49 protein-coding genes and 1 tRNA gene (1 of these 50 running past the window's edge) are annotated in these 57671 nt (G+C 70.7%); 16 read left to right on the top strand and 34 right to left on the bottom strand.

Features of this window, described 5'->3' with window-relative positions; genetic code table 11:
* The 12 genes from ACFW6B_RS35180 to ACFW6B_RS35125 form a co-directional block, all read right to left on the bottom strand.
* A protein-coding gene (locus tag ACFW6B_RS35180) for a DEAD/DEAH box helicase (protein ID WP_386602745.1) crosses the window boundary here: on the bottom strand, window positions 1–2496 show its 5' portion. Its footprint begins 366 nt before the window's first position; only the first 2496 of its 2862 coding nucleotides appear in the window; the start codon lies at window positions 2494–2496; its stop codon lies off the left edge, out of view.
* 40 nt (window positions 2497–2536) lie between these two features.
* A complete protein-coding gene (locus tag ACFW6B_RS35175) occupies window positions 2537–3427 on the bottom strand; it encodes a diacylglycerol kinase (RefSeq protein WP_386602743.1) in 891 nt (296 codons plus the stop codon).
* A 161-nt stretch (window positions 3428–3588) separates the two neighbouring features.
* Window positions 3589–4545 carry a twin-arginine translocase subunit TatC gene (gene tatC, locus ACFW6B_RS35170; RefSeq protein WP_386602741.1) on the bottom strand — a complete coding sequence of 319 codons (957 nt, stop codon included), beginning with the start codon at window positions 4543–4545 and terminating at the stop codon, window positions 3589–3591.
* 48 nt (window positions 4546–4593) lie between these two features.
* Window positions 4594–4878: a Sec-independent protein translocase subunit TatA gene (gene tatA, locus ACFW6B_RS35165; protein WP_386602740.1), complete on the bottom strand. Its 285-nt coding sequence runs from the start codon at window positions 4876–4878 to the stop codon at window positions 4594–4596.
* Between the two features lie 237 nt (window positions 4879–5115).
* Window positions 5116–5310: a hypothetical protein gene (locus ACFW6B_RS35160; protein ID WP_386602738.1), complete on the bottom strand. Its 195-nt coding sequence runs from the start codon at window positions 5308–5310 to the stop codon at window positions 5116–5118.
* A gap of 10 nt (window positions 5311–5320) precedes the next feature.
* Window positions 5321–5581, bottom strand: coding sequence for a hypothetical protein (locus tag ACFW6B_RS35155; RefSeq protein WP_386602736.1), 261 nt, complete (start codon window positions 5579–5581; stop codon window positions 5321–5323).
* A 113-nt stretch (window positions 5582–5694) separates the two neighbouring features.
* Window positions 5695–6720 (bottom strand): helix-turn-helix transcriptional regulator, encoded by a 1026-nt coding sequence (locus ACFW6B_RS35150; protein WP_386602735.1) that lies wholly within the window; start codon window positions 6718–6720, stop codon window positions 5695–5697.
* Window positions 6721–6735: 15 nt separating this feature from the next.
* Window positions 6736–7689, bottom strand: a complete 954-nt coding sequence (locus tag ACFW6B_RS35145; RefSeq protein ID WP_386602733.1) for a helix-turn-helix transcriptional regulator — start codon at window positions 7687–7689, stop codon at window positions 6736–6738.
* A gap of 133 nt (window positions 7690–7822) precedes the next feature.
* Entirely contained in the window at window positions 7823–8194 is a 372-nt protein-coding gene (locus ACFW6B_RS35140; RefSeq protein WP_386602731.1) for an FKBP-type peptidyl-prolyl cis-trans isomerase, read from the bottom strand.
* A gap of 60 nt (window positions 8195–8254) precedes the next feature.
* Window positions 8255–9256, bottom strand: coding sequence for an FKBP-type peptidyl-prolyl cis-trans isomerase (locus tag ACFW6B_RS35135; RefSeq protein ID WP_386602729.1), 1002 nt, complete (start codon window positions 9254–9256; stop codon window positions 8255–8257).
* A gap of 127 nt (window positions 9257–9383) precedes the next feature.
* A complete protein-coding gene (pafA, locus tag ACFW6B_RS35130) occupies window positions 9384–10745 on the bottom strand; it encodes a Pup--protein ligase (protein WP_386602727.1) in 1362 nt (453 codons plus the stop codon).
* 9 nt (window positions 10746–10754) lie between these two features.
* Entirely contained in the window at window positions 10755–12014 is a 1260-nt protein-coding gene (locus tag ACFW6B_RS35125; RefSeq protein WP_386602725.1) for an MFS transporter, read from the bottom strand.
* A 107-nt stretch (window positions 12015–12121) separates the two neighbouring features.
* Between ACFW6B_RS35125 and ACFW6B_RS35120 the strand changes: the two genes are divergently transcribed.
* On the top strand, window positions 12122–13135 hold the full coding sequence (locus tag ACFW6B_RS35120) for a LacI family DNA-binding transcriptional regulator (RefSeq protein WP_386602723.1): 1014 nt from the start codon (window positions 12122–12124) through the stop codon (window positions 13133–13135).
* Between the two features lie 132 nt (window positions 13136–13267).
* On the opposite strand, the gene prcA is transcribed toward ACFW6B_RS35120, so the two are convergent.
* The 6 genes from prcA to arc all read right to left on the bottom strand — a co-directional run bounded on the left by prcA (window position 13268) and on the right by arc (window position 19410).
* Complete coding sequence (gene prcA / locus ACFW6B_RS35115) at window positions 13268–14011, bottom strand: proteasome subunit alpha (RefSeq protein WP_361679533.1); 744 nt, start codon at window positions 14009–14011, stop codon at window positions 13268–13270.
* A gap of 57 nt (window positions 14012–14068) precedes the next feature.
* Window positions 14069–14914, bottom strand: coding sequence for a proteasome subunit beta (gene prcB / locus ACFW6B_RS35110; protein ID WP_386602721.1), 846 nt, complete (start codon window positions 14912–14914; stop codon window positions 14069–14071).
* Complete coding sequence (locus ACFW6B_RS35105) at window positions 14866–15354, bottom strand: endonuclease VII domain-containing protein (RefSeq protein WP_386602719.1); 489 nt, start codon at window positions 15352–15354, stop codon at window positions 14866–14868. Before ACFW6B_RS35105 ends, prcB begins: the two co-directional genes overlap by 49 nt.
* A 166-nt stretch (window positions 15355–15520) precedes the next feature.
* Window positions 15521–15739 carry a ubiquitin-like protein Pup gene (locus tag ACFW6B_RS35100; RefSeq protein WP_261702927.1) on the bottom strand — a complete coding sequence of 73 codons (219 nt, stop codon included), beginning with the start codon at window positions 15737–15739 and terminating at the stop codon, window positions 15521–15523.
* Window positions 15740–15895: 156 nt separating this feature from the next.
* Window positions 15896–17410, bottom strand: coding sequence for a depupylase/deamidase Dop (gene dop, locus ACFW6B_RS35095; protein WP_386602717.1), 1515 nt, complete (start codon window positions 17408–17410; stop codon window positions 15896–15898).
* A 233-nt stretch (window positions 17411–17643) separates the two neighbouring features.
* Window positions 17644–19410: a proteasome ATPase gene (gene arc / locus ACFW6B_RS35090; protein ID WP_037628445.1), complete on the bottom strand. Its 1767-nt coding sequence runs from the start codon at window positions 19408–19410 to the stop codon at window positions 17644–17646.
* 253 nt (window positions 19411–19663) lie between these two features.
* Between arc and ACFW6B_RS35085 the strand changes: the two genes are divergently transcribed.
* Window positions 19664–19969: a ferredoxin gene (locus tag ACFW6B_RS35085; RefSeq protein WP_386602714.1), complete on the top strand. Its 306-nt coding sequence runs from the start codon at window positions 19664–19666 to the stop codon at window positions 19967–19969.
* A gap of 106 nt (window positions 19970–20075) precedes the next feature.
* Here ACFW6B_RS35085 and ACFW6B_RS35080 read toward each other — a convergent pair whose 3' ends face one another.
* The 3 genes from ACFW6B_RS35080 to ACFW6B_RS35070 form a co-directional block, all read right to left on the bottom strand.
* A complete protein-coding gene (locus ACFW6B_RS35080; protein WP_386602712.1) occupies window positions 20076–20678 on the bottom strand; it encodes a hypothetical protein in 603 nt (200 codons plus the stop codon).
* A 1030-nt stretch (window positions 20679–21708) separates the two neighbouring features.
* Entirely contained in the window at window positions 21709–22611 is a 903-nt protein-coding gene (locus ACFW6B_RS35075) for a tRNA (adenine-N1)-methyltransferase (protein ID WP_037628452.1), read from the bottom strand.
* Window positions 22612–22652: 41 nt separating this feature from the next.
* On the bottom strand, window positions 22653–24224 hold the full coding sequence (locus ACFW6B_RS35070) for a site-2 protease family protein (protein WP_386602710.1): 1572 nt from the start codon (window positions 24222–24224) through the stop codon (window positions 22653–22655).
* 174 nt (window positions 24225–24398) lie between these two features.
* On the opposite strand from ACFW6B_RS35070, the gene ACFW6B_RS35065 reads away from it, so the two are divergent.
* Both ACFW6B_RS35065 and ACFW6B_RS35060 read left to right on the top strand, forming a co-directional pair.
* Window positions 24399–25328 carry a RecB family exonuclease gene (locus tag ACFW6B_RS35065; protein ID WP_386602708.1) on the top strand — a complete coding sequence of 310 codons (930 nt, stop codon included), beginning with the start codon at window positions 24399–24401 and terminating at the stop codon, window positions 25326–25328.
* A gap of 14 nt (window positions 25329–25342) precedes the next feature.
* Window positions 25343–26014 (top strand): response regulator transcription factor, encoded by a 672-nt coding sequence (locus ACFW6B_RS35060; RefSeq protein ID WP_037628456.1) that lies wholly within the window; start codon window positions 25343–25345, stop codon window positions 26012–26014.
* Between the two features lie 169 nt (window positions 26015–26183).
* Here ACFW6B_RS35060 and ACFW6B_RS35055 read toward each other — a convergent pair whose 3' ends face one another.
* The 3 genes from ACFW6B_RS35055 to metH all read right to left on the bottom strand — a co-directional run bounded on the left by ACFW6B_RS35055 (window position 26184) and on the right by metH (window position 32618).
* Window positions 26184–27785 (bottom strand): ABC transporter substrate-binding protein, encoded by a 1602-nt coding sequence (locus tag ACFW6B_RS35055; RefSeq protein ID WP_386602705.1) that lies wholly within the window; start codon window positions 27783–27785, stop codon window positions 26184–26186.
* Between the two features lie 463 nt (window positions 27786–28248).
* Window positions 28249–28950, bottom strand: a complete 702-nt coding sequence (locus ACFW6B_RS35050) for an HAD family hydrolase (protein WP_386602703.1) — start codon at window positions 28948–28950, stop codon at window positions 28249–28251.
* 140 nt (window positions 28951–29090) lie between these two features.
* A complete protein-coding gene (gene metH, locus ACFW6B_RS35045) occupies window positions 29091–32618 on the bottom strand; it encodes a methionine synthase (protein WP_386602701.1) in 3528 nt (1175 codons plus the stop codon).
* Between the two features lie 267 nt (window positions 32619–32885).
* Between metH and ACFW6B_RS35040 the strand changes: the two genes are divergently transcribed.
* The 7 genes from ACFW6B_RS35040 to ACFW6B_RS35010 all read left to right on the top strand — a co-directional run bounded on the left by ACFW6B_RS35040 (window position 32886) and on the right by ACFW6B_RS35010 (window position 43101).
* The gene (locus tag ACFW6B_RS35040; RefSeq protein WP_386602699.1) at window positions 32886–33650 is read left to right on the top strand and encodes an IclR family transcriptional regulator; all 765 of its coding nucleotides are present in this window, start codon (window positions 32886–32888) and stop codon (window positions 33648–33650) included.
* Window positions 33651–34610: 960 nt separating this feature from the next.
* Window positions 34611–35399 carry an MIP/aquaporin family protein gene (locus tag ACFW6B_RS35035; RefSeq protein ID WP_386602697.1) on the top strand — a complete coding sequence of 263 codons (789 nt, stop codon included), beginning with the start codon at window positions 34611–34613 and terminating at the stop codon, window positions 35397–35399.
* Between the two features lie 122 nt (window positions 35400–35521).
* Window positions 35522–37060, top strand: coding sequence for a glycerol kinase GlpK (gene glpK, locus ACFW6B_RS35030; protein ID WP_386602695.1), 1539 nt, complete (start codon window positions 35522–35524; stop codon window positions 37058–37060).
* A 19-nt stretch (window positions 37061–37079) separates the two neighbouring features.
* Window positions 37080–38696: an FAD-dependent oxidoreductase gene (locus tag ACFW6B_RS35025; RefSeq protein ID WP_386602693.1), complete on the top strand. Its 1617-nt coding sequence runs from the start codon at window positions 37080–37082 to the stop codon at window positions 38694–38696.
* A gap of 299 nt (window positions 38697–38995) precedes the next feature.
* A complete protein-coding gene (locus tag ACFW6B_RS35020; RefSeq protein WP_386602692.1) occupies window positions 38996–40141 on the top strand; it encodes a PAC2 family protein in 1146 nt (381 codons plus the stop codon).
* A gap of 516 nt (window positions 40142–40657) precedes the next feature.
* Window positions 40658–42406, top strand: coding sequence for a S8 family peptidase (locus ACFW6B_RS35015; protein ID WP_386602690.1), 1749 nt, complete (start codon window positions 40658–40660; stop codon window positions 42404–42406).
* Window positions 42407–42519: 113 nt separating this feature from the next.
* Window positions 42520–43101, top strand: coding sequence for a hypothetical protein (locus ACFW6B_RS35010; protein WP_386602688.1), 582 nt, complete (start codon window positions 42520–42522; stop codon window positions 43099–43101).
* Between the two features lie 95 nt (window positions 43102–43196).
* Here ACFW6B_RS35010 and mshC read toward each other — a convergent pair whose 3' ends face one another.
* The 4 genes from mshC to ACFW6B_RS34990 all read right to left on the bottom strand — a co-directional run bounded on the left by mshC (window position 43197) and on the right by ACFW6B_RS34990 (window position 46704).
* Window positions 43197–44426: a cysteine--1-D-myo-inosityl 2-amino-2-deoxy-alpha-D-glucopyranoside ligase gene (gene mshC / locus ACFW6B_RS35005; RefSeq protein ID WP_386602686.1), complete on the bottom strand. Its 1230-nt coding sequence runs from the start codon at window positions 44424–44426 to the stop codon at window positions 43197–43199.
* Window positions 44427–44521: 95 nt separating this feature from the next.
* Entirely contained in the window at window positions 44522–45349 is an 828-nt protein-coding gene (locus ACFW6B_RS35000; RefSeq protein WP_386602684.1) for an SCO1664 family protein, read from the bottom strand.
* Window positions 45313–45903: a DUF3090 domain-containing protein gene (locus ACFW6B_RS34995; RefSeq protein WP_386602682.1), complete on the bottom strand. Its 591-nt coding sequence runs from the start codon at window positions 45901–45903 to the stop codon at window positions 45313–45315. Before ACFW6B_RS34995 ends, ACFW6B_RS35000 begins: the two co-directional genes overlap by 37 nt.
* A 114-nt stretch (window positions 45904–46017) precedes the next feature.
* Window positions 46018–46704 carry a histidine phosphatase family protein gene (locus ACFW6B_RS34990; RefSeq protein ID WP_386602679.1) on the bottom strand — a complete coding sequence of 229 codons (687 nt, stop codon included), beginning with the start codon at window positions 46702–46704 and terminating at the stop codon, window positions 46018–46020.
* A gap of 98 nt (window positions 46705–46802) precedes the next feature.
* Between ACFW6B_RS34990 and corA the strand changes: the two genes are divergently transcribed.
* On the top strand, window positions 46803–47801 hold the full coding sequence (gene corA / locus ACFW6B_RS34985; protein WP_386602677.1) for a magnesium/cobalt transporter CorA: 999 nt from the start codon (window positions 46803–46805) through the stop codon (window positions 47799–47801).
* 12 nt (window positions 47802–47813) lie between these two features.
* Here the strand turns inward: corA and ACFW6B_RS34980 are convergent, their stop codons facing one another.
* Together ACFW6B_RS34980 and ACFW6B_RS34975 are read right to left on the bottom strand one after the other, a co-directional pair.
* Window positions 47814–48602, bottom strand: coding sequence for a ferritin-like domain-containing protein (locus ACFW6B_RS34980; RefSeq protein ID WP_386602756.1), 789 nt, complete (start codon window positions 48600–48602; stop codon window positions 47814–47816).
* A 224-nt stretch (window positions 48603–48826) separates the two neighbouring features.
* Window positions 48827–49882, bottom strand: a complete 1056-nt coding sequence (locus ACFW6B_RS34975; protein WP_386602675.1) for an LLM class F420-dependent oxidoreductase — start codon at window positions 49880–49882, stop codon at window positions 48827–48829.
* 144 nt (window positions 49883–50026) lie between these two features.
* Between ACFW6B_RS34975 and ACFW6B_RS34970 the strand changes: the two genes are divergently transcribed.
* Window positions 50027–51010 carry an aldo/keto reductase gene (locus ACFW6B_RS34970; protein WP_386602674.1) on the top strand — a complete coding sequence of 328 codons (984 nt, stop codon included), beginning with the start codon at window positions 50027–50029 and terminating at the stop codon, window positions 51008–51010.
* Window positions 51007–53226 carry a helix-hairpin-helix domain-containing protein gene (locus ACFW6B_RS34965; RefSeq protein ID WP_386602672.1) on the top strand — a complete coding sequence of 740 codons (2220 nt, stop codon included), beginning with the start codon at window positions 51007–51009 and terminating at the stop codon, window positions 53224–53226. The genes ACFW6B_RS34970 and ACFW6B_RS34965 overlap by 4 nt, the downstream gene beginning before the upstream one ends.
* A 116-nt stretch (window positions 53227–53342) precedes the next feature.
* On the opposite strand, the gene ACFW6B_RS34960 is transcribed toward ACFW6B_RS34965, so the two are convergent.
* Window positions 53343–54038, bottom strand: a complete 696-nt coding sequence (locus tag ACFW6B_RS34960) for a hypothetical protein (RefSeq protein WP_386602670.1) — start codon at window positions 54036–54038, stop codon at window positions 53343–53345.
* Window positions 54039–54085: 47 nt separating this feature from the next.
* Between ACFW6B_RS34960 and ACFW6B_RS34955 the strand changes: the two genes are divergently transcribed.
* Entirely contained in the window at window positions 54086–54274 is a 189-nt protein-coding gene (locus tag ACFW6B_RS34955; RefSeq protein ID WP_081223519.1) for a DUF5703 family protein, read from the top strand.
* A gap of 170 nt (window positions 54275–54444) precedes the next feature.
* Here the strand turns inward: ACFW6B_RS34955 and ACFW6B_RS34950 are convergent, their stop codons facing one another.
* From ACFW6B_RS34950 to ACFW6B_RS34940, 3 genes are all read right to left on the bottom strand, one after another.
* Window positions 54445–55410 carry a chaplin family protein gene (locus tag ACFW6B_RS34950; protein ID WP_386602667.1) on the bottom strand — a complete coding sequence of 322 codons (966 nt, stop codon included), beginning with the start codon at window positions 55408–55410 and terminating at the stop codon, window positions 54445–54447.
* A 214-nt stretch (window positions 55411–55624) separates the two neighbouring features.
* Window positions 55625–55858 carry a chaplin ChpH gene (gene chpH, locus ACFW6B_RS34945; RefSeq protein ID WP_386602665.1) on the bottom strand — a complete coding sequence of 78 codons (234 nt, stop codon included), beginning with the start codon at window positions 55856–55858 and terminating at the stop codon, window positions 55625–55627.
* A 215-nt stretch (window positions 55859–56073) separates the two neighbouring features.
* A complete protein-coding gene (locus tag ACFW6B_RS34940) occupies window positions 56074–57399 on the bottom strand; it encodes a M20/M25/M40 family metallo-hydrolase (protein ID WP_386602663.1) in 1326 nt (441 codons plus the stop codon).
* Window positions 57400–57586: 187 nt separating this feature from the next.
* Between ACFW6B_RS34940 and ACFW6B_RS34935 the strand changes: the two genes are divergently transcribed.
* Window positions 57587–57671: transfer RNA gene (locus ACFW6B_RS34935), tRNA-Leu, on the top strand.

The raw sequence follows: 57671 nt of genomic DNA, 5'->3' as shown, positions 1-57671 counted from the left end.
CTTCGGCGCCATCGCGTCGTCCGCCATCCGGGACTCGTACACCAACGCCGAGACACAGGCGGCCAGTTCCGCCGGGGACAGGCCGTCCCAGACTCCGGCGCGCAGGCATTCACTGGCCAGCAGGTCGAGTTCGCCGTACAGCCTGGCGAGCCGCTTGCCGTGCTCGGTGACCTCGTCGCCGCGCAGGTAGTCCAGCTCGGTGAGCAGGGCGACGATCCGGTCGAAGGTACGGGCGATGGTGTTCGTCCGGCCCTCGATCCGGCGCTCCAGCTGCGAGGTGTCCCGCTTGAGCCGGTGGTAGCGCTCGGCCCAGCGGGCGTGGTCCTCGCGGTCGTTGCAGCCGTGGCAGGGGTGCGCGCGGATCGCCGTGCGCAGCCGGGCGATCTCACGGTCGTCGGCGGCCTCGGAGCGCCTCTTGCGGTGCCGGTCCGGGACGATGTGCCCGGCCTTCGTGCGCAGCGCGGAGGCGAGGTCCCGGCGGGACTGCGGCGAACGCGGGTTGAACGACTTGGGGATCCGCATCCGGTCGAGCGCCTCGACCGGCACCGGGAAGTCCATCGAGGCCAGCCTCTTCACCTGCCGCTCGGCGGTCAGCACCAGCGGGCGCGGACCGTCGTGCTGCTCGAAGCCCCGGTGGCCGTTCGAGCGGCCGGCGGGCAGCCCGGGATCCAGCACGAGCGCCAGCCCCGCGTACTTGCCGGTGGGCACGTGGATCACGTCACCGGGCTTCAGCTTCTCCAGGGCGACGGCCGCCTCGGCACGGCGCTGGGACACGCCCTGCCGGGCCAGCTCGGTCTCGCGGTCCTTCAGTTCGCGGCGCAGCCCCATGTAGGCGTCGAAGTCGCCGAGATGGCAGGTCATCGACTCCTTGTAGCCCTCGAGACCCTCCTCGTTGCGCTGCACCTGCCGGGAGATCCCGACGACCGACTTGTCGGCCTGGAACTGCGCGAACGACGTCTCCAGCAGCTCGCGCGAACGGTGCCGGCCGAACTGCTCGACCAGGTTCACCGCCATGTTGTACGACGGCTTGAAGCTGGAGCGCAGCGGATAGGTGCGGGTGCCCGCGAGCCCCGCGAGGTGCTCGGGGCTGAAACCGCGCTGCCACAGCACGACCGCGTGGCCCTCGACGTCGATGCCGCGGCGGCCGGCACGGCCGGTGAGCTGGGTGTACTCGCCGGGCGTGATGTCGGCGTGCTGCTCGCCGTTCCACTTGACGAGCTTCTCCAGCACGACCGAGCGGGCGGGCATGTTGATGCCCAGCGCGAGGGTCTCCGTCGCGAAGACCGCCTTGACGAGACCGCGGACGAAGAGCTCCTCGACGACCTCCTTGAACGTGGGCAGCATGCCCGCGTGGTGGGCGGCGATGCCGCGCTCCAGGCCCTCCAGCCACTCGAAGTAGCCGAGGACGTGCAGGTCCTCGTCGGGGATGGAGGCGGTGCGCTCCTCCACGAGCTCGCGCACCCGCGCACGGGCCGCGTCGTCGTTCAGCCGGAGCCCCGCGTACAGACACTGCTGCACGGCGGCCTCGCAGGCCGCGCGGCTGAAGATGAACGTGATGGCGGGCAGCAGCCCTTCGGCGTCGAGCCGCTCGATGACCTCGGGCCGGCCCGGCGTCCAGATCCGCGAGCGCTGTCTGCGCTCGCGCTCCCGGTCGGCCTCGCGCATCGCACGGCCGCGTCTGCGGTCCTGGTACGACGGACGGCTCGCCTCCATGCGCGCCATGCGCGTGAGGTCGGGGTTGACGGCCCTGCGCTGGCCCTCGCCCTCCTCGAAGAGGTCGTACATCCGCCGTCCGGCCAGCACGTGCTGGAACAGCGGGACGGGCCGGTGCTCGGAGACGATCACCTGGGTGTCGCCGCGCACGGTGTCCAGCCAGTCACCGAACTCCTCGGCGTTCGACACGGTCGCCGACAGCGACACCAGGGTCACCGACTCCGGGAGGTGGATGATCACTTCCTCCCAGACGGCGCCGCGGAAGCGGTCGGAGAGGTAGTGCACCTCGTCCATCACCACGTAGCCGAGACCGAGGAGGGTGTTCGAGCCCGCGTACAGCATGTTCCGCAGGACCTCGGTGGTCATGACGACCACCGGTGCCCCGGAGTTGACGCTGTTGTCGCCGGTGAGGAGGCCGACCTTCTCCGCGCCGTAGCGGCGGCACAGGTCGGCGTACTTCTGGTTGGAGAGCGCCTTGATCGGCGTGGTGTAGAAGCACTTCTTGCCCTGCTGGAGGGCGAGGTGGACGGCGAACTCGCCGACGATCGTCTTGCCCGAACCGGTGGGCGCGGCCACCAGCACACCCTTGCCCGCTTCGAGTGCCTGGCAGGCCTCTATCTGGAAGGGGTCGAGGCCGAAGTCGTACATCTCGCGGAAGGAGGCGAGCGCGGTGGCCTGCTCGGCAGCGCGCCTGCGTGCTGCCGCGTACCGCTCGGCCGGTGAGAGGTCCTCTGTCATCGTGCTTTCGAGACTACCGGGAGGCACTGACACAAGGACGATCATTATCCGTATCAGCGGCTGTGAAACCCCGGATCCCCGCAGCTCAGGGAAGTGCGACGCGCACCGCGGCCCGTACGCACTCCGCCGTGAGCGGCAGCGGGCCCAGCGGCTCCCCGTCCGCGTAGCCGGTTATGCCCTCGGCCAGGAGCTCGACCCGGGCCGCCCGGTGCACGCTCACCGCGGGATGGCCGACGTGGGTGCCCCGGTAGACCCGGGGGAAGATCTTGAGGAGGGTGGAGCGGGAGCAGTCGCCGACCACCGTGATGTCGAACAGCCCGTCGCCGAGGCTCGCCCCGGGGCAGATCCTCATGCCGCCGCCGTACGACGATCCGTTGCCGACGGCCACCAGCGTCGCCTCGGTCTCCAGCGTCTCGCCGCCGTCCAGCGTGAGGCGGTACGGGACGGGCCGGAAGGCGGCCAGTTCGGCGACCATGGCGACGTCGTACTTGAAGCGTCCGACGGGCAGGCGCATCCGGTTCCCGCGGTCGTTGACCCGGGAGTCGAACCCTGAGGCGAGGACGGTGCCGAACCAGGTGCCGTTCACCCGGCCCAGGTCGACCTCGCGCAGCCGGCCGCCCCTCAGCGCCTCCGCGATCATGCGTCCCGCGGCGGCCGGGTCGCCCACGGGCAGGCCGAGGGCCCGCGCGAAGTCGTTCCCGGTGCCCGCCGCGACCAGGCCGAAGGGTACGGAGGTTCCGGCGACGGCCTGGAGCGCCAGGTTCGCCATGCCGTCCCCGCCGACCGCGACGAGGGCGCCGGTGCCGCCGGCGACCGCCGCGCGTGCCCGCGCGAGGGCGTCCACCGCGTCCTCGCCCTGGACCGTGTCGACGGTGAATCCCGCGGCACGCAGAGCGGAAGCGGCCGGAAGCGCCGCCCGGGCGCCCCGGCCGCGGCCCGCGGTGGGGTTGACGAAGAGGGTGATCTCGCTGGTCACAGGCTGACCCTATGAGGTCGCGGACTCCGTCAGGTCACGTCGCCATAACCGTTGCCCCGGTCCGCGGCCGAACGCCGAGCGGGGCCCGTCCGGGATTCGGACGGGCCCCACTCGTGGTTCATCTGCCGGTCACGCTCTCCCTCACGGGCCGGAGCCTCGTCTCAGGTGACGTCGTCGTAACCGTTGATCCGGTCGCTCTCGCCGGTGTTCTGCTCCGGCAGCGTGCGACCGCCCGTCACCGGCTGCACCTCACCGATGTCCTCGGGGGTCAGGTCGAGCTCGGAGGCCTCGTCGTCGGCGGGGCCCCGGGCCGCGCGACGGGCGCGCCGCCGGTCGTTGAGCAGGGCCACACCCGTGCCGACGAAGTACAGGAACCAGATCGGCCCCGCCAGCGCCAGCATGGAGACGGGGTCGGTGCTGGGCGTGGCGATCGCCGCGAAGAGGGTGATGCCCATCACCATTCCCCGCCACCAGCCCGCCATCCGCTGCCCCGACAGGACACCGCCGAAGTTCAGCATGACCAGCAGCAGGGGAAGCTCGAAGGAGAGCCCGAAGACGACGATCATCCGCATGATGAGCTGCAACAGGTCGTCGAGGGGCAGCTGGTTGTCACTGCCGATGATCGAGAACTCCAGCATCACCGACGCCATCTTGGGCAGCGTCCAGTAAGCGAAGTAGGCACCGGTGACGAAGAGGGGGAAGCCCGCGGCGACGAAGCCGAGCGCGTACTTCTTCTCGCTTCCGTGCAGACCGGGCGCCACGAAGGCCCAGAGCTGATACAGCCACACAGGGGACGCCAGCACGACACCGGTCGACATCGACACCGTCAGCGCCAGCGTGAACGGACTGAGCAAACCGTTCTGCACGATGCGCGCGCACTGGATGCTGTCGGGGTTCTGGGCCAGCTCCGCGAACCTGTACTTGCATCCGACGGCGTCAAGGATGGGGTTCGTGAGGAACTCCATGATGTCCTTGTAGAAGAAGGCGGAGATGATCATCCCGACGATGATCGCCAGCACACTCTTCACGAGCCGGTTGCGGAGCTCACGAAGGTGCTCCGCGAGGGGCATCCGCCCCTCCGGATCCTTCGCTTCGTTCTTGCGGGCAGACTTGAGCAACCCACGTCCTCATCTCAAGCGGCGGGCCGGATGTCTCCCGGCCCTGCGTCAGCGCTGGGTCGTGTCCGTCGGCTCGTTGACCGGGCGCGAGCTGGTCACGTCGCCGGGAGCGGCCTGGATGGTGCGCTGCGCGGGGGGCTGCTCGCCGGTGGCGGGCGGACCGGCCGGGGCCGGGTTGCTGCCCTCGTCCTTCATCGCCTTCGCCTCGCTCTTGAGGATCCGGGCGGACTTGCCGAGGGAGCGCGCCATGTCCGGAAGCTTCTTCGCGCCGAACAGCAGGATGATGACGACGAGGATGAGAATGATCTCGGGAGCTCCGAGCCTTCCGAACATAAGTCTTTACCTTCTCACCGAGGCTGCATGGTCGGGGTGCTGGCAGATCGATCGGACACTTGTCCGGTCATCGTGGTGTCAGCGATCGTAACGCTCAGGGGTAAACGCGGGGCAATCCCTGTGCGTACGCCCAGTTCGCGGTCCGCGCCTCGTTCTCCGGGCCGCGTCACTGAGGGTACCTGGCCCGGACACGAAGTCGACAGGCTGGCATGACGCATTGTGCGCGTCCGGAACGGCTCAGACGGCGTCCACGGAGCGCGCCGCTCCGACCGCCGCCCGCTCCAGATCCTCGGAAGCCGTACTGATACGGCGTGCGGAATCGGCCACCTGGCGGCCCAGACGTTCCGCTTCCAGGAAGACACGGACGGCGAGGACCCCAAGAACCGCAATTCCCAGGAAACCCGCGGCGATCGCAAACATCGGCCAGAACATGACGTCGACCCTAGAGGGTGGAGTGCAGCCGCAGCGTACGCACCCCACCCCCGGTGAGGAGTTCGACGATGCGTTCCCCCGCGGGCTTGCGGACGGCGGACCCGCACGCGGGACAGGTGAACGAGTAGAACGTCGTGCGGCTGCTGGCGCCGATGGCCAGGCGCAGGGCACCGGGCGTGAGCTCGAAACCGGCCCGGCAGTCGGGGCAGGCGGCCCTGAACATCACCTCGACGACCCGGCGCATCCCGGCGAAGGCCGTCCCCACCGACATCTCCGGCGCGCCCGGGGCCGACCCGGAACGCCCCGGCACACCGGCCCTCCGCGCGGAAGCCCGCTTCACCGGGCCGCCCGGCCTTCCCTGCGCCCCGGACACCGACGACGTCCTCAAAGCCTCTGCTCCCGCCCCTCGTACGGATCGTCCCGGACCCCCCCGGTCCCGTCCGGCGCGTCGTAGGCGGCGAGCGCCTCGCGGGCCGCGCTGCGGGCGCTGTCCGCGAGAGCCTGCGGCGAGACGATCCTGCCGTCACCGCCCAGACGCAGGGCCAGCCGCCGCAGCGACGCCGGATCGGGGGTCCGCAAGGTGATACGCAGCCCCCCGTCCGGCAGTTCATCCGCGCTGTCGTGCGGGTAGTACTCGGCGACCCAGCGCCCGCCGGGACCCACCTCGACGATCACCTCCGGATCCTCGGCCGCGGGCTGGACGAGCCCCTCGGACAGGTCCCGCAGTTCGATCTCGGGCGGCGCGGACGGCTCGTCCAGAATGCGGATCTCGGCGACCCGGTCGAGCCGGAAGGTGCGGCGCGCCTCCGAGCGGCGGCACCATGCCTCCACATAGGTGTGCCCCACGCTGACCAGGCGAATCGGGTCGATCTCGCGTTCGCTCAGCTCGTCCCGCGAGGGCGAGTAGTAACGGACCCACAGCCGCCGCCGCTCGGAGATCGCCCGGTCCACGTCGGCGAAGACGCCGCCCTCGGACTCGAAGGTCACCGACAGCCGGGAACTGGCGCCCGCCGCCTCGCCCGAAGCGGCCTCCACCTTGGCGGTGGCCCGCAGCAGCGCCTGCCGGTCGCCCTCGCGCAGGCCGGGCAGGGTGGACACCGCGCGGGCGGCCACCAGCAGCGCGGTCGCCTCGTCGGCAGCGATCCGCAGCGGCTCGGCGACGTCGTCGGGGTTGTGCCACCAGATCCGGTCACCGTCGGTGTCGATGTCGAGCAGATCCCCGCCGCGGAAGCTGGTCCCGCACAGCGGCAGCACGTCGAGATCGGAGATCAGCTCGTCCTCGGTGATCCCGAAGGCACGGGCCACGTCACCGACGCGTGCGCCGGGGCGCTCGCGCAGGTACGTCACCAGGGAGAGCATCCGCCTGGTCTGGTCGATCGCGTTCGCGGGCCTGGCCGGTTTTCCTGCCACTTTCTTGCTTCCCCCTCAGCCCTTGGCCACGGCGCGCAGCCGGTCGACCACATCGGCCCGCAGTTCGGCGGGCTCCACGACCACGACGTCCGGCCCGAACTCGACGAGCCAGGCGTCCAGACCGTGACCGTACGGAATCTCCAGCTCGTCCCAGCCGTCACCCGCCTCCCGCACCGAGACGGCCTTGGCCCGCAGCGGGTAGCCCGCTCCGGAACGCAGCCGGATCAGCGCGGAGCGGTCGGCGGTCTCCCCCGCCCAGCCGGCCACCGTCTCACGCACGGTGACGACATCGGGGACCTCGGCGGTGTACCGGCCCGCACGGGCCCGGACCTTGCCGGTGATCCGTGAGAGCCGGAAGACCCGCTCGGCACCGCGGTCGCGGTCCCAGCCCGCGAGGTACCAGTGACCGCGCCAGCACTCCAGGGCCCAGGGCTCGACGTGCCGGGTCCCGGGCTGCGCGGCGTTGGCCTTGCGGTAGTCGAAGACGACCGGGCGCCGGTCGCGACAGGCGAGCATCAGGGGCTCGAAGGCGGCCTCGTGGACGGGGATGTGCGGCTCGAGGGCACCGTGGGACTCGTAGGGGTCCACGTCCTCGGGCAGGCCCGCGGCACGCAGCTTCTGCAGCGCGCCGCTCGCGGCACCGGCGAGGCGGGCCTGCTGCCAGACCTTGGCGGCCAGGCCGAGGGCGGCGGCCTCCTCGGCGTCGAGGGTGATCGGAGGCAGGCGGTTGCTGTCGCGGCGGGCCAGGTAGCCGACCTCGCCGTCGAGGTTCTCCACCGTCTCGATGACCAGGCCGAGTTCGCGCAGATCGTCCTTGTCCCGCTCGAACATCCGGTTGAAGCTGTCGTCCGACCCGGCTTCCAGGTAGGCCTCGATGGACCCGCGGAGTTCCCGCTTGCTGAGCGGCCGCCGCGTCCCGAGCAGACACAGCGCGAGGTTCATCAGCCGCTCGGCCTTGGCAATGGCCATCGGTGCCCTTCCTATGGTGCTTCCGACCGATGACCGTACCGCTCCGAAGTGTCGCGGCAAAAGCCGAGGGCCCATGCCCGGACAGGCATGGGCCCCAGATCATCGGATCAGGATCGAATCCGGTCCGCCGCGATCAGACCGCGATCAGGTCGACCACGAAGATCAGCGTCTCACCGGGCTTGATCGCCGGGGTCGGGCTCTGGTCGCCGTAGGCGAGGTGGGCGGGGATGGTCAGCTGACGACGGCCGCCGACCTTCATGCCCTGCACACCACGGTCCCAGCCCTTGATGACACGGCCGCCACCGAGCGGGAACTTGAACGGGTTGCCCCGGTTCCAGCTCGCGTCGAACTCCTCACCCGTGCTGAACGACACACCCACGTAGTGCACCGTGACGTTCTGGCCGGCCTCGGCCACGGGACCGTCGCCCTCCCAGATGTCCTTGATCTCAAGGTCCGCCGGCGGCTCGCCCTCGGGAAAATCGATCTCGGGCTTCTCGATGCTCACGTCTTTGCTCCTGCTTGTGTACGTAAGGACAACACGGACAGTCTCACATCCCCGCAGGGTTTACATCTTCGCCAGGATGTCCACCGAGAAGACGAGCGTGGAGTCCTTCTTGATACCGCTGTTGGCCGGCGGGTTGTCGCCGTAACCCAGATCCGGCGGAATCACGATGAGCACACGACTGCCCACCTTCTTGCCCGTCAGCCCCTGCGCCCAGCCCTTGACGACCTGCTGCAGCGAGAACGACGTCAGCTGCCCCCGCTTGTACGTCGAGTCGAACTCCTTGCCGCTGTCCCACAGCACACCCTCGTACTGCACGAGGACACTGCTGTCCGCCTTGACCTCGTCGCCGTCACCCTCGATCACGTAATTCGCCACGAGCTTCGAGGGAGCGTCCTTCTTCGGCACCGTGATCTTGGGAGCCTGGCCGTCCGTGTTCGTGCCCACCGTCGGCAGCGCGGCGTCCTTCTGCGGCACGTTCTTCCCCTTGGCGGAGCTCTTCGAGTTGAACGTGTCCTCGATGTCCACCACGAACACCAGCGTGTCGGTGCCCTTGATACCCGCCTGCGCATTGCCCTGCGAGCCGTAACCCCAAGTCGGCGGAACCGCCATCTGGACACGGCTGCCGGCCTTCTTGCCGACCAGACCGTAACGCCAGCCGTCGATGATGCCGCCCTGCGCCAGCTGGATGACCAGCGGCGTCCCCCGGTCGTAGGAGTTGTCGAAGACCTTCGCCGTGGCCCAGACCTGCCCCAGGTAATTGGCCTGGATGTAGTCGTTCTCCGCGACCGTCTTCCCGTTCCCCGCGATCACCGTCCTGACCGCGAGGTCCTTCGACGGCTCCCCGCTGCCCTTGGCCACGGTCGGCTTCTCACCGAACTTCGTACCGGCCGTGATCGCCGGCAGCGGACCGTCCACGATCTTCGGCGGCGGCACGGAAGCCGGGGCCGAGGGCGAGGGTGACTTGCTGGACTCCGCCGTGTCTGACTTGCCGTCGTCGTCACCGCATCCGGCGAGCGTGACCAGTCCAGCGGGTACGGAGAGAAGGAGTGAGCGTCGGCGCACGGTAGGAGCCTCGTATCGGTCGATCTTGGTGGATGGCGTGCGCGCAACTCTACGACGTGAGAAGAGCGCCGTACGGAAAACGTACGGCGCCCCGCGTTGCGTTCCGCGTCGCCCGCGGAACCCCGCCTCACATGCCCGCGATGAGCTTCTCCACCCGGTCGTCCACCGCACGGAACGGGTCCTTGCACAGCACCGTGCGCTGCGCCTGGTCGTTGAGCTTCAGGTGCACCCAGTCCACGGTGAAGTCCCGCCGCTGCTCCTGCGCACGCCGGATGAAGTCACCGCGCAACCGCGCCCGAGTGGTCTGCGGCGGCACCGACTTGCCCTCGAAGATCTTCAAGTCGTTGCAGATCCGCGCGGCTTGCCCCTTCCGCTCCAGCAGGTAGTAGAGACCACGACGACGGTGGATGTCGTGGTAGGCGAGGTCTATCTGCGCGACCCGCGGATGCGACATGGTCATGTTGTGCTTCGCCCGGTACCGCTCGATGAGCTGGTACTTCATGACCCAGTCGATCTCCGTGCCGATCCGGTCGAGGTCCTCGGCCTCGATCGCGTCGAGCGTACGGCCCCACAGCTCCAGCACCTGCTCGACCGTGCCCGTACGGATACCGCGGCGCTCGCAGAAGTCCACGGCCTTCTCGTAGTACTCGCGCTGCACCTCCAGCGCGGAGGCCTCACGGCCACTGGCCAGCCGCACCTTCCGCCGGCCCGTGATGTCATGACTGACCTCGCGGATCGCCCGGATGGGGTTCTCCAGGGTCAGGTCACGCATGACCGTGCCCGCCTCGATCATGCGCAGCACCAGGTCCGTGGCACCGACCTTGAGGAGCATCGTCGTCTCGGACATGTTCGAGTCGCCGACGATCACATGCAACCGGCGGTAACGCTCGGCGTCCGCGTGCGGCTCGTCACGCGTGTTGATGATGGGCCGCGACCGGGTCGTCGCGGAACTGACACCCTCCCAGATGTGCTCCGCCCGCTGGCTGACGCAGTACACCGCACCGCGCGGGGTCTGCAGCACCTTCCCCGCACCGCACAGCAACTGCCGCGTCACCAGGAACGGGATGAGGATGTCCGCCAGCCGGGAGAACTCCCCGTGCCGGGCCACCAGATAGTTCTCGTGGCATCCGTAGGAGTTTCCGGCCGAGTCGGTGTTGTTCTTGAACAGATAGACGTCGCCCGCGATCCCTTCCTCGTGCAGGCGCCGTTCGGCATCCACCAGGAGACCTTCGAGAATGCGCTCGCCGGCCTTGTCGTGGGTGACGAGCTCCGTCACGTTGTCACACTCGGGTGTCGCGTATTCCGGATGTGATCCCACGTCGAGATAAAGGCGGGCGCCGTTCCGCAGAAAGACATTGCTGCTGCGGCCCCATGACACGACACGGCGGAAGAGGTACCGCGCCACCTCGTCGGGAGACAGCCGGCGCTGTCCCCTGAACGTACACGTGACGCCGTACTCGTTCTCCAGCCCGAAAATGCGGCGGTCCATGACTGAACATTACGCCCGATCCCCTGAGCTGAAACGGGGTTCGACGGCTCGGTTTGGATCATTTTCCGATGAGGCCGCAACAACCCCGCCCCGCCCGGCACCCGCGAGCACCCGGCCCGTGGCCAGCAGAACCACCAGCGCGGCAGCACCCGCGACCCCCGGAACGGCGAACCCCCGCCCCGCCCCGCCCCACTCCACCACCGGCCCCGCGACACCCGTTCCCACCGACGCACCCACGGTGAACGTCGTCACGAGCCAGGAGAACGCCTCGGTGACCGTACCCGCCGGCGCGTGCCGGTCCACCAGCACGAACGCACACGCGATGCTCGGCGCGAGAAACACCCCGGCGAGGGTCGCCAGAGCCGTCATCGCGACCGGACCCGGCACCAGCACCAGCGGGACATAACACACCGCCAGAAGAGCGACCAGCACCCGCAGTCGCCGCTCCGGCGCCCCGCGCCACCGCCGCGCGCCGTAGACCACACCGCCCAGCAGCGCGCCGAGCCCGATGCCCGCCATCAGCCAGCCGTACACCACGTCCCCGCCGTGCGCGTCCGCGTACGACACCGCCGCGACCGTGATCGAACCCAGCGCCATCCCGATGAACAGGAACGCCCCGAGCAGGGCCAGCAGCCCCGGCGAGCGCAGGGCACCCAGCCAGTGCGCCTCGCGCGGAGCCGAACGCCACGCACGCGAGGGCGGCGAGAGGACCACGGAGAGGGCACCCAGGACACCGACCACGGCCAGGATCAGCAGCGCGGCCTGCGCGGACCAGAGCGCGACGCACAGCGTCACCAGAAGCGGCCCGACGGTGAACATCACCTCCTGCGCCACCGCGTCCATGGCGTACGCGGTGTGCACCTGCTCCTCCTCGCGCAGCACGGACGGCCACAGCGCCCGCAGACCGCCCTCCAGAGGGGGCGTGAAGAGCCCCGCCACCACCATCGCCGCGCACGCGAGCCCCACCGGCTCCGTCCCGGCCAGGGCGAAGACACCCATGCCGAACGCCGAGACGACCGCCGCGGGCAGCTGCACCCGGGGCTGGCCGTGCAGATCCACGAGCCGGCCGAGCAGCGGCTGCCCCACCGCGTTGGCCACCCCGTACAACGCCGCGAGCGCCCCCGCGAGGCTGTACGTGCCGCCCTCGGCCCGCACGAACAGCACGACGGCGATGGCGGCCGTCGCGTTCGGCAGCCGCCCCACCAGCGTCCCCACGAGCAGCCTGGCGGCGTGCCTCGCCCTGAGGATCTCCAGGTATCCCGCAGCCATGGCGTGCCCTTCCCTTAGCGTGCGACCCTCAAGTGTTACGTATAACGTCCGCCTCAATACGTACCATGTGCGCTGACCGCGAGTCCACACGAAGGAGCAGGCCCACGGTGGCAAGAGGTAGCACGCGCCCCACCAGCCGGGACGTCGCCGAGGCCGCCGGGGTCTCCCAGGCAGCCGTCTCCCTCGTCCTCGGCGACAAATGGCGCGGCCGCGTCTCCCCCGCCACCGCCGAACGCGTCCGCGACGCCGCCCAGGAACTCGGCTACCGCCCCAACCTCGCCGCCCGCAACCTCCGCCTCGGCCGCACCCGCACCGTCCTCCTCGTCGTCCCCGCCCTCACCACCGAATTCTTCGCCGGCGTCTACACCGGCGCCGCCCGCGTCGCCGGACAGCACGGCTTCGGAGTCGTCCTCTACCCCTCCCCCGAGGGCATCGGCCCCGCCCGCGACCCCTTCGGCTCCGCCCAGGCCGCCCTCGACGGCGTCATCGCCTCCTCCATGGCCGCCGACGCCCTCACCGCCATCCGCGGCGACCAGCTCCCCCTCGTCATGCTCGACAGCGACCCCGCAGGCAGCCAGAGCGCCGCCACCGTCAACCTCGACATCGCCGACGGCGTACGCCAGGTCACCGACCACCTCCTGGAACTCGGCCACCGCCGCTTCCTGCACCTCGCCGCCGACATCCCCTCCTGGACCTTCGAGGTCCGCGCCCGCGAACTGGCCTCCTGCCTCGTCGAAGTCCCCGGAACCAGCCTCCGCGTCGCCCGCTCCCCCATCTCCTTCGAAGACGCCCTCGCCGCCACCCACGGCGCCCTGACCACCCCCGGCCCCCGCCCCACCGCCGTCGTCTGCGACGACGACAAACTCGCCGCCGGCGCCTACAAAGCCGCCCGCCGCCTCGGCCTGCGCATCCCCGACGACATCTCCATCACCGGACTCGACGACCTCGCCCTCGCCCGCGCCCTCGACCCCGAACTCACCACGGTCCGCCTGGACGCCGAACGCTTCGGCGAACAAGGCATGAAAGCCCTCCTCGCCGTCCTGGACGGCCGCACACCGCCCCAGGACGACATCCCCGTCCAACTCGTCGTACGCGGCTCCACAGCCCCTCCAGCCGCCTAGAACACCCACCCCCCGCCTAGAGGGGCACCCACCCTCGCCCCGGACACACGGAAGGGGCCGCACCGGTCTCCACCGGGGCGGCCCCTTCCGATACGAGCACCCGGCACACGGGCACCCGGTCCTGCCGAAACCTCACTCGTCGTCGGCGTCCTCGGCCTCCGTCGCGGTCTCCGCACCCCCGGCCTCCAGCAGCCGGGACAGCTGACGGCCGACGATCCGCTTGAACTTCCGCTGCTGCGGCCTCGTCCGGTCCAGCACCGCGACCTCCAGCCGCTCCGCCGGAATCTCCCGCTCACCACCGTTCGGCTCCCGGGACAACGACTGGACGGCCAGCTTCAGCGCCTCGGCCAGCGACATCCCGTCCTGGTGCCGGGCGTCCAGATAGCTGCTGATCTGCTCGGCGTTCCCACCGACGGCCACCGAACCGTGCTCGTCCACGATCGAACCGTCGTGCGGCAACCGGTAGATCTGGTCACCGTCCGGAGTCTCACCGACCTCCGCGACCACCAGCTCCACCTCGTACGGCTTCTCCGCCGCCGACGAGAAGATCGTGCCCAGCGTCTGCGCGTACACGTTCGCCAGACCACGGGCCGTCACGTCGTCACGGTCGTACGTGTAGCCACGCAGATCGGCATACCGCACACCACCGATCCGCAGGTTCTCGTACTCGTTGTACTTGCCGGCGGCCGCGAAGCCGATCCGGTCGTAGATCTCGCTGAACTTGTGCAGCGCACGGGACGGGTTCTCGCCGACGAACACGATGCCGTCGGCGTACTGCAGCACGACCAGGCTGCGGCCACGGGCGATGCCCTTGCGGGCGTACTCCGCCCGGTCGGCCATCGCCTGCTGGGGTGAGACATAGAACGGCGTCGACACCGGCTATCCGTCCCTTTCTGTCGAAGTCACTGGATCACCTGGAAGAGAGACGGACGATCAGTACAGCGCGGCACGCGGGCCGTCGGGCTGCTGCAGTCGCCTCTCCAGGATCACACGGGCGATCTCGGACGACTCCTCGTCCGTGAGCCGGCGGAAACCGCTCTCGGTGATCACGGTGACGATCGGGTAGATACGGCGCGCGACATCGGGACCACCCGTCGCCGAGTCGTCGTCGGCCGCGTCGTACAGGGCCTGGATCACCAGCGTGGTGGCCTGGTCCTCCGTCAGGTCCTTGGCGTAGAGCTTCTTCATGGCACCGCGCGCGAAGAGCGAGCCGGAACCCGTGGCCGCGTAGCCGTGCTCCTCGGAACGGCCGCCCGTGACGTCGTAGGAGAAGATGCGGCCCTTGCCGCGGTCCACGTCGTAGCCCGCGAAGAGGGGAACCACGGCAAGACCCTGCATGGCCATGCCGAGGTTGGAACGGATCATCGTGGACAGGCGGTTCGCCTTGCCCTCCAGGGAGAGCTGCGCGCCCTCCACCTTCTCGAAGTGCTCCAGCTCCAGCTGGAACAGCTTCACCATCTCCACGGCCAGGCCCGCCGTGCCGGCGATGCCCACCGCCGAGTACTCGTCGGCCGGGAACACCTTCTCGATGTCGCGCTGGGCGATGACGTTCCCCATCGTGGCCCGGCGGTCACCGGCGAGGACGACCCCGCCGGGGAACGTGACGGCGACGATGGTCGTGCCGTGCGGGGCCTCGATCACGCCCTGCGTCGGGGGCAGTTGCCGCTTGCCGGGCAACATCTCCGGCTGGTGGTCGGAGAGAAAGTCCATGAAGGACGAGGAACCGGGCGTCAGGAAGGCAGCCGGTAGACGCCCGGTGCTACGAGTGTTGGCTTCCACGCGTTTCCTTCCACGTATGCGGCAGCCCGCCTTATGGCATCGGGCCGATCCTTGAACTGCCCCAGTGCGGCATTGCAGCTGAAGCACAGTACGCCTCGGACACTACCCGTCTTGTGGCAGTGATCCACATGCGCCGCCGGGGCTGACAAACATATGCAGCAGACGCCCCCTTGAGAAGCGATCAGCTCGTCACGCTCGGCTTCGGTGATGCCGTACTGACGTTTCAGATGGTCCTGCCGCCCCTGAACCGCCCGGCACGCCTTGCAGCGCGTGGACAGCCCGTCCGATGCGGTGGCGTTCCGATGCCATTCGTCGTGCGGCTTCACCTCACCGCACGCCCGGCAGAGCTTGTGCCCGGCCGGAACGTCCACCTTCTCCCGTACCGGCTTACCCATGGCCTCCCGGCGGCGCCGGTAGTGCGCGGCGCTGTACTCCGCCACACACTCCCGGCATCGCGGCTGCAGGCCATCACGCCGGTTCCTGTCGCTCGCGAACGCCTCAAGAGGCAAGTCGCGCCGACATCCCGTGCAATGTTTCACGTTCAGATCGCCTGTCACCCCAATCCCCCGCAACCTTCAATTCGAAGGCTAGGGGTGCGAATTCCCTCTACTCGCCACCTTTTTGCACGAAGGAGCGCACGAAATCCTCGGCGTTTTCCTCGAGTACATCGTCAATTTCGTCAAGAACCGAGTCGACATCGTCGCTCAGCTTTTCCTGGCGTTCCTTGAGGTCGTCGGTTGCCTGCGCGTCCTGCGACTGTTCCTCGACCTCCTCGGTGGAACGCGTCGCCTTCTGCTGTCCGCCGCCGGTGTCCTTGGTCGCCATAACCCTCACCCCGCTCGGTTCGACGTTCTTGATCAGACCCTACAAGCAGGGTCCGACATCGGCCCCGCAGTTGCCACAACGTACGGGGACCATCTCGATGATTCCCGTAACGCCGGGTGTTCCACCCTGTCCGGCCCGTGCCGTCCTGGGGGAAGCTCAATTGTTGCCCGAAAGGACCCTGACCAGATCCTCCGCCGTCCGGCAGCGGTCCAGGAGCGCCTTGACGTGATTACGCGTTCCGCGAAGCGGCTCCAGGGTCGGGACGCGCTGGAGCGAGTCCCGGCCGGGCAGGTCGAAGATCACCGAGTCCCAGGAGGCCGCCGCCACGTCGTCCGCGTACTGTTCGAGGCAGCGTCCGCGGAAGTAGGCGCGGGTGTCCTCGGGCGGTGTCGTGCGGGCCCGCTCGACCTCGTTCTCGTCCAGCAGGCGCTTCATCTTGCCCCGGGCCGCCAGACGGTTGTAGAGGCCCTTCTCGGCGCGTACGTCGGCGTACTGGAGGTCGACCAGGTGCAGCCGGGCGGCGTCCCAGTCGAGGCCGTCACGGCGCCGGTAGCCCTCCATGAGCTCCCGCTTGGCGACCCAGTCGAGTTCTCCGGAGAGGCTCATCGGGTCGTTCTCCAGGCGGTTCAGGGTGTCCTCCCAGCGCAGCAGGACGTCCTTGGTCTGCTCGTCCGCGTCGGCCCCGAAGCGCTCCTCCACGTACTTGCGGGAGAGCTCGAAGTACTCCATCTGCAGTTGCACGGCGGTGAGTGTGCGGCCGCTGCGGAGCGTGACCAGGCGCTTGAGGGTCGGGTCGTGGGAGACCTGGTGGAGGGTGCGTACGGGCTGGTCGACGGCCAGGTCGACGGCGATGAAGCCGTCCTCGATCATGGAGAGGACGAGTGCCGTCGTGCCGAGCTTGAGGTAGGTCGAGATCTCGGAGAGGTTCGCGTCCCCGATGATCACGTGCAGCCGGCGGTACTTCTCGGCGTCGGCGTGGGGTTCGTCGCGGGTGTTGATGATGGGGCGCTTGAGGGTCGTCTCCAGGCCGACCTCGACCTCGAAGTAGTCGGCGCGCTGGCTGAGCTGGAAGCCGTGCTCGTGGCCGTCCTGGCCGATGCCGACGCGGCCCGCTCCGGTGACGACCTGGCGCGAGACGAAGAACGGCGTGAGGTGGCGCACGATGTCCGAGAAGGGGGTCTCCCGCTTCATCAGGTAGTTCTCGTGCGTGCCGTAGGAGGCGCCCTTGTTGTCGGTGTTGTTCTTGTAGAGGTGGATCGGCTGGGCGCCGGGGAGCTGGGCGGCGCGTTCGGCGGCCTCGGCCATGATGCGCTCGCCGGCCTTGTCCCACAGGACGGCGTCCCGCGGGTTGGTGACTTCGGGGGAGCTGTATTCCGGGTGTGCGTGGTCGACGTACAGCCGTGCACCGTTGGTGAGGATGACATTGGCCAGGCCGATGTCCTCGTCGGTGAGCTGGCTGGCGTCGGCGGACTCCCGGGCGAGGTCGAAGCCTCGCGCGTCCCGCAGCGGGTTCTCCTCCTCGAAGTCCCAGCGGGCGCGGCGCGCCCGGTGCATCGCCGCCGCGTAGGCGTTGACGATCTGGGACGAGGTGAGCATGGCATTGGCGTTGGGGTGACCGGGGACGGAGATCCCGTACTCCGTCTCGATGCCCATTACTCGCCGTACGGTCATGCGGCCCTCCTTGCCCGGCGGCGCCCTCGGTCGGGGGCGCTGCTCAAGTACCGCTGGCGCTCCGGTGCGTGTGCGGTGCCCGTCCCCGCACTGCGCGACTCGGCGGTACGAAAGAGCCTAGAACGCCTCTGCGCTGGTGGGGAGATCATTTGCGTCATTGCTGTGCTTCGGCTTGACCGGAAAAGCAGGCGGCTGCGGATACCCGTGAAGGGCACCCGCAGCCGCCCTGCGTTTTACAGGTACTGACCGGTGTTGGCCACCGTGTCGATGGAGCGTCCGGTGTCCGCGCCCTGCTTTCCGGTGATGAGCGTACGGATATAGACGATCCGTTCGCCCTTCTTTCCGGAGATCCTGGCCCAGTCGTCGGGGTTGGTGGTGTTGGGAAGGTCCTCGTTCTCCTTGAACTCGTCCACGCATGCCTGGAGGAGGTGGGAGACCCGGAGGCCCTTCTGGTCGTGTTCGAGGAAGTCCTTGATGGCCATCTTCTTGGCGCGGCCCACGATGTTCTCGATCATGGCGCCGGAATTGAAGTCCTTGAAGTAAAGGACTTCCTTGTCGCCGTTGGCGTAGGTGACCTCCAGGAAGCGGTTCTCCTCCGATTCGGCGTACATCTGTTCCACGGCGGTCTGGATCATGCCGTGGACGGTGGCCGCCTTGTCGCCGCCGTGCTCTCCGACGTCTTCGGAGTGCAGGGGGAGGCGTTCGGTGAGGTACTTCTGGAAGATGTCCTTGGCCGCTTCGGCGTCCGGGCGTTCGATCTTGATCTTCACGTCGAGCCGGCCGGGTCGCAGGATGGCGGGGTCGATCATGTCCTCGCGGTTGGAGGCGCCGATGACCACGACGTTCTGCAGGCCTTCCACGCCGTCGATCTCGGCGAGGAGCTGCGGGACGATGGTGTTCTCCACGTCCGAGCTGACGCCGGATCCGCGGGTGCGGAAGAGGGATTCCATCTCGTCGAAGAAGACGATGACGGGGGTGCCCTCGCTGGCCTTCTCCCGGGCCCGCTGGAAGACGAGGCGGATCTGCCGCTCGGTCTCGCCGACGTACTTGTTCAGGAGCTCGGGGCCCTTGATGTTGAGGAAGAAGCTCTTGCCGGTGGCCTGGCCGGTGACTTCGGCGACCTTTTTGGCCAGTGAGTTGGCCACGGCCTTGGCGATGAGCGTCTTTCCGCATCCGGGGGGTCCGTAGAGGAGGACTCCCTTGGGGGGCCGCAGTTCGTGTTCCTTGAAGAGGTCGGGGTAGAGGTACGGGAGCTCGACGGCGTCGCGGATCATCTCGATCTGGCCGCCCAGGCCGCCGATCTGCTCGTAGCCGATGTCCGGGACCTCTTCGAGGACGAGTTCCTCGACCTCGCTCTTGGGGACGATCTCGTAGACGTAGCCGGAGCGGGGTTCGAGGAGGAGGGCGTCTCCGGGACGGATGGTGACGTCCAGGAGCGGTTCGGCGAGCCGTACCACCCGTTCCTCGTCGGTGTGCCCCTGTACGAGGGCGCGCTCGCCGTCCTCCAGGATCTCCTTGAGGGTGACGATGTCGCCGACGCTCTCGTACTCCATGGCCTCGACCACGTTGAGGGCTTCGTTGAGCATCACTTCCTGGCCGCGCCTGAGCTCGTCGAGCTCGACGCTGGGGCTGACGTTCACGCGGAGTTTGCGGCCTCCGGTGAAGATGTCGGCCGTGCCGTCCTCGTTCGCCGCGAGGAAGACCCCGAAGCCGGCCGGCGGCTGCGCGAGCCGGTCGACTTCTTCCTTGAGGGCCACGATCTGGTCACGGGCCTCACGGAGCGTGTTCGCCAGTCTTTCGTTCTGTGCGGACACGCCGGCCAGGTTGGTCTGCAACTCGACGATCCGCTCTTCGAGAATCCTCGTGTGTCGCGGAGAGTCGGCGAGCTTGCGTCGCAGGACGGCGATCTCCTGCTCAAGGTAGGCAATCTGCCCGGCGGGGTCATCGGACCCTCTTCCCGGGCGGATGCCGCGGTTCATGTCGTCGTCGTGGGCTGCCACGGTCCTCACCTCCTCCAAGGGGAGCTGGACGCTTCCAGACCCTACCTGGGTGGGTGTCGATTGAAACCCCTAGATCACAAAGACTGTCGGGGTGTGTCCGATCTTCACCCTTGCGCTCTCCCTCACGCCAGGGGAATACCCACCGAACATGGTTGGGAAGCGGGCGGAGGTAGGGTCGAAGTGTTCAACACCCGTCAGAGCTGGCCCGATTCCCCAGTCTTCGGTTCGCTCGACGCAGAAAACGGCAGGAGAAATGACCGTGCAGCAGGAGGCCGGAGTCGGCGGCGAGGCGCTTGAGGTCTGGATCGACCAGGATCTCTGTACCGGTGACGGGATCTGTGTCCAGTACGCGCCCGAGGTCTTTGAGCTGGACATCGACGGTCTGGCGTACGTGAAGAGCGCCGAGGACGAGCTGCTGCAGGAGGTGGGTGCCACAACGCCCGTGCCCCTGCCGCTTCTGCGTGATGTGGTGGACTCGGCGAAGGAGTGTCCGGGCGACTGCATCCACGTCCGTCGCGTTTCGGACAAGGTCGAGGTCTTCGGACCCGACGCGGAGTGACCTCTCCGGCACTCCGCGTCATCGTCCGACCGGTTCCTCGCACCCTCCGCGCCGCGGAGGGTGTCGTGTTTTGTTCGGGTATTGCGCCGGGGGCGCGCTCGGCGCCCTACGCTTCGGGCGGTGTGGAGCGGATGAACGCGCCGTTCTTCCACTGCCACTTGGCGTTCTCCTCGATGTCCGGGCAGCAACTTGGCACGTCGGCCGAGGAGTAGCCGAGGAGGGTTGCGGTGACGGCTCCGTCGCGGACCGCGAAGTCCGTGACGCTGAGCCGGTCCTTGGGGTCGATGAGGGTCGCCACGACCCTGGGCTTCTCGTCTCCCTCCGCCTGGACGAGGACGTAGACGCCGCTGGGCGGGGTGCCCGAGCCCGCGTCGCAGCGGACGACGGCCACGGTCTCCGGGCGGCCGTCGCCGTCCAGGTCTCCGGACGCCTTCTTCTCGACGAGGACCTCGGCGGGGCCGCAGACGATCGGGAAGTCCACGCCTGCCGGGTCGGGGGCGGCCGCGGGGGCCGCCGCCGGGGACGGCGCCGAAGCCGTTGCCGAGGCCGTCGCCGTTCTCGGGCCGGCGCCGGGCTGGGCCGCCGTCGCCGGGTCCGGCTGGACGAGGGAGGACAGGGCCACGACTCCGGCGATGGCGGTTGCGGTGGCGACCCACTGGATGGGGCTGGTCTGCGTGTGTGCCAGTTCCGGGACAACGGTTTGCTGCACTGGGGGTGTCTCCCGCGAGGGCTGTGCCGGTGGGGTGGGTGTCCCGCATGGTGCCACACGTCACAGGCCGGTGGAACGGCGGGGTCCGGACTCGTGGAGAGTCCCGTCCCGGTTTCGGGCGGCCCGCGGGCCGGGACACCGGGGCACCCGCACCAGGACATCCCCGCCGGGACACCCGGCGCCCGTCCCCGCCGGCGCTGCGCGGGAACGCCGGGACGCTGCCCGCGCAGCGCCGGCGGGGACACGGGCGGGCCCACGTACGGGGCCGGGTGCCCCCTCTGCCACCACCCCCATCACCACAGCGCCTCCGCCGGGCTGCCGGGAGAGGCCCTGAGGGGCAGCGGACAGGGCTCGCGGACCATGTCGGTCGGGCTCACGGCCGGGACGGGGCGATGGGGTTTTCCGTGCTTCCTCGGCCCGCGGACGCGCGTGGGGGCGTGGCGGGGCTCCCGTCGGCCTGGACGGCGGCCTCCTGGGCCCAGGTGCGGGCTGCCGGGCAGTGGTCTGCCGGCCCGCCGGCCTGTCGGCCCGTCGGCCTCAAGGACGGGACCACCGGGATCCGGCCTCCTGACCTGCGACACCGAACCTGGGACACCGGACCGGGGACACCAAACCCCGGACACCGGACCATCGGAGGCAGGGCTCCGTGCCGCCGGGCGGACGGCACCGTACGGGCCCGGATCCGGCCGGATTGCCGCGACGGTCCGGTGCCGGCCCGGCCCCGTCGGCGGGCGTCGGCCGAGGGACTTCCCGGGGGAGCCGACCGGCTCGCGCCGGGGGCTGCCCCGGGTCGAGGTCCCGGCGGTTCGCCGGGTCCCCTGCCCGGCGCACCCCGCTGTTCCCGCGGGCCTGCCCGCCGTGCGGCCCCGCGCCTTCGCGAGGGCGCGCCGAGCGACCGCGGAGGCGGACCCGCGTCGCGGCTTCTCCGGTCGGGGCGAGGGTTTCTGGTGGTGCGTCAACGGAAAAGCGCTGTGGCCGAGTTACCGGAGGGTTCCGGGAACTCGGCCACAGCGGCGGTGCGTTGGAGGTGTCAGCGGCCGGCGCCGCCGTCGGCGTTCGGGCCGGCGTAGTCCTCGCCGTAGGCGCCCTTGGCGGGGCGGCGTCGGCGCATGGGCGGCTCGACGCCGTCCGCGAGGCGGCGGGCGGTGAGCAGGAAGCCGGTGTGGCCGATCATCCGGTGGTCCGGGCGGACGGCCAGGCCCTCGATGTGCCAGTTGCGGATCATCGATTCCCAGGCGGTCGGCTCGTTGAAGCAGCCGATCTCGCGGATGGACTCGACGGTGCGCGCGAGCTGGGTGGTGGTCGCCACGTAGCAGCAGAGGATGCCGCCGGGGACGAGTGCCTTGGAGACGGCCTCCAGGCATTCCCAGGGGGCGAGCATGTCGAGGATGACCCGGTCGACGTCGGTGTCGCTCAGGTTGTCCTGGAGGTCGCCGACGGTGAGCTGCCAGGCGGGGTGGGGGCCGCCGAAGTAGCGCTCCACGTTCTGCTGGGCGATCTCGGCGAAGTCCTCGCGGCGCTCGTAGGAGTGCAGCATGCCCTGGTCGCCGATGGCGCGCAGGAGGAAGCTGCTCAGCGAGCCGGAGCCGACTCCCGCTTCCACGACGCGTGCGCCGGGGAAGATGTCGGCGAAGGCCAGGATCTGCCCCGCGTCCTTGGGGTAGACCACGGCGGCGCCGCGGGGCATGGACAGGACGTAGTCGGGGAGCAGGGGGCGCAGCGCGAGGTAGGCGACGTTCCCCGTGGTGCGGACAACGCTGCCCTCGGGAGCGCCGATCAGTTCGTCGTGGGGGAAGGAACCCTTGTGGGTGTGGAAGTTCTTCCCGGCCTCGAGCGTGAACGTGTAGTGGCGGCCCTTGGGGTCGGTCAGCTGAACCTGGTCCCCGACCTTGAAGGGCCCGCGCCTGCGGGCGGCACCGGTCGGTTCGGACATGTGAACAGCCTACCGGTCCTGGGCGGGGCCGCCGACCATGGTCAGGAGGGGCGGGCCATGGCTTTGACGAAGGCGCGTTCCACGTCGGCGGCGGAGAGGACGCCGTAGATCTCTCCGGAGTCCTCGACGACGAGGTATTCGGTGGCGGGGTTGGCGCGCAGGGCGTCGAGGAGGTCTTCTCCGGCGAGTTCGGCGGAGACGCGCATGCCGTCGGTGAGGTCCTGGGCGAGGCCGCTGACGGCGACCCAGGGGCGGCGGTGTTCGGGTACGCCGACGATGGCGGCTTCGCGGACGAGGGAGAGGGGTTCGCCGTCGGCGTCGACGACGACGAGGGCGCGGGCGCCGACGTCGTTGGCGCGGCGGAGTGCTTCGGAGAGGGGGGTGGTGGTCTCGACGGGGACGGCGCGGCGGGTGAGGGAGCGGGCGCGCAGTTGTGGGAGGTGTTCGCGCAGGCGGGCCATGCGGAGGCTGTTGCCGGCGCCGGTCCAGATGATCGCCGCGAGGATGGCGGCGAGGAGGGCGTCGGTGATGGTGTCCATGCTGCCGGCGTTCTCGGGGTTGGTGCCGAGTGTCTCGGACTGGGTGAGGAGGGGCAGTCCGATGAGGACGGAGACGGCGAGGGCGCGGCCGACCCAGGCGGCGGCGATGGTTCCGGTCATGGCGCGGCCGGTGATCTTCCAGACGACGGCGCGGAGCATGCGGCCTCCGTCGAGGGGGAGGCCGGGGAGCAGGTTGAAGGCGGCGACGATGAGGTTGGAGATCATCAGGCCGGCGAGGAGGACGCCGGGGACGGTGCCGGGCTCGACGGGGAGCATGGCGAGGTAGAAGAGGCCGGCGAGGACGAGGGAGAGGAGGGGGCCGACGAAGGCGAGGACGAATTCGCGGCCGGGGGTCTCGGCTTCTTTCTCGATCTCGGAGACGCCGCCGAAGAACTGGAGCTGGATGCGGCGTACGGGGAGTTTGAAGCGGAGGGCCGCGATGGTGTGGGCGAGTTCGTGGACGAGTACGGAGGCGTAGAAGGCGACGGCGAAGAAGAGGGAGACGAGGTAGCGGGCGGCGCCGAGGTCGGGCAGGACGCGGTCGAGCTGGCCGCCGAAGACCCAGGTGATGAGGGCGGCGACGAGGAACCAGCTGGGTGCGACGTAGACGGGTACGCCGAAGGGCCGGCCCATGAGGAGTCCGCCGCCGGGTTCTTTGGGGCGGTGCGGGGGGCGTCCTTTGGTGGTGCCGGTGCGGGCGGGGGTGCGGTGGGGGCCGGTGGGTTGGTGGTGGTTCCGGTCCTGGTCGTCGGGGGGCCCGGCGGGCTGGGGGTGTGCCGGGGGTTCGGGGGTGGCGGCGGGCCTGGGGGACGTCAGGGGCTCGGGGGCCTGGGGTGCCGGGGAGGTCTCGGTGGCCTCGGCGGGCTGGGCGGGTTCGCCGTGGGGGGCGGTCTCTTCGGTGCGCCCGGTGGCGTCGTGTTCGGGGGCCGTGGGGTTCGGCCCGGTGGTCTCGGGTGCTGCCGGTCCGGGGTGCGTGCCGGAGGCCGGGCCGGTGGAGGCCGTGGGCCTCTCGTGGTGCTCGGTCGTCCCGCCGCTGCCGGACCGCGGCTGCCCGCTCCCGCCGCTCTCGTCCACGATGTCCCCTCGTTCGAAGCGTCCCCCGCCCCCGGTCGTGCGGAGCGGGAGGGTCTGGGGTCGATGGTATGCGGCCGTCGCGGCTCGTTCCGCCCCGGCACCCCTTCTGTTTTCCGTGCCGTGGTGCCCGTCGGGGCCGGTTCGCTGTCGGTGGCGGGCCTTATGGTCGTTGTCATGGAAACCAGCACCGAGGGCGCCGTGCCCGAAGAAGTGGCCGGGACCGGCGAAGAGGGCGGGCCGGCCCGTGTGGTCGCGCGGCCGCCCGCCTCGCTGTCGCCCTCGCGTGCCAGTGACTTCATGCAGTGTCCGTTGCTGTACCGGTTCCGGGTGATCGACAAGCTGCCGGAGAAGCCGAGTGAGGCGGCGACGCGGGGGACCTTGGTGCACGCGGTCCTGGAGCGGTTGTTCGACGCTCCGGCCGGGGAGCGTACGGCGCCGCGTGCGAGGTCGTTGGTTCCCGTGCAGTGGGAGCGGTTGCGTGAGGCGAAGCCGGAGGTCGTGGAGCTGTTCGCGGACGACCCCGGGGGTGAGCGGCTGGCGCGCTGGCTGTCGGAGGCCGAGCGGCTGGTGGAGCGGTGGTTCACGCTGGAGGATCCGTCGCGGCTGGAGCCTGCGGAGCGGGAGCTGTTCGTGGAGGCGCGGCTGGATTCCGGGCTGATGCTGCGCGGGATCATCGACCGGGTGGACGTGGCGCCGTCGGGTGACGTCCGGATCGTGGACTACAAGACGGGGAAGGCGCCGCGGCCGGAGTACGCCGAGGGTGCTCTGTTCCAGATGAAGTTCTACGCGCTGGTGGTGTGGCGGTTGAAGCGGGTGGTTCCGCGCCGTCTTCAGCTGGTGTATCTGGGCAGTGGTGACGTGTTGACGTACGACCCCGAGATCGGGGATCTGGAGCGTGTCGAGCGCAAGCTGCTCGCGCTGTGGGAGGCGATCCGGGAGGCGACGGAGACGGGGGTGTGGCGGCCGCGTCCCACGAAGCTCTGCGGCTGGTGTGATCACCAGGCGGTGTGTCCGGAATTCGGTGGTACTCCCCCGGCATATCCGCTCCCGGTCAGGGCGCCCGGGTCGGGCGCCGGGGAGCAGGGCAGAATGGGGCCGGACTAGCGAAGGAGACTTACGTGGCCATCCGCGTCCTACTGGTCGACGACCAGCCGCTGCTGCGTACCGGCTTCCGGATGATTCTGGAGGCGGAGCCGGACCTGGCGGTCGTCGGCGAGGCCGGTGACGGTCTTCAGGCGCTCGATCAGGTACGTGCGCTGCAGCCCGATGTGGTTCTGATGGACATCCGTATGCCGCGGATGGACGGGGTCGAGGCGACCCGGCAGATCACGGGTCCGGGCCGGGACGGTCCGGCGAAGGTTCTGGTTCTGACGACGTTCGACCTCGACGAGTACGTGGTGGAGGCGTTGCGGGCGGGTGCCAGCGGTTTCCTGCTCAAGGACGCGCCGGCCAATGAGCTGGTGCAGGCGATCCGGGTGGTCGCGGCGGGTGAGGCGATGCTCGCGCCGAGCATCACGCGTCGGTTGCTGGACAAGTACGCGGGTCATCTGCCGTCGGGGGACGAGCCGGTTCCGGACACGTTGCACACGTTGACCGACCGTGAGGTCGAGGTGCTGAAGCTGGTGGCGCGTGGTCTGTCGAACGCGGAGATCGCGGCCGATCTGTTCGTCAGTGAGACCACGGTGAAGACGCATGTGGGTCATGTGCTGACGAAGCTGGGGCTGCGGGACCGGGTGCAGGCCGCGGTGTACGCGTACGAGAGCGGGCTGGTGCGTCCCGGGGCGCAGTAGCGCCGGGGCCGGTCCGTCCGGGCAGCGCGAGAGGGCGCCCGTTCCCCCGGGGAACGGGCGCCCTCTCGTGTGGAGCGGCTTCGGGCCGTGGCCGGCGGGACGCGGAGTGCGTGTCCGCCGTCGGGCCCGGGGGACCCGGGACCGTGGGGTCCCGGGTCGGTGGGTCAGGTCACTCGCTGACGCCGCGGCCCAGCTCCCAGAGCTGGAGGGTGGAGGACGAGTTGAGCGCCCATTCCGAGCCCGTGATGTCGTCACGCGCGGCGATGTACTGCTTGCCCTGCCAGAGCGGGATCAGCGGGACGTCGTTGGCGACGATGTCCTGGATGGTCGTGATGCTCTTGGAGGCGGTGCGGTCCTCTTCGCGGCGGGAGTCCGGGATGAGGTTCTTGATGATCTCGGGGTTCGAGTAGGGCGACTTGAGGAAGTTGTCCTTGTCGAGGAACGGCGCCAGGTAGTTGTCGGCGTCGGGGAAGTCGGGGAACCAACCCATGCCCCAGACGTCGTACTTGCCGGCGCGCTCGGCCGGGACGAACTTGTCCCAGGTCGCGCCCTGGATGGTGACGTCGAAGAGGTTGCTCTTGTTGAGCTGGTCCTTCAGGACCTCGAACTCCTTCTCGGTGACCGAGCCGTAGTGGTCGGTCGTGTAGTGGAGGGTGACCTTGACCGGGGTGGTGATGCCGGCCTTGGCGAGCAGGCCCTGGGCCCGGCTGACGCTCGGGTCGCCGTACTTGTTGAAGAACGTGTTGGTGTGGCCCGTGATGGTCGCGGGGACCATCGAGTAGAGGGGCTCGGCCTGCGAACCGTAGACCTTGGAGACGAGCTCGCCGCGGTTGATGATCTGCGCCATGGCCTGGCGGACGGCCGTGGACTTCACCGAGGCGGAGTTGGTGTTGAAGGCCAGGTAGCGGATTTCCAGGCCGGGCATCTCGTTCAGGTTGATGTTGCCGTCCGCCGCGTTGTCCAGCTTGGTGATCTGGTCCGGCGACATGGAGCGCGTCATGAGGTCGATGTCGCCCTTTTCGAGGGACTCGCCCATGGCGTCGGCGTCCGCGAAGGAGCGCAGCTCGACCTTGTCGTTCTTGACCTTCAGCTGTCCCTTGTAGTGGGAGTTCTTCGTGAAGGTGGCCTTGACGACGACGTCGTCCCTGACCTCGGTCTGCAGGGTGTAGGGGCCGGAGCCGGAGACGGAGAAGCCGTCGCGCAGGGCGTTCTTCTCGTAGTCGGCCGGGTTCACGATGCCGGCGACCGGGGTCGACAGCTTGAAGGGGAAGGTCGCGTCGGCGCTGTTGAGGTGGAAGATCACCTCGCGGTCGCCGCGGGTCTCGACGGTGTCGACCGTGGACAGCAGGGCGAAGACGCCCGATTCGGCCTCGATGGACATGGCGCGGTCGATCGAGAACTTGACGTCCTTCGCGGTGATCGCGTCACCGTTGGAGAACTCCAGGCCCTCGCGCAGCGTGCACGAGTAGCGCTCGTTGCCGCTGTCGGTGAACCCGCACTTCTCGGCGGCCTCGGGCTGCGGGTCGCCTTCGCCTCGCGGCTGGACCATCAGCGTCTGCACGGTCTGCCGGAGCACGTTCCAGGTGCCGACGTCGTAGGCGTAGGCCGGGTCGAAGGGTGCCGGGGCTTCCTTGGACGCGGTGAACTGGTCCGTGGTACCGACAACGATGGCATCGCCGCTGTCGCCCCCGCTGGCGGACCCGCCGCACGCGGCGAGCACTGGGGCGAGCAGACCGACCACGGCCGGCAGCACCAAAGTCTTGCGGTTCATGCTCGTGTTTCTCCAGAGCTGTAGGTTCCGCGAACCGGCATGCAGGGGTGGCGCGGCGGTCACGGGGATACGGCGATGTTCTCGCGACGACATTAGTCCGCACCACAAGGTGGACCGGCCGGTACGGGAAACGCCTTTCGCTCACGCTGTGAAACCGGGCGTGGACGCACCGATAATCCAACACGGGAAGGATTAGTGCAGGGTTTCACTAATCGGGACACAAGGGCACGTCACGGCTTCGCGAATGGGTGGTGGGGGCACAAGCAGACCCCACTGTCGACCCTCTGTTATGTGGCGAACATCACACCGCGAAATTGGTTGAGGCGTACCGGAATTCATCGATCCGCCCCGTTGTAAATGCCGGGGCCCCGTCGCCCGCGCTTACCACAGAGAGCGGCCGGAATTTTCCGGCGCATTCAAGTCGGCACGCTGCGTGACGAAATGGTTGACGTTCCGTGATCGTTCAGACGGCTTTTGTCATCAGTCGGTGCAGGAAGGGCAGGTCGACCTCTTCGAGGGAATTCACGACGGTACGGCGGGGGGCCGGGGCGATGGGTGCGACGGAGGGCACGGCGATCACCTGGCAGCCCGCGGCCTCGGCGGAGGCGACGCCGGTCGAGGTGTCCTCGATGACGGCGCAGCGTGCCGGTTCGGCACCTAGCCGGGCGGCCGCGAGGAGGTAGGGGTCGGGGAACGGCTTGGTCCGCTCCACCTCGTCGCCCGCGACGGTCAGGGCGAAGAAGTGGGAGCCGACCGCGCCGAGGACGCGGTCGATGATCCGCCGGTGGGAGGCGGAGACGAGCGCGGTGGGGATTTCGTGGGCCGCGAGTTCGGCGAGGAGTCTGGCGGCGCCCGGCATCAGGGGCAGGGAGTGGCCGATGCGCTCCTCGAAACCGTCGTTGAGCAGCACGGACAGTTCGGCCAGGGTGATGTCGGCGCCGGTGGCCTCGATGAGGAATCCGGCGCTTCGGGTCATCGGGCCTCCGACGACCACGGGGCGCCACGACTCTTCCAGCGCGTGTCCGAGGGCGGCGAAGACCGCGACCTCCACGTCCCACCAGAAGCCCTCGGTGTCCACCAGGGTTCCGTCCATGTCGAGGAGTACGGCCTGCAGGGCTGAGCCTTCGGCCGTACGGGTTCCGAGCGCGGGGACTGTACTGGTCATCCGGGCGCACCTCCTTGAGGGACGGCCAGGCCGGTCGCTCCCTGGTGCGCCAGGGGACAACCGGCCTGCGATGGACCGACCAGTGTACGACTTATCCGATCAGTGTGCGTCGCGGTGCGTCCCGCGGCGCGTCGGGGCGGTCACCGTGCGTTGAAGTACGTGGCCTCCGGGTGGTGGATGACGATCGCGTCGGTCGACTGCTCGGGGTGGAGCTGGAACTCCTCGGAGAGGTGGACGCCGATGCGCTCGGGTTCCAGGAGCTGCGCGATCTTGGCGCGGTCCTCCAGGTTGGGGCAGGCGCCGTAGCCGAGGGAGAAGCGGGCGCCGCGGTACTTGAGGGCGAACATGTCGGTGATCTCGGAGGGGTCCTCGCCCGCGAAGCCCAGCTCGGAGCGCACGCGCGCGTGCCAGTACTCGGCGAGGGCCTCGGCGAGCTGGACGGACAGGCCGTGCAGTTCGAGGTAGTCGCGGTAGGCGTTGGACTCGAAGAGCTTGGCGGTCTCCTCGCCGATCCGGGAGCCGACGGTGACGACCTGGAGGCCGACGACGTCGGTCTCGCCCGACTCCTCGGGGCGGAAGTAGTCGGCGAGGCACAGGCGGCGGCCGCGGCTCTGGCGGGGGAAGGTGAAGCGGGTCCGCTCGTTGCCCTGTTCGTCCAGGATGATCAGGTCGTCGTCCTTGGAGACGCACGGGAAGTAGCCGTAGACGACGGCGGCTTCGAGCAGGTTGTCGCGCTGGAGGCGGTCGAGCAGGCCGCGCAGCCTGGGCCGGCCCTCGGTCTCGACGAGTTCCTCGTAGGTGGGGCCGTCGCCGGTACGGGCCTGCTTGAGGCCCCACTGGCCCTTGAAGAGGGCGCCCTCGTCCAGCCAGGAGGCGTACTCCTTGAGCTGGATGCCCTTGATCACGCGGGTGCCGGTGAAGGGGGCCTTCGGTACGGGGTTGTCGGTGGAGACGTCGGAGCGGACGTGTCCCTCCTGCGGGCGCTCCTCGACCTCGGCGGACGCGGTGGCCCGTACCCGGCGCTGCTTGAGTTCGGGCAGGACCGCGCCGGGCACTCCGCGCTTGACGCCGATGAGGGCGTCCATGAGGCGCAGGCCCTCGAAGGCGTCGCGGGCGTAGCGGACCTCGCCCTGGTAGATCTCGTGCAGGTCCTGCTCGACGTAGGCCCTGGTCAGCGCCGCGCCGCCGAGGATGACGGGGTAGTCGGCGGACAGACCGCGCTGGTTGAGCTCCTCCAGGTTCTCCTTCATGATCACCGTGGACTTGACCAGGAGCCCGGACATGCCGATGACGTCGGCCCTGTGTTCCTCGGCCGCGTCCAGGATCGCGGAGACCGGCTGCTTGATGCCGAGGTTGACGACGTTGTAGCCGTTGTTGGACAGGATGATGTCGACGAGGTTCTTGCCGATGTCGTGGACGTCGCCGCGGACGGTGGCGAGCACGATGGTGCCCTTGCCCTCGGCGTCCGACTTCTCCATGTGGGGTTCGAGGTAGGCGACGGCCGACTTCATGACCTCGGCGGACTGCAGGACGAAGGGGAGCTGCATCTGGCCAGAGCCGAACAGTTCGCCGACGACCTTCATGCCGTCGAGCAGGGTTTCGTTGACGATGTCGAGGGCGGGGCGGTCCTTCAGGGCTTCGGAGAGGTCGGTCTCCAGGCCGTTCTTCTCGCCGTCGATGATCCGCCGCTTGAGGCGCTCCTCCAGCGGCAGCGCGGCCAGTTCCTCGGCCTTGCCCGCCTTCAGCGACTTGGTGGTGGCGCCCTCGAACAGGGCCATGAGCTTCTGCAGCGGGTCGTAGCCCTCGGCGCGCCGGTCGTGGATGAGGTCGAGGGCGGTGGTGACCTCCTCCTCGCTGAAGCGGGCGATCGGCAGGATCTTGGAGGCGTGCACGATCGCCGAGTCCAGGCCCGCCTTGACGCATTCGTCGAGGAAGACCGAGTTGAGCAGGATGCGGGCGGCCGGGTTGAGGCCGAAGGAGATGTTGGACAGGCCGAGCGTGGTCTGGACGTCGGGGCGGCGGCGCTTGAGTTCGCGGATCGCCTCGATGGTGGCGATGCCGTCCCCCCGGGACTCCTCCTGGCCCGTGCAGATGGTGAAGGTCAGACAGTCGATGAGGATGTCGGACTCGTGGATGCCCCAGTTGCCGGTGAGGTCCTCGATGAGCCGTTCGGCGATGGCGACCTTGGTCTCGACCGTACGGGCCTGGCCCTCCTCGTCGATGGTCAGCGCGATGAGCGCGGCACCGTGCTCGCGGGCGAGCTCGGTGACCTTCGCGAACCGGGACTCGGGACCGTCGCCGTCCTCGTAGTTGACGGAGTTGATGACCGCGCGGCCGCCGAGGCGTTCCAGGCCGGCGCGGATGACCTCGACCTCGGTGGAGTCGAGCACGATCGGCAGGGTGGAGGCGGTGGCGAAGCGGCCGGCCAGTTCGTCCATGTCGGCGACGCCGTCGCGGCCGACGTAGTCGACGCACAGGTCGAGCATGTGCGCGCCCTCGCGGATCTGGTCGCGGGCCATCTCGACGCAGTCGTCCCAGCGGGCCTCCAGCATGGCCTCGCGGAACTTCTTCGACCCGTTGGCGTTGGTGCGCTCGCCGATGGCCATGTAGGCGGTGTCCTGGCGGAACGGGACGGTCTGGTAGAGGGAGGCGGCGCCGGGCTCGGGCCGCGGGCTGCGCTCGGCGGGCGTGAGGCCGTTCACCCGCTCCACGACCTGGCGCAGGTGCTCCGGGGTCGTGCCGCAGCAGCCGCCGATCAGGGAGAGTCCGTAGTCGCGTACGAAGTTCTCCTGGGCGTCGGCGAGGCCCTCGGCGTCGAGCGGGAAGTGTGCGCCGTCCTTCGTCAGGACCGGCAGACCGGCGTTGGGCATGCACAGCAGGGGGATGCGGGAGTGCCGGGTGAGGTAGCGCAGGTGCTCGCTCATCTCGGCGGGGCCGGTCGAGCAGTTCAGGCCGATCATGTCGATGCCGAGGGGTTCCAGCGCGGTCAGCGCGGCGCCGATCTCGGATCCGAGCAGCATGGTGCCGGTGGTCTCGAAGGCCATCGAGACGAACAGGGGCACCCGGACGCCGGTCGCCTCCATGGCGCGGTGGGCGCCGAGGACGGAGGACTTCGTCTGCAGCAGGTCCTGGGTGGTCTCGACGATCAGCGCGTCGGCGCCGCCGGCGAGCAGGCCCTCGGCGTTGGCCTGGAAGCCGTCGCGCAGGGTGCCGTAGGAGACGTGGCCGAGGGTGGGCAGCTTGGTGCCGGGGCCGATCGAGCCCAGCACCCAGCGCTGGCGGCCGTCGCGGGCGCCGAACGCGTCGGCGGCCTCGCGGGCGATCCTGGCGCCGGCCTCGGAGAGTTCGTTCACGCGGTCCGCGATGTCGTACTCGGCCATCGCGGAGTGGTTCGCGCCGAAGGTGTTCGTCTCGACGCAGTCGACACCGGCCTCGAAGTACGCCTCGTGGACGGAGCGCACGATGTCGGGCCGGGTGATGTTGAGGATCTCGTTGCAGCCTTCGAGGTTCTCGAAGTCCTCGAGCGTCGGGTCCTGCGCCTGGAGCATCGTGCCCATCGCGCCGTCGGCCACCACGACCCGGGTGGCGAGCGCTTCTCGGAGTGCGTCGGTTCGCTTCCGGCCTTCGGAGAGGCCTGACGAAAGGGACGGGTTCGGCAACGAGGCCATGAAGGGGCTCCCTGGAGTGCGACGGCTGTCGGCTTTGCGCTTCCCGTGGAAGGCGCACGCCGTCAGGGTAGCCCGGGGCACCGGAGATGGGGCACGGGCGTCCACGAGGCGGACGGGGGTGGCGCGGGTGACGGCGGTGTGGAGGGGGACGGAACGCGGGGCGACCACCCATTGGCAAGAGTTCGGTGGCGACCGGTAGTGTTCGACATTGCCGAACGGCAGCGGGTTGTCGCGCCGGCGGTCGAAGGGGACGGAGGCAGCACGGCGATGGCACGGAACATCCAGTCGCTCGAACGGGCAGCGGCGATGCTGCGGCTGCTCGCGGGCGGCGAGCGACAGCTCGGTCTGTCGGACATCGCCTCCTCGCTGGGACTGGCCAAGGGCACGGCCCACGGCATCCTGCGCACCCTTCAGCAGGAGGGGTTCGTCGAGCAGGACACGACCTCCGGGCGCTACCAGCTGGGCGCCGAGCTGCTGCGCCTCGGCACCACCTATCTCGACGTGCACGAACTGCGGGCGCGCGCGCTGGTGTGGACCGACGACCTGGCGCGCTCCAGCGGCGAGAGCGTCTACCTGGGGGTGCTGCACCAGCAGGGCGTCCTGATCGTGCACCACGTCTTCCGGCCCGACGACAGCCGGCAGGTCCTGGAGGTGGGGGCGATGCAGCCGCTGCACTCCACGGCCCTGGGCAAGGTGCTGTCGGCGTACGACCCGGTGGCGCACAGCGAGGTCCTGGAGGTCGAGCGCAAGGCGTTCACCCCGCGGACGATCAGTGAGCTGGACGCCTTCGAGGGCGTCCTCGACGTGACCCGCGCGCGTGGGTACGCGGAGGACGTCGAGGAGACGTGGACGGGTGTGGCCTCGGTCGCCGCCCCGATCCACAACCGGCGGCGCATGCCGGTCGGCTCGGTGGGCATCACCGGGGCCGTGGAGCGGGTGTGCAAGGGCGGGGAGCTGCGTCCGGAGCTGATCGCGGCGGTACGCGACTGCGCCCGCGCGGTGTCGCGCGATCTGGGCGCCGGGCGGTTCTGAGGCGAGCACCGTCCGCCGGGCCACCCCGCGGCACGCCGTTCACCGGGCCGCCTTGCCGCCTTGCCGCCTTGCCGCCTTGCCGCCCGCAGGGCTGCCCCGCCACGCGCCGCACACCGAGCCGCCCCGCCGTCGACCGCCCTGCCGCACGCAGGGCTGCCCCGCCGCGTCCACCCGGCCGCCCTGCCGCACGCCATCCAGCGGACCGCCCTGCCGCACGCCATCCAGCGGGCCGCCCGGCCGTCCACCGGGCCGCCCCGCCGCGTGCCGTCCGCCGGACCCTCGTGCCGTTCGCCGTTCCGCGTCCCGTCCGCCGGGCGGCCGGCGGCACCGGGGTTCGTGTGAGCCGTCCCCGCGCGCACACCGGCTGCCGGGTGGGCGGGACGCGAACACCGTTCACCTGACGGCTTTCCCCCGTACGGATCCGCCGGACGGCTGACCACTCGAACACCGTCCGCACGGCCGCCCTGCCACGGACACCTTCCGGCCGTCCGCCCAGACGCGTGCACGGCCGCCCGACGGCCGGGACGCGTACACCGTTCGCGGAACCGTTCCGGGGCGCACGGCGCGGCGGGACAGTGCCGGAGCGGGCGCGGACCGTCACCCGCTCCGGCCTGCGACGCTTCCGGTCCCGTACGGAAAACGGGGCCGGGAGGCGCAGCGACCGAGGCCGGGAAGCGGAACGCTTCCCGGCCTCTTCCGCGTGCCTTCGGACGGGCGGCGACGCACTGATAGCACAAGACCATCAATAACGATCGCGTTTTCGATAACCGAACCCTTGACGAGGTGGCGAGACGGAGACAAGACTCCCGCCCATCGGTCGGCATTGTCGAACACCTACCGGCAATAGACGTTAAGGTGTGGCGATGCCGGGGCCGATCTCGCTCTCACTCCCCGAGAGCACGAACCACCGGAGGGACCCGGGGTTCGGCTTCCCCTGGACGAAGGACAAAGGAGTCGCGGGTGTCCAGCTCCGACATCTTCATCGGCGAGACCATCGGTACCGCCGTTCTCATCCTGCTGGGCGGTGGCGTGTGCGCCGCCGTCACACTGAAGGCCTCCAAGGCGAGAGCCGCCGGATGGCTGGCCATCACCTTCGGGTGGGGCTTCGCGGTCATGACCGCGGTCTACATCTCGGCGCCGCTGTCCGGCGCTCACCTCAACCCGGCCGTGAGCCTGGCGCTCGCCATCAAGGACGACAGCTACGGCGACCTCGCCACCTACTGGGGCGGGCAGATGCTCGGCGCCATGATCGGCGCGGCACTGGTCTGGGTCGCCTACTACGGCCAGTTCCTCGCGCACCTCACCGACAGCGAGATCGTCGGGGTTCCCGAGGAGAAGGTCGCGAAGGCGGTCGAGGCGGAGGAGCCCGGCGCCGGCCCGGTGCTCGGCATCTTCTCCACCGGCCCCGAGATCCGCAACGCCGTGCAGAACCTCGCCACCGAGATCATCGGCACCGTGGTGCTGATCCTCGCGGTCCTCACCCAGGGACTGAACAACGACGGCAACGGCCTGGGCGTCCTCGGCGCCCTGGTCACCTCCTTCGTCGTGGTGGGCATCGGCCTCTCGCTCGGCGGCCCCACCGGCTACGCGATCAACCCGGCCCGTGACCTCGGTCCGCGCATCGTGCACGCCCTGCTCCCGCTGCCCAACAAGGGTGGTTCCGACTGGAGCTACGCCTGGATCCCGGTCGTCGGCCCGCTCATCGGCGGCGCGATCGCGGCAGGCATATACAACGTCGCCTTCGCCTAGGAGCCTCGCTCCAGCACGCTTGGAAGCCGCGCCCCACGAGCCATGAACCATGAGCCGCACAGCACCGCTTTGAAGCACCGCGCCGTATACAGCCCCTCTCCCACGGACACCAGGAGCACCAAGTGACCGACGCACACACCGCCGGCCCCTTCATCGCCGCCATCGACCAGGGCACCACCTCGTCGCGCTGCATCGTCTTCGACCGCGACGGACGCATCGTCTCCGTCGACCAGAAGGAGCACGAGCAGATCTTCCCGAAGCCGGGCTGGGTCGAGCACGACGCCGCCGAGATCTGGACCAACGTCCAGGAGGTCGTCGCCGGAGCCATCTCGAAGGCCGGCATCACCCGTGACGACATCAAGGCCATCGGCATCACCAACCAGCGTGAGACCACGCTGCTGTGGGACAAGAACACCGGTGAGCCCGTCCACAACGCGCTCGTCTGGCAGGACACCCGCACCGACGCGCTCTGCAAGGAACTCGGCCGCAACGTCGGCCAGGACCGCTTCCGCCGCGAGACCGGCCTGCCGCTCGCGTCGTACTTCGCCGGGCCCAAGGCCCGTTGGCTCCTCGACAACGTCGAGGGCCTGCGCGAGCGCGCCGAGGCCGGGGACATCCTCTTCGGCACCATGGACACCTGGGTCATCTGGAACCTGACCGGCGGTGTCGACGGCGGCAAGCACGTCACCGACGTCACCAACGCGTCCCGCACCATGCTGATGAACCTGCACACCCTGGCCTGGGACGAGAAGATCGCCGAGTCGATCGGCGTCCCGCTGGCGATGCTGCCCGAGATCCGCTCCTCCGCCGAGGTGTACGGCGAGGTCACCGGCGGCCCGCTCGGCGAGCTGCTCGGCGGCATCCCCGTCGCCTCCGCGCTCGGCGACCAGCAGGCGGCCCTGTTCGGCCAGACCTGTTTCGCCGAGGGCGAGGCCAAGTCCACCTACGGCACCGGCACGTTCATGCTGATGAACACCGGTGACAAGATCATCAACTCCTACTCGGGGCTGCTGACCACGGTCGGCTACCGGATCGGCGACCAGGACCCGGTCTACGCCCTGGAAGGCTCCATCGCCGTCACCGGGTCGCTCGTGCAGTGGATGCGCGACCAGATGGGCCTGATCCAGTCCGCCGCCGAGATCGAGACGCTCGCGTCCTCGGTCGAGGACAACGGCGGCGCCTACTTCGTGCCGGCCTTCTCCGGTCTGTTCGCCCCGTACTGGCGTCCCGACGCCCGCGGTGTGATCGCCGGTCTGACGCGGTACGTCACCAAGGCGCACATCGCGCGCGCCGTCCTGGAGGCCACCGCCTGGCAGACCCGTGAGATCAGCGACGCCATGACCAAGGACTCCGGCGTCGAGCTCACGGCGCTCAAGGTCGACGGCGGCATGACCTCCAACAACCTGCTGATGCAGACCCTGGCCGACGTCCTGGACGCCCCCGTGGTGCGCCCGCTGGTCGCCGAGACCACCTGCCTCGGCGCCGCCTACGCCGCCGGTCTGGCCGTCGGCTTCTGGACCAACACCGAGGACCTGCGCGCCAACTGGCGGCGGGCCGCGGAATGGACCCCCAACATGGCCGCGGACGTCCGCGACCGTGAGTACAAGAGCTGGCTCAAGGCCGTGGAGCGGACCATGGGCTGGCTCGAGGACGAGAACTGACGAGGAGTAAGAACCCGCAATGACCAGTCAGTCCACCCTGCAGTCCGTGCCTGCCCTCGGCACGCGCCCGGCCTCCGGCTCGAACCCGAGCCGCGCCGAGACCCGGGAGCAGCTCTCCAAGGCGACGTACGACCTCCTCGTCATCGGCGGCGGCATCCTGGGCATCTCCACCGCCTGGCACGCCGCGCAGTCCGGGCTGCGGGTGGCGCTGGTCGACGCCGGTGACTTCGCCGGCGCCACCTCCTCCGCGTCCTCCAAGCTCCTCCACGGCGGTCTGCGCTACCTGCAGACCGGCGCGGTGAAGCTGGTGGCGGAGAACCACTTCGAGCGCCGTGCGGTCTCCCGCCAGGTGGCCCCCCACCTGGCGAATCCGCTCACGTTCTACCTCCCGGTGTACAAGGGCGGGCCGCACGGCGCGGCGAAGCTCGGAGCGGGCGTCTTCGCCTACTCCGCCCTGTCGGCGTTCGGTGACGGCGTGGGACACCTGCTCAGCCCCGCCAAGGCGGCGCGGGACGTGCCCGAGCTGCGCACCGAGGACCTCAAGGCCGTGGCCGTGTACGGCGACGACCAGATGAACGACTCCCGCATGGCCCTGATGACGGTCCGCGCGGCCGTCGAGTCGGGAGCCGCGGTCCTGAACCACGCCGAGGTCACGGGTCTGCGCTTCACCCGGGGCCGGGTGACGGGCGCGGAACTGCGGGACCGGCTGTCCGGCGACGAGTTCGGCGTGGACGCCCGGCTCGTGCTGAACGCGACCGGCCCGTGGGTCGACCACCTGCGCAGGATGGAGGACCCGAACGCGGCTCCGTCCATCCGGCTGTCCAAGGGCGCGCACCTGGTCCTGAAGCGGACCTCCCCGTGGAAGGCGGCGCTCGCCACCCCGATCGACAAGTACCGCATCACCTTCGCCCTCCCCTGGGAGGACATGCTGCTGCTCGGCACCACCGACGAGGAGTTCGAGGGCGACCCGGCGGACGTCTCGGTCACCGAGAAGGACACGGCCCAGATACTCGACGAGGCCGCGTTCTCCATCCGCGACCAGCAGCTCTCGCGCGACCTGATCACCTACGCGTTCGCGGGTCTGCGGGTGCTGCCGGGCGGTCCCGGCGACACGTCGAAGGCCAAGCGCGAGACGGTCGTCACGGAGGGCCGCGGCGGCATGCTGTCCGTCGCGGGCGGCAAGTGGACCACCTTCCGGCACATCGGCCGGACCGTCATGAAGAAGCTGGAGTCGCTGCCCGGCCGTCCGCTGGGCGAGGACTTCGAGCCGATCTCCGAGCTGCCGAGGAAGCTGCCGCTGCCCGGTGTCGCCAACCCGCGCGCGGTCGCCCACCGTCTGCTGGTGGACCGTCCGGCGCCCGGTCCGCGCATGGCCGCCGACACGGCCCGGCACCTGGCCACCCACTACGGCTCGCTGGCCTTCGACATCGCCCGGCTGGCGAACGAGAACCCGGCGCTCGGCGAGCGCGTCCACCCGGACGCCCCGGAGATCTGGGCGCAGGTCGTCTACGCCCGGGACAACGAATGGGCCGAGACGGCGGACGACGTGCTGCGCCGCCGTACGACGCTGACGATCCGGGGTCTCGCCACGGACGAGGTCCGCGGCAAGGTGCAGGGGCTGCTGGACGGCAAGTAGGCGTCCGCGCGTCCACGGCCGGGTGAGGGGCGGCTCCCACGGGGGGTGCCGCCCCTCACCCGTGCCCGGACACCGCGCGCCCGCGGGCACTTCCGCCACGGCAACGCTCGTGGTTGACGGACCGGTTGGCGGCGAGCGGGCCGGGCGGGGGTGCGGGGCGGGGTGGTGGGCTCGCGTGTTTCCGGGCCTTCGACGGGGCAGTGATCCGTTCACTCCCCCGTGCAAGGGGGCTGCGGAGGTCCCCTCGGCACGCCGTAAGGTTGAGGCGTACGCGAGGACACATCGGAAGGAGGCGCTGGGTGATCGAGCTGGAGGGGGTTCCCGAGCTGATCGACCCAGTCATGGTGGCCGCGTTCGAAGGCTGGAACGACGCCGGCGACGCCGCCTCCGCCGCGGTCGCGCACCTGGATCGGGAATGGAAGGGCGAGGTGTTCGCGGCGCTGGACGCCGAGGACTACTACGACTTCCAGGTGAACCGTCCGACCGTGTGGCTGGACGGTGGCGTACGCAAGATCACCTGGCCGACCACACGGCTGTCGGTGGTCCGGATCGGCGGCGAGAAGCCGCGCGACCTGGTGCTGGTCCGGGGCATCGAGCCGTCGATGCGCTGGCGCTCGTTCTGCAACGAACTGCTCGGTTTCGCGCACGAACTGGGCGTGGAACTGGTGGTGATCCTGGGCGCGCTGCTCGGCGACACCCCGCACACCCGCCCGGTGCCGGTCAGCGGAGTCACCTCCGACCCCGATCTGGCCCGCACGATGGATCTGGAGGAGACCAAGTACGAGGGCCCCACGGGCATCGTCGGCATCCTCCAGGAGGCGTGCACGCACGCGGGCGTACCGGCCGTGTCGCTGTGGGCGGCCGTACCGCACTACGTGTCGCAGCCGCCCAACCCGAAGGCGACGCTGGCGCTGCTCAACCGCCTGGAGGACCTCATCGACCTGCGCATCCCGCTGGGCGAGCTGCCCGAGGACGCGCGGGCCTGGCAGCTGGGCGTCGACCAGCTGGCCGCCGAGGACAGCGAGGTCGCCGAGTACGTGCAGACGCTGGAGGAGGCCCGGGACACCGCCGAGCTGCCGGAGGCGTCCGGCGAGGCGATCGCCCGCGAGTTCGAGCGCTATCTGCGCCGCAGGGACGGCGGCGGTCCGGCGCCGGGGGCCCCGGGCCACGCGACGGAGGGCGGCGAGCCGGCCTCGTACCTCCGTGACACCCCCGGCGGCCGCACCAGGCCGCCGCTGGCCCAGCGTCCCGAGTCCGGCGGCGGGCAGGACACCGGGTCCGGGGAACCGCGGAAGGCGGCCGACCAGGGCGAGGGCTCCGGCCCGGACGCCCGGGACCGCGCGTCCGGCTCCGACGACTCCCCGGGTCCTTCGGACGCCTCCGGCGCGCCGGGGTCCGGGGACACACCGGGCACCCCGGACGGGACGGACTCCTCCGAGGACTGAACTCCCGGCGGGAACACCGGGATCGAGCCCACGGGCCGGCCGTCCGGACCGGCCGGGAAGGGGGGGGTCCCGTGTAGGGTAACGGCCCCTGCGGGGGGGCGGGGCGGGGGCGCCCCCAGGCCGGCCCCCCCGGGCCGCCCCGCCCGGGACGCCCCCCGCCGAGTACTCCCCCCCGGGCGGCACCCCCGGCTCCCCCCCCCGGGCCCGGCGCCCCGCCCGGGCGGGGAAGGGGCTGCCGGGGTGACGCGTACCCCCCCTTCCGGCTGTCCGGGCCGCTGCCGCCACGAGGCCGGCCGCCGCTGCCGTCCCGTCACATGACACCCGCCTCCATGGCATTCGGCCTGAATCAGGCGTGACATCTGTTTCAGGACGGATTGCACACGTTTCCCAATTCAACTTGTTCTCAAACCAAGTTGGCGAATTCGGGGTGGACGGGACGCTCCGCGCGTGCCAGGTTGTGCGGCGTACGGCACACGCAGGGACCGGCAGCCCAGTGATCGAAGGGAGCGGTACGCGATGACCGACCAGGCACAGCCGGCGCGGGGCCCGGGATCGACCGGGCCGGGACCCGACGGAGCGGGATTCACCTACCGGGGGGTCGAGCAGGAACTGATCGTCGTCGCCCGTCCGGAGGCCAGGCTGCGCGCACGGGCCGAGGGCGTCCACTCGGCGGCGGGCGCCGACGTCTCGGCCCTCGACATGTTCCTCAGCGACGAACAACTCGCCCTGGAGCCGCTGTTCGGCAGCGAGGACCGGCTCCGGCCGTCCACGCCGGCGGGCACCGGGAGCGGGCCCGACCTCGCGCTCTTCTACCGGCTGCGCGGCGCGGGCGGCCGCGCCCAGGAACTGCGCGCACGCATCGCCGCGCTGCCGGGGATCGACGCGGCGTACGTGAAGCCGGGTGCCGTTCCCGCGGTCACGGAACCGGCGCCGTGGACCGGACGGAGCGCCGACGACGGCCGGCGGCTGAAGGAAGGGGCGCCGGTCACCCCGGACTTCGCCAGCAGGCAGGGCTACCTGCGTCCGGCGCCCGAGGGCGTCGACGCGCACTGGGCGTGGCAGCGGCCGGGCGGTTCGGGCCGGGGCGTCACGGTGATCGACGTGGAGGGCGCCTGGCAGCTCGGGCACGAGGACCTGTCCTCGAAACTCGCCGGGGTCGTCGTCGGCACGCCGCACACGGACCTCGCCTGGCGCAATCACGGAACCGCCGCGATCGGTGTGATCGGCGGTGACCGCGACGAGCGGGGGATCACCGGGATCGTGCCGGAGGCCGTGACGGCGGCCGCGTCCTTCCGGGGCATCGGGACGGCCGCGGCGATCCACGCGGCGGCGGAACGGCTGGGTCCCGGCGACATCGTCCTGGTCGGACTGCACGCTCCGGGGCCCCGGTTCGACTTCGAGGAGCGCGACGGCCAGGAGGGCTACATCGCGCTCGAATGGTGGCCCGACGACTTCGCCGCCGTCCAGGACGCGACCTCGCGGGGCATCCTCGTGGTGGCGGCCGCCGGCAACGGCGCCGAGTCGCTGGACGACGCGCTCTACGAACGCCGGCCCGCGGAGTTCCCCGAGTGGTGGCGCAATCCGTTCAACCCCTCCAACCCGTCCTCCGGGGCGATCCTGGTCGGCGCGGGCGCGCCGCCGCCCGGCACGCACGGCCGGGACCACGGCCCGGACCGTTCACGGCTCGCGTTCTCCAACCACGGCGCGCGCGTGGACGCGCAGGGCTGGGGCCGCGAGGTCACGACCACCGGCGGCTTCTGGGACCGGCCCGGCGATCTGCAGGGCGGGGCCGAGGAGATCGCCTGGTACACGGACACGTTCTCCGGGACCTCCTCCGCCTCCCCGGTGGTGGCCGGTGCCCTGGCCTCGTTGCAGGGCATGCTCAGGGCCGCGGGCCGACCGCCGATGGACCCGGAACGTGCGCGCGTCCTGCTGCGGACCACGGGTTCCCCGCAGCAGGACGCGCCGGGCCGGCCCGCCTCCCAGCGGATCGGCAGCCGGCCCGACATCAAGGCGGCGGTCACCCGGCTGCTGCCGGAGGCGGTCGGCTCGGGCCGGGCCGAACGGTACTGGGACGAGCTGCTGCCGTATCCGCGCGAACTCCCGCCGAGGCTCCGGCTGTACGTGTCCGGTGCCTGGCGCAACCTCGACCGCCCGTCCCCCGAGATCCGCCAGGCGGTGCACTCCGCCTTCGCGACGGGACGGCCCGACGTACGGGTCTGGTTCTCGGACGACGAGATCGTCGGCCTGGTCGTCACGGGCTGAGGACGTGGTCCCACCGGACCGGACGGAACGCAACCAACCACGGAACGCAACCGACCACGGAACGCAACCAACCACGGAACGCAACCAACCACGGATGGAAGGTGGCACCCCGCATGAACGTGATTCCGCAGACGAGCCGGCAGGAACAGCAGCAGTATCCGAGCACGTCGCCCTACCAGCAGCAGGGCATCGCCCAACAGCTGCCGTTCGGGCAGCAGATGCCGGCCGGTCAGATGCCCATCGGACAGCAGATGCCCATCGGGCAGCAGACGCCCATCGGCCAGCAGGCACCGATCGGGCAGCAGGTTCCGCAGCACCTTCAGCAGCAGCTCCAGCAGCTCGGTCAGCAGCAGCCGTTCCAGCAGCTGCTGCAGCAGCTCGGCGGCCAGCAGCAGTACCAACAGATCCAGCAGATCCAGCAGATCCAGCAGGGTGAGCCGCTGGTCCTGCCGAGCGCCGTCGAGACCCGGGCTCTGGCCATCGGCGTGGCCCAGCACTTCCAGGACGTCGTGACCCCGCTGCCGGGCCAGCCGCAGGCGCTGTACCTGTTCATCGACAACGGCTGGCGCAGGCTCGTGAACCCCGGCCCGGTGACCCACGACGTGGTCCAGAAGGCCTTCGCCTACGGGCAGCAGGTCTACGGGATCTACGACACCGGCACCGGTGCCGTCCAGTCCGTCATCGTGGCCAGGTAGGAGCGCGGGTTCCGGAACGCCGGGTGCCGGGCGGAGGATCTCCGCCCGGCACCCGGGTGTCGTGTCACGCTCGTGGAGCGCGGCGGGACGAGGTCCTACAGGGCGACGCCGAGGAGGGCGTCGACGGCCCGCGAGACGATGCCGGGGGCGGCCTCGTCCGTGCCCCCCGTCTCGTGCTGGAGCGCGGCCCAGCGGTCGACCGCGGCGAGCGCGGCCGGTGCGTCGAGGTCCTCGGCGAGCGCGGCACGGATCTCCTCGACGAGCGCGTCGGCGGACGGCCCGTCGGGCCGGGACACCGCGGCACGCCAGTCGCCCAGGCGCGCGACGGCCTCTTCGAGGACGGTGTCCGTCCACTCCCAGTCGGAGCGGTAGTGGTGCGCGAGCAGCGCCAGCCGGATGGCGGCGGGGTCGACCCCGTCACGCCGCAGCCGGGACACGAAGACGAGGTTGCCCTTGGACTTCGACATCTTCTCGCCGTGCAGCGCGACCATGCCGGCGTGGACGTACGCCTTGGCCATGGGGAACTCGCCGGTGAGCACCTGGGCGTGCGAGGCGCCCATCTCGTGGTGCGGGAAGGCGAGGTCGGAGCCGCCGCCCTGGACGTCGAAGCCCATGCCGAGGTGGTCGAGGGCGATGGCGACGCACTCGATGTGCCAGCCGGGGCGGCCGCGGCCGAGCGAGCCGCCGTCCCAGCTCGGCTCGCCGTCGCGGGCGGCCATCCACAGCATCGGGTCGAGGGGGTTCTTCTTGCCGGGCCGGTCCGGGTCGCCGCCGCGCTCGGCGGAGAGCAGGCGCATCGTCGCGGCGTCCAGGTTGGACACCTTGCCGAAGTCGGGGTCGGCCTCGACGGAGAAGTACACGTCGCCCTCGAGTTCGTAGGCGGCTCCGGCGTCCCGCAGCCGCTCGACGAGCGGCACGATGCCGGGTATCGCCTCGACGGCGCCTATGTAGTGGCGCGGCGGCAGCATCCGCAGGGCCGTCATGTCCTCGCGGAAGAGGGCGGTCTCCTTCTCGGCGAGTCCCACCCAGTCGACGCCGTCGCGCTCGGCCCGCTCCAGCAGCGGATCGTCGACGTCCGTCACGTTCTGGACGTAGTGAACCTGCCGCTTGGTGTCGAGCCACACGCGCTGCACCAGGTCGAACGCGTTGTAGGTCGCCGCGTGTCCCATGTGGGTGGCGTCGTACGGCGTGATGCCGCAGACGTAGATACGGGCGACGGGACCGGGCTCGATGGTGACGAGCCCTCCGGTCGCGGTGTCGTGGATCCGGAGGTCGCGTCCCTCACCGGGCAGGGCGGGGACCTCAGAAGCGGGCCAGGCATACATGTCATGAGCCTAACCGGACGGGACTTCCGTATACGAACTGGGCGTGAACCGACGGCGACGAGACCGTGTCACGCGGTGGCGGACACGGTGACGCGCTACACAGGGGGCCAGGGGATCGCGGGCCAGTCCCCGCTCGGTTCCGGGTGTTTCCCGGAGGTGAGCATGGCCTCGACCCGCGCGCGCGTGGCCTCGATCTCGGCGTCGGTGACGAGTTCGGCCAGACGGGTGGCCAGCGGCGCGCCCGGGGCCAGGGCGTCGCGCAGGGAGGCCAGGACCTCCACGGCCTCGTCCGTCAGGGGCTCCCCCGCCCACCCCCACAGCAGGGTGCGCAGCTTGTTCTCCGCGTTGAAGGTGACGCCGTGGTCGATTCCGTAGAGGCGGCCCTCCTGCGCGGGCAGCAGGTGGCCGCCCTTGCGGTCGGCGTTGTTGATCACGGCGTCGAGGACGGCGAGCCGTCGCAGCCGGGTGTCGTCGGCGTGCACGAGCAGGGCCGTCTCGCCCTCGCCGACCTCGGCGAACCCGACGGCCTTCCAGCCCTCGGCGGGCTCCTCACCCGGCACGAGCGCGAGCAGCCCGTCCCCGTCCTCGGTGGCGGAGGGCTCGATCCACATCTGGCACATGCCCTCGCCGTACGGCCCGTCGCGCAGCACGGTGGTGGGCACGAGTCCCCAGCCGGTCGCCTCGGAGACCTCGTAGGCGGCGACCTCGCGCTGGGCGAGCGTGCCGTCGGGGAAGTCCCACAGCGGCCGTTCGCCCGCGATGGGCTTGTAGACGCAGAAGGCCTCGCGGCCCTCGTAGGACACGGAGCAGTAGAGCACCGCGTTCGAGGCCTCGCGGATCCGTCCGCGGACCTTCAGCTCGCCCCGGGCGAGCAGCTCGGCGGTCGTCACGCTCCGCGGCGGTATCCGTTCTGGCGCGGACATACGTGTCCTTCCGGGTCGAGCGGGAGGCTGCACAGCGGGCAGGGCGGGCGGCCGGCGTTGACGACGTCGAGGGCCCGTTTGGCGAAGGCGCGGGCCTGGGATCCGGTGAGCCGGACCCGGAGCATCGGGGGGCCGTTCTCCTCGTCCTGGAGCAGTCGCTCCTCGGCCTCGGCGAGGTCCTCGTCGGACTCCGCCTCGACCTCGACGAGGGCCTGCGCCTCGACGATCATGCGCTGTTCCTCGCCGTCCCAGGCCAGCGCCATGGTGCCGACCCGGAACTCCTCCTCCACGGGGGTGTCGAGGGGGGCGGTGTCGGACACCTCGGTCGAGGCCATCGCCGGGACCGGGGCGCTGCCTCCGGTGCGCCGGACGACCTCGTCGAGGAGTTCGTCCATCCGCTCGGCGAGCGCGGCGACCTGGGTCTTCTCCAGGGCCACACTCGTCACCCGGGGGCCGGAGGATGCCTGCAGGAAGAAGGTGCGACGTCCGGGCAACCCGACCGTACCGGCCACGAAGCGGTCCGGGGGGTCGTAGAGGAACACCTGACGGGACACGTCCTGTCTCCATTGAATCGGCATGGGCCGGCTGACCTCGCCGGCCCGCATCGGCTGAGAACGGTTGACAACTACTGCGCTGGTTCGACCGCTTCACCCTACTGCGGCCGACGATCACGGTGCGCCCGCACCGCCCCCGACCGGTGCGTCGCCGCCCGGGGATTCCTCGCGAGGGGCCAGGGAGGCGAGGTCTCCCGTGTCCCCGAGGCGCAGGAGAAAGGGCCTGAGCCGGGTGTAACGGATCGCGGTGATGGAACACGGTTCCACAGAGATCCGCTGAAAGAGGTCGAGATGAAGTCCGAGTGCGTCGGCGACGAGCGACTTGATGATGTCGCCGTGCGAACACATGAGGTAGACCGCGTCACCGCCGTGGTCGCGCTCCACGCGCGCGTTCCACTCGCGTACCGCCTCGGCGGCGCGGTTCTGCATGGCCCGCATCGACTCGCCGCCGGGGAACGCGGCGGCGGAGGGATGTGCCTGGACGACGTCCATCAGCGGCTCGTCCTTGAGTTCGGCGAGCTTGCGGCCCGACCAGTCGCCGTAGTGGGCCTCCCCGATCCGTTCCTCGGTGTGCACGGGGACCTCGGGGCGGGCCTCCAGCAGTGGCTGGACGGTCTCCCGGCAGCGCTGGAGGGGACTGGTGACGACCTCGGCGATCGGCAGCCCGGCGAGCCGGCCGGGCAGGGCGGCGGCCTGTCGCGTACCGCGTTCGTCGAGCGCGACGCCGGGCGTCCAGCCGGCGAGCAGTCCCGCGGTGTTCGCGGTGGAGCGTCCGTGCCGGACGAGGATCAGGGTGGGCATGCGGCCCAGCGTAGACGGACGGCGCCGGAAGGCGGCGGGCCCTGTGGAAAGCGGCCGCCGGTGTGCGGCGGGGCCGCGGCGGCGGGAGGACGCGCATCGTGATCGTCGACTGTGCCGTCTACCGTGACGGCCGCCGCGCCGAGGGTGCCGACGACCTCTCGGAGGCCCTGGCGCGGTGCCGTGCCGGGGGCCACGCGTTCGTGTGGATCGGGCTGCACGAGCCGACGGAGAAGGAGTTCGACCTGGTCACGGAGGAGTTCGGGCTCCATCCGCTGGCGGTCGAGGACGCCCTCAAGGCCCATCAGCGCCCGAAGCTGGAGGTGTACGAGGACTCGCTCTTCGTGGTCCTCAAGCCGGTGTCGTACGAGCCGCGGAGCGACACGGTCACCTCCGGCGAGGTCATGGTCTTCGTGGGCGATTCGTTCGTGGTGACCGTGCGGCACGGCGAGGAGTCGCCCCTCGGGTCGGTCAGGCGGCGTCTGGAGTCGGATCCCGAGACGCTGCGGCACGGGCCGACGGCGGTGCTCTACTCGATCGCGGACGCCGCGGTGGACCACTATCTGGAGGTGTCGACGGAGCTCGGCACCGACCTGGAGGAGCTGGAGGCGGAGGTCTTCTCCCCCCAGTCCGGGGGCTCGCGCAACACCGCGTCCCGGATCTACGCGTTCAAGCGGCAGGTCCAGGAGTTCCGCAGGGCGACGGTTCCGCTGGCGGCGCCGCTGGCCCGGCTCGCGGGCTCGGGACCGAAGACGGCGGGCGTGCCGTTCGTGGACGACGAGGCGCAGCCCTTCTTCCGGGACGTCAACGACCATCTGACGCGGGTCAACGAGTCCGTGGAGGGTCTGGACCGGCTGGTGTCCGACATCCTGTCGGCGCATCTGGCGCAGATGAGCGTGCGGCAGAACGACGACATGCGGAAGATCTCCGCGTGGGCGGCCATGGCCGCGGTCCCCACGATGATCGCGGGGATCTACGGCATGAACTTCGATCACATGCCCGAGCTGCACTGGCGGTGGTCGTATCCGGTGGTGATCGGGTCGCTGGTCGTCCTGGAGGTCCTGCTGTTCCGGCTCTTCAAGCGGCGGGGCTGGCTGTAGGAGGGGTGTGGTTCAGGCGAATTCCGGTGCGGTCGTGGCGGGGCCGTTCAGGGCGCCGCGCCGTTCGGGCATCTCCAGGGTGACCATCCGGCGCCAGCCCGCGGCCCGCTCGTAGACGTAGACGGCGTGGATGCCCGCGGCGAGGACGGCGGCCTTGGTCCTGGACCAGCCGAGGAGGCGGCCCATGTGGGCCATCACGGCGAGGCTGACGTCCCGGTAGATGCGGATCTCGGCGAGGGCGCACTCGCGCAGGGTCCGCTGGATGGCGCGGCCGTGTCCGGCGTAGGCGAAGCGCAGCAGTTCCTCGTGGCAGTAGGCGAGGTGGTTGTCCTCGTCGGCCGAGATCATCCGTACCGCGCGGCCGATGTCGGGGTGGTCGGCGAAGTGCCTGCGCAGCAGGTCCATCTGTTCGGAGGCGCGCTGTTCGGTGACCCTGCTGTGGGCCAGATAGGTGACGATGTCCCGCACGGTGAGGGGCTGGTCGCTCTTGAGCTTGTCGTGCGCGAGGCCGATGCCGTGGCGTTCCAGGAGCATCGTGTAGTCGGTCTCGGGCGGCACCTCGACGGGCTGGAGGCCGCGCTTCTTCAGGAGGGCGTTGAAGATCCGGCCGTGCTTGTCCTCGTCGGCGCCGTGCCGGGTGATCTTGGGGGCGAGGGCCCGCTCGCTCTCCGGGACCAGTGCGGCGATCCGGGCGTTCTCCCAGCCGCCCTGCGACTCCCCGCTGGCGGCGACGGAACAGAAGAGGCGGTACGACTCGTCGTTGTCGAGGATTTCCTGGAACAGGCTCTTGGCGGACAGCATCATTGACACCCTCTCTGCAGAGTTGTGCAGAAAACGAGTCAAATGGGTCGCCCGGACCCTGGCAACCGATGTGTCCGGCGGATCCGCCGGACGACGGACGGCGCGGCGGGGCCGGGCGCGTAACCAAGGGGCCGTGGGCGCGTTGTTCTCCGTGACGGCCGTGGCGGGGAAGACCCCCGAGCCCCCACCACGGCCGCAGAACTTTCCGGGCGCCTCGTGGCGGGTTACGCGAGTCCGGCCCGCTCCAGGGCGTCGGTACCGGCCCGCAGCGAGGCGATCCGGTCCTCCAGGGTGAAGCCGGCGGGGGCCAGGGTGAGCGTGGTGACGCCGACGGCGGCGTAGGCCTTCATGCGGTCGGCGATGCGGTCGACCGAGCCGAGCAGGGTCGTCTGGTCGATCAGCGAGTGCGGGATCGCCGCGGCGGCGCCCTCCTTGTCGCCGGAGAGGTACTTGGCCTGGATCTCGGCCGCTTCCTTCTCGTAGCCCATGCGCTGCGCGAGCTGGTTGTAGAAGTTCTGCTTGAAGCTGCCCATGCCGCCGACGTACAGGGCGGTGTACGGGCGGAACATGTCGGCGAGCGCGGGGACGTCCTTGTCGTCGCCGACGGCGAGCGGCAGGGTCGGGCAGACGTCGAACCCTTCCATCGTCTTCCCGGCCTTCTCGCGGCCCGCGCGCAGGTGGGTGATCGCGGTGTCCTCGAGGTGCTCGGCGGAGGGGAAGATGAGCAGCGCGCCGTCCGCGATCTCGCCGGTCTGCTCCAGGTTCTTCGGGCCGATCGCGGCGATGTACAGCGGGATGTGCTCGCGCTCGGGGTGCACGGTCAGCTTGAGCGGCTTGCCGGGGCCGCCGGGGAGCGGCAGCGTCCAGTGCTCGCCCTCGTACGACAGCCGCTCGCGCGTCATGGCCTTGCGGACGATCTCCACGTACTCGCGGGTGCGGGCCAGCGGCTTGTCGAACTTGACGCCGTACCAGCCCTCGGAGACCTGCGGGCCCGAGACGCCGAGGCCGAGGCGGAAGCGGCCGCCCGACAGCGAGTCCAGCGTCGCGGCGGTCATCGCGGTCATCGCGGGCTGGCGGGCCGGGATCTGGAAGATGGCCGAACCGACGTCGATGCGCTCGGTCTGGGCGGCGACCCAGCTGAGCACGGTGGCCGCGTCCGATCCGTAGGCCTCGGCGGCCCAGCAGACGGCGTATCCGAGACGGTCGGCCTCCTGGGCGACGGCGAGGTTGTCCGCGTCCATTCCGGCGCCCCAGTAGCCGAGATTGATGCCGAGCTGCATGGCCGATCCCCTTACCGATCAGTAACGTGGCTTGTGTCCGAGACCCTAGCGTGCGGGCGCCGTCGGCGGGGAGCGGCCTCCACCGGGATTTCCGTCGTCCACAGGTCCCCACACCGCCGGTGCCGGACAGTAATCTCGGCGTCCATGGAGCAGAGGCATCTCGGCCGTACCGGCCTGCGTGTTTCCCGGATCGGACTCGGCACCCTGACGTGGGGGCGGGACACCGACGAGCATGACGCCGCGGACCTCTTGAAGACGTTCTGGGAAGCGGGCGGGAACCTCGTCGACACGGCGGACGTGTACGGCGACGGGGAGGCCGAGTATCTCCTCGGGCAGCTGATGGAAGGACTCGTTCCGCGCCGGGACCTGGTCATCTCTACGAAGGCGGGGAGCGTGCGCGAGCCGGACCGCCGCTTCGACGGCTCGCGCAGTCATCTGCTGTCGGCACTGGACGCCTCGCTCGCCCGGCTGGGCACCGACCACGTGGACGTGTGGCACGTGCACGGCTACGACCCCGACACGCCCCTCGACGAGACCCTCCAGGCCCTCGACCTGGCCGTCAGCAGCGGCCGGGCGCGCTACGCGGGCGTGTCCGGCTTCTGCGGCTGGCAGCTCGCCAAGGCCGCCGCCTGGCAGCTCTCGGCACCCGGGATACGCACCCGGCTGGCCAGTACGCAGATGGAGTACTCCCTGCTGCAGCGCGGCGTCGAGCGTGAGGTGCTGCCCGCCGCCCTCGACCTGGGCGTCGGCCTGCTGCCCTCCTCGCCGCTCGGGCGCGGTGTGCTCACCGGCAAGTACCGGGGCGGGACACCGGCCGACTCCCGGGGCGCCTCGGAACAGCTCGCGCCCTTCGTCGCGCCGTATCTCGACGAGACGGCGAGCAGCGTCGTGGAGGCGGTGACGACCGCCGCGGACGGGCTGGCCGTGACCGCGCTCCAGGTGGCGCTCGCCTGGGTCCGCGACCGGCCCGGGGTCGTCGCCCCCGTCGTCGGCGCGCGCAACGCCCAGCAGCTCACGGCCGCGTTGTCAGTGGAGACGCTTAGTCTTCCTGACGAGATCTGCCGGGCGCTCGACGACGTGTCGGCCCCGGTGCACCACTATCCCGATCACGACTGGAGCACGCTGTGAGCACGGAGCCCGAGAGCACTCAGGACGCGGAGCCGGGGACGTCGGGCGCGGACACGGCCGCCGGTGCCCCTGAGGCGGCGGGCGAGGGCGTGGACCGGGCGGACGCGCGCTCCGGGGAGGACGGCACCGGCGCGGGGGACGGGGGGACCGGGACCGCGGAGGGCGCCGCGCAGTTGTCCGAGGCGGCCGCCGAGCTGGCGGCCCAGCGTGTGGAGCGGGAGCGGATCGAGCGGCGGAAGGCGGAGAAGTCGGCCCCGATCGAGGCCGGCGGCAAGCTCAGCGGCACGGCCGCCGACCTGCTCGCGGCGGTGCGGGCCGTGGAGAGCGGGGAGAAGCCCGTGGCCGCCGCCTTCCGCGAGCCGGGTCCCGCGCCGCGCAGGACCGCCCCCGAGCCCGCGCGGCGGGCGCAGCCGGTCGCCGCGCCCGCCGCGCCGGCACCGGGCGTGGCGCCGGAGGCCGTCGCCGCCGTCCGTGCCGTGCTGGCCGGGGCCGGCGCCCCCGAGGCGCTCGCGGCCCAGGTCGTCGCGGTTCTGGGCGAGGGCGCCGACGGCCGGCTCCGCGAGGACCCCTGGCAGCTGCTGCGGGTCCCGGGAGTGCGGCCCGAGCAGGCCGACGGGTTCGCCCGGGCGCTGCTGGGCCCGCAGTGCGGCCCGGACGACGAACGCCGTGGCACGGCGCTGACCGTGTGGCTGCTCGAGCAGGCGGCCGTCGCCGGGCACACCGCGCTGGACGCCCCGGCCCTCACCGCGGCGCTCTCCCAGCGCTCGGTCCCGGACCCGGACGCGGCCGTGCAGGGCGCTCTCGCGGAGGGCGAGGCCCTGGTCTTCCAGGACGCGCCGGACACCGCTCCCCCGGCCGCGGCGGCCCCGGACGACGACGCGGAGGAGCCGCTGGAGCGCCCGGTGCGGATCCTGATCGGCCTGGAGCGGTACGCGCTGGCCGAGGAGAGCCTCGCCGACGGTCTCGCCCGGCTGATGAACTCGGTGCCGAAGGAGGACGGTTCGGCGGCCGACTGGGAGCGGGAAGCGGCCTCGGCGCCCCGCTCGGCCGGGGAGCTGATCCGCGCGGTCGCCGGTCACGGCCTAGTGCTGCACACCGGCGGGGACGCCTCGCGGTCCGAGACGGCGGCGCTGCTGCACGCGGCGCGCGCGCTCGGCCTGCGCGGCTGGGCCGCCGCGCACACCTTCGGCGGGCGCGACGGCTTCGCGGCCCGGCAGGCCCCGCACGCGCCGGAGGAAGACGGGGCGGGCGGCGCGGCACCGGGAGCCGCCACCGTCGCCGGACTGCTCTCCGACGCCGAAGGACCGGGCCGGGACGCGGACGGCGCACTGGACCTGGACGTCCTGGTCGTCCTGGACGCGCCGCAGCTCGACGTCGAGACGGCGGCGATGCTCGTGGAGTCGCTGCCCGACGGTGCGCGGCTCGTGCTGAGCGGTGATCCGGCTGTGCTGTGGTCGGCGGGCCCCGGCCGGGTCTTCGCGGACCTGATCGCCGCCCGCGCCTGCCCGCAGGTGGCCTCGCGGACCCCTGACCCCGGGCCCATCGGCGAGCTGGTCTCCGGGATCGGCATCGGCGAGCTGGGCCGGGTCGAGGCGCCCGGCAAGGAGGTGGTGATCGTCCCGGTGCGTGACGCGGGCGAGGCGGTCCACCGGACGGTCCAGCTCGTCGCGGACTCGGTGCCGCGCGCGATCGGCGTCCCGGCCGAGCAGACGCAGGTCATCACCCCGGGGCACGGCGGCGCGGCCGGCACCCGCGTGCTGAACACCGCGCTCAAGGAGCGGCTGAACCCCGGTCCGGGCCGCTTCGGCGGCTTCGACCCGGGCGACCGGGTCGTCCACTCCCCCGCGCCGGGCCGCGCGCTGCCGGGCCGTGTGGTGAGGGCCGACGCCGAGGGGCTGCACCTGGACTGCTCGGGCGCCCCCGTGGTCGTGCCGAAGGAGCTGGTGGAGCGGACCGTGCGGCACGGCTGGGCGCTCACCGCGCACCAGGCGGCCGGTCTGCGCTGGCCGGCCGCGGTCGTGGTGCTCCCGGGCGACGCCGCGGCGGCTCTGACCCGCCCCTGGGTCTACACGGCCTTCGGGCGGGCCGAGCGTCATCTTTCCGTCGTGCACGGGGTGGAGCAGGCGCTGCCGCACGCGGTGGCGGAGGTCCCGCAGAAGCCGCGTACGACACGCCTGCGGTCCCTGCTGAAGGCCCAGACGCCGACGACGGACTGAACGGCACGGGCTCGCGCGGCCGGCTCACGGGGCGGTCGGCGCGGGACCGGAGCACGCGGGTGGCGTCACCGGACCCCGGTGGCCGCCACCCGTGTGCGCTCGCCCGCCGGGACGTCTCAGCGGTCCGCGTCCAGCGGGTCCAGGGAGTCGACCTCGTCGTCGGAGCCGAGGTCGTCGTCCAGGTCGTCGTCCGACTCCTCGTCGAAGACCGCGCTGACGTCGAAGCGGCACACGACCCGCTGCGGGTCGATCGACTCGAAGGGGGTCTCCAGCCATTCACCGGGTTCGGCGGGTTCGTCCGCGGCGGTCACCCAGAGCGTGGAGTCGCCCTCCTCCAGTCCGAACTCCTTGTGCCGCGTGGCGATCTCGTCCGGCTCGAACTCTCCGAAGAGGACCCCGAGCGCGCCGTGAACGGTGCCGGCCGCCGCGTCGAAGCCCTCGTCGGCGGTGGCGCCGTCCTCCTCCACCGCCTCCACCCGCCGGGCCTGCGCCAGCAGCCGCTGCGGCTCCACCACCGCGTAGTCCCGGCGGATCACCACGCTCAGCGCGTTCGGCTCCTCGGGCCCGGTGTAGGGAGGCAGCGTGTCGTCACCGCCGGGGATCTCGAAGGGCGTGACCTCGTCGTAGCGGTCGTAGAGGAGCTCGTCGTACTCCTCGGCCGCCGCGGCGAGCTCGTTGAAAGCCTCGTAGACGTCCGGGTCGTCATCGCCCGTCCTGCGCTCGACCGCGGCCAGGTGGCGGTCGAGTGCGGTCTTGACAGCCTCTGCGGCGGCGCGTACCTCGGCAGCGGTGGGCTGCACAGCATCAGACATAGTGCAGACGCTATCCGTACAGGGCCTGTGCCCGCACAATAGATGCGATGCCGGAATACGAATTTGTCGACGTGTACGTACCTCGCGGGGTCTCCCGCAAGGAGACGACACGTCTGCTGACGGACCATGCCGAGTACGGACACTGGGAGTTGGACCGACTGAGCCTCCTCCGCGACGGCAGCCGCAGAGTGCGGTTGCGCCGGCGGATCATCCGCCAGGTGCGCGCCACGTGGTGACGGAAGGCCGCTGAGCCGGAGCGGGCCCCGTCACCAGGGGCCCGCGCCGTCGCTCGTGTCACGGGGAGAGGCCGTGGCAGCCCGGTCCCGGCCGCGCTGCGGTCAGGGCCGCGCGCGCCGGGTCGGATCCGCGCCCCGCTCCCCGATGTGATCATCGAACTGTCGTCCCGTTACGCCGCGGCACGCGCCCGGCGGTAGAGCACGGCGCCGACCAGCAGCGCGGCGGCTCCCGCGGGGACGGCCGCTCCGATCGGCAGGTCACTGCCGGTGTGGGCCAGCTCGGCCGCACCGTCCGTGGCGGGCGTCCGGTGACCGGCCTGCACGGTACCGGTGCCGTGCTTGCCGCCGCCCGAGGTGGACGTTCCCGGGTTGCCCGGAGCGCTCGGGGTACTCGGGGTTCCCGGCGTGCTCGGAGTTCCGGGGTTGCCGGGGGTCCCCGGGGTGCCCGGCTGACCGGGGTTGTCGGGGTTTCCGGGATGACCAGGGTGGCTCGGGTGACCGGGGTGCCCCGGGTGCTCACAGTCAGTATCGTGACCCGGGTGATCGGGGTGGCTCGGGTGGCCGGGGTGGCTCGGGTGGCCGGGGTGGCTCGGGTGACCGGGGTGACCGGGGTGGCTCGGGTGGCCGGGGTGGCTCGGGTGGTGTGTCTGGTGGTCACCGGTCGACGCGCCGTTCGCGCAGCTGTCGCCCGCCGCCGCGTTGCCGATGCCCACGACGTTCACACTGTTGCCGCAGACGTTCACGGGGACGTCGACCGGCGCCTGTACGTGGTTGCCGGAGGCCACCCCCGGCGAGTGGGCGGTGTGGCCGCCGGCCCGCGAGCCGCCGGAACGAGCCTCCCGGCCGGCACGGTCGCCCTGGTCGCCGCGACCGCCCCGGCCCTCGGACGAGCCGCCGTCGTTGACGCAGGCGTTGCCCATCGCCGGGTTGAGCAGCCCGACCACGTTCACGGTGTTGCCGCAGGCGTTGACCGGCACGTGCACCGGCGCCTGCACCGTGTTGCCCGACAGCACGCCGGGAGAGTTCGACGCGGAGCCGACCGCGCCCGAGTCGGCGTGCGCGGAGACACCGGTGACCGCGAGTACACCACCGGCCGCGGCCACGGTCATCAGGCCTTTGCGGGTGACCTGTCGCATAGCTGAAATCCCTGCCTTCAGTCCTGGGACGTGGACCAACAGTCCTTGGGACGTGGACCATCGAGAGCACGCGCACGCCACCGGACGCGCGCGGGAAAGCCGGTGGGCCCCGGAGCGCATGGCGCGCACTCCGGGACCGACGAGCTCAGACCTTCACGGAAAGACCCTCATGAGGTGACCCCGGGGATCCCGCCTCATGGGATGCGGCGCGACGTCAGTCGTTGTAGCAGGCGTTGCCGAAGGCGGGGTTCAGCAGCCCGATCACGGAGATCGTGTTGCCGCAGACGTTCACCGGAACGTGGACGGGCACCTGAACGACGTTGCCGGAGGCGACACCCGGGGAACCCACGGCGGCACCCTGGGCGCCCGAGTCGGCGACAGCGAGGCCCGCGCCCGCGAGGACCAGACCGCCCGTGGCGGCGGCAGCGGCGACGATCTTCTTGATCATTGTTCCTCCTGATAGGCAAATGCGGTCCAAAGCAACGGATCGCAACACCTGTAACGAGGAGGGAGTAGTAGAGCTATGGGCTTATGGTCGCATTCACCCGTCCCGGGTGACCTCCGCACGCGCGGACGAATGCCGGCGTCAACACCCCGCACCTCCACGGCGATTCAGCAGGTCAGCCCGCCGACGCCGTGCCGGGGCGTGCCGCCGGCGGCACGTCACGACGCGTCGATGAATCGGTCCAGCACTCGCACCCCGAACTGGAGCGCGTCCACCGGCACCCGCTCGTCGACGCCGTGGAACATTCCCGCGAAGTCCAGCTCCGGGGGCAGCTTCAGCGGGGCGAAGCCGAAGCAGCGGATACCGAGGTCGGCGAAGGACTTGGCGTCGGTGCCCGCCGAGAGCATGTAGGGCACGGCGCGCGCGATCGGGTCCTCGGCCGAGAGCGCGGTCTGCATGGCGTCGACGAGGGCACCGTCGAAGCCGGTCTCCAGGGCCTTGTCCGCGTGCACGTCCTCGCGCTTGACCCGGGGGCCGAGGATCCGGTCGAGGTCGGCGAGGAACTCCTCCTCGTAGCCCGGCAGATAGCGGCCGTCGACATGGGCGGTGGCCTGCCCCGGGATCACGTTGACCTTGTAACCGGCGCCCAGCTGGGTCGGGTTGGCGGTGTTCTGCAGGGAGGCGCCGATGAGCTTGGCGATGCCGCCGAGCTTGGCGAGCGTCTCGTCCATGTTCTCGGGGTCGAGCTCGGTGCCCAGGGCGTCGCCGAGCTCGTCGAGGAAGTGCCGCAGGGTCTTCGTCACCCGGACCGGGAACTTGTGCCGGCCGAGCCGCCCGACGGCCTCGGACAGCTCAGTGATCGCGTTGTCCTTGTGGATCATCGAACCGTGCCCGGCGGTGCCGTCCACGGTCAGCTTCATCCAGTGCATGCCCTTCTGCGCGGTCTCGACGAGGTACAGCCGCAGCTTCTCGTTGACCGTGAAGGAGAACCCGCCGACCTCGCCGATCGCCTCGGTGACGCCCTCGAAGAGGTCGGGGTGGTCGTCGACCAGGTGCCGGGCGCCGAACGTCCCGCCCGCCTCCTCGTCCGCGAGGAAGGCGAGGACGATGTCACGCGGGGGCTTGCGGCCCGTGCGCATCCGCTCCCGCACGACGGCCAGCGTCATGGCGTCCATGTCCTTCATGTCGACCGCGCCGCGGCCCCAGACCATCCCGTCGGCGATCTCGCCGGAGAAGGGGTGGTGGGTCCAGTCCACCGCGTTGGCCGGTACGACATCGGTGTGACCGTGGATGAGGAGCGCGGGCCGGGACGGGTCCTCGCCCTGGATCCGGGCCACCGTGGAGGCGCGCCCCTTGTGCGACTCGAAGATCTGCGGCTCCAGTCCGACCTCGGCGAGCTTCTCGGCGACGTACTCCGCGGCCTTGCGCTCGCCCGGGCCCGAATGGTCCCCGTAGTTGCTGGTGTCGATCCGGATCAGCTCACGACAGAGGTCCACGACCTCGTCCTCGCCCGTGACGTTCCTGGTCGTGCCGCTCTCGCTCACGCTGGTTCCTCCCGCTGTCGCCGCTGGTGGTCCCCCTCATCCTCTCTCCGACCCGCCTCGCCGCCCAAGAGCGGCCCCTCCCCGTCACGCGCCGTTCACGCCACGACGGGGGGTGATCGGAGACCCTCGAAAGCCTGGTAATGTTTCACCTGTCGCCGCGAGGGAAACCCCGCACGACAGACACCTTGTCCGGGTGGCGGAATGGCAGACGCGCTAGCTTGAGGTGCTAGTGCCCTTTATCGGGCGTGGGGGTTCAAGTCCCCCCTCGGACA

It is taken from the genome of Streptomyces sp. NPDC058751 (assembly GCF_042746485.1).
In the GTDB taxonomy this organism is placed as follows: domain Bacteria; phylum Actinomycetota; class Actinomycetes; order Streptomycetales; family Streptomycetaceae; genus Streptomyces.
Note: the sequence above shows the minus strand (reverse complement) of the source record. Positions and strands in the feature narration are given on the sequence as shown.

Excerpts from the sequence above, each read along its gene's own strand:
- tatA (WP_386602740.1), bottom strand. The coding sequence starts at position 4,878 with ATGTTCGGAAGGCTCGGAGCTCCCGAGATCATTCTCATCCTCGTCGTC.
- ACFW6B_RS35160 (WP_386602738.1), bottom strand. The coding sequence starts at position 5,310 with ATGTTCTGGCCGATGTTTGCGATCGCCGCGGGTTTCCTGGGAATTGCG.
- ACFW6B_RS35155 (WP_386602736.1), bottom strand. The coding sequence starts at position 5,581 with ATGTCGGTGGGGACGGCCTTCGCCGGGATGCGCCGGGTCGTCGAGGTG.
- ACFW6B_RS35145 (WP_386602733.1), bottom strand. The coding sequence starts at position 7,689 with ATGGCCATTGCCAAGGCCGAGCGGCTGATGAACCTCGCGCTGTGTCTG.
- pafA (WP_386602727.1), bottom strand. The coding sequence starts at position 10,745 with ATGGACCGCCGCATTTTCGGGCTGGAGAACGAGTACGGCGTCACGTGT.
- ACFW6B_RS35125 (WP_386602725.1), bottom strand. The coding sequence starts at position 12,014 with ATGGCTGCGGGATACCTGGAGATCCTCAGGGCGAGGCACGCCGCCAGG.
- ACFW6B_RS35100 (WP_261702927.1), bottom strand. The coding sequence starts at position 15,739 with ATGGCGACCAAGGACACCGGCGGCGGACAGCAGAAGGCGACGCGTTCC.
- dop (WP_386602717.1), bottom strand. The coding sequence starts at position 17,410 with ATGACCGTACGGCGAGTAATGGGCATCGAGACGGAGTACGGGATCTCC.
- ACFW6B_RS35085 (WP_386602714.1), top strand. The coding sequence starts at position 19,664 with ATGACCGTGCAGCAGGAGGCCGGAGTCGGCGGCGAGGCGCTTGAGGTC.
- ACFW6B_RS35075 (WP_037628452.1), bottom strand. The coding sequence starts at position 22,611 with ATGTCCGAACCGACCGGTGCCGCCCGCAGGCGCGGGCCCTTCAAGGTC.
- ACFW6B_RS35065 (WP_386602708.1), top strand. The coding sequence starts at position 24,399 with ATGGAAACCAGCACCGAGGGCGCCGTGCCCGAAGAAGTGGCCGGGACC.
- ACFW6B_RS35055 (WP_386602705.1), bottom strand. The coding sequence starts at position 27,785 with ATGAACCGCAAGACTTTGGTGCTGCCGGCCGTGGTCGGTCTGCTCGCC.
- ACFW6B_RS35050 (WP_386602703.1), bottom strand. The coding sequence starts at position 28,950 with ATGACCAGTACAGTCCCCGCGCTCGGAACCCGTACGGCCGAAGGCTCA.
- metH (WP_386602701.1), bottom strand. The coding sequence starts at position 32,618 with ATGGCCTCGTTGCCGAACCCGTCCCTTTCGTCAGGCCTCTCCGAAGGC.
- ACFW6B_RS35040 (WP_386602699.1), top strand. The coding sequence starts at position 32,886 with ATGGCACGGAACATCCAGTCGCTCGAACGGGCAGCGGCGATGCTGCGG.
- ACFW6B_RS35025 (WP_386602693.1), top strand. The coding sequence starts at position 37,080 with ATGACCAGTCAGTCCACCCTGCAGTCCGTGCCTGCCCTCGGCACGCGC.
- ACFW6B_RS35015 (WP_386602690.1), top strand. The coding sequence starts at position 40,658 with ATGACCGACCAGGCACAGCCGGCGCGGGGCCCGGGATCGACCGGGCCG.
- ACFW6B_RS35010 (WP_386602688.1), top strand. The coding sequence starts at position 42,520 with ATGAACGTGATTCCGCAGACGAGCCGGCAGGAACAGCAGCAGTATCCG.
- mshC (WP_386602686.1), bottom strand. The coding sequence starts at position 44,426 with ATGTATGCCTGGCCCGCTTCTGAGGTCCCCGCCCTGCCCGGTGAGGGA.
- ACFW6B_RS35000 (WP_386602684.1), bottom strand. The coding sequence starts at position 45,349 with ATGTCCGCGCCAGAACGGATACCGCCGCGGAGCGTGACGACCGCCGAG.
- ACFW6B_RS34990 (WP_386602679.1), bottom strand. The coding sequence starts at position 46,704 with ATGCCCACCCTGATCCTCGTCCGGCACGGACGCTCCACCGCGAACACC.
- ACFW6B_RS34980 (WP_386602756.1), bottom strand. The coding sequence starts at position 48,602 with ATGCTGTCCGCCAAGAGCCTGTTCCAGGAAATCCTCGACAACGACGAG.
- ACFW6B_RS34975 (WP_386602675.1), bottom strand. The coding sequence starts at position 49,882 with ATGCAGCTCGGCATCAATCTCGGCTACTGGGGCGCCGGAATGGACGCG.
- ACFW6B_RS34970 (WP_386602674.1), top strand. The coding sequence starts at position 50,027 with ATGGAGCAGAGGCATCTCGGCCGTACCGGCCTGCGTGTTTCCCGGATC.
- ACFW6B_RS34960 (WP_386602670.1), bottom strand. The coding sequence starts at position 54,038 with ATGTCTGATGCTGTGCAGCCCACCGCTGCCGAGGTACGCGCCGCCGCA.
- ACFW6B_RS34955 (WP_081223519.1), top strand. The coding sequence starts at position 54,086 with ATGCCGGAATACGAATTTGTCGACGTGTACGTACCTCGCGGGGTCTCC.
- ACFW6B_RS34950 (WP_386602667.1), bottom strand. The coding sequence starts at position 55,410 with ATGCGACAGGTCACCCGCAAAGGCCTGATGACCGTGGCCGCGGCCGGT.
- chpH (WP_386602665.1), bottom strand. The coding sequence starts at position 55,858 with ATGATCAAGAAGATCGTCGCCGCTGCCGCCGCCACGGGCGGTCTGGTC.